The organism is Janthinobacterium sp. GMG2 (assembly GCF_033949445.1).
GTDB classification, from domain to species: Bacteria; Pseudomonadota; Gammaproteobacteria; order Burkholderiales; family Burkholderiaceae_D; genus Janthinobacterium; species Janthinobacterium aestuarii.
The window spans coordinates 514,586-572,256 of the sequence record NZ_JAXAWA010000004.1 but is presented as its reverse complement, the minus strand read 5'-3'; the positions used below and the strand labels follow the sequence as shown (position 1 = coordinate 572,256).

Annotated in this window: 48 protein-coding genes (1 of these 48 cut by a window edge); 15 read left to right on the top strand and 33 right to left on the bottom strand. The window is 62.7% G+C overall.

Annotation, left to right across the window (positions count from 1 at the left end):
• Positions 1 to 3,007, bottom strand: partial view of a bifunctional diguanylate cyclase/phosphodiesterase gene (locus SKZ59_RS18330; protein ID WP_319992558.1) — the 5' portion only. Its footprint begins 653 nt before the window's first position; only the first 3,007 of its 3,660 coding nucleotides appear in the window; the start codon lies at positions 3,005 to 3,007; its stop codon lies off the left edge, out of view.
• 211 nt (positions 3,008 to 3,218) lie between these two features.
• Here SKZ59_RS18330 and prpR point away from each other — a divergent pair, with 211 nt between their 5' ends.
• The 5 genes from prpR to SKZ59_RS18305 all read left to right on the top strand — a co-directional run bounded on the left by prpR (position 3,219) and on the right by SKZ59_RS18305 (position 8,533).
• Complete coding sequence (gene prpR, locus SKZ59_RS18325) at positions 3,219 to 4,841, top strand: propionate catabolism operon regulatory protein PrpR (protein WP_319992557.1); 1,623 nt, start codon at positions 3,219 to 3,221, stop codon at positions 4,839 to 4,841.
• 24 nt (positions 4,842 to 4,865) lie between these two features.
• Positions 4,866 to 5,792 (top strand): phytanoyl-CoA dioxygenase family protein, encoded by a 927-nt coding sequence (locus SKZ59_RS18320; RefSeq protein WP_319992556.1) that lies wholly within the window; start codon positions 4,866 to 4,868, stop codon positions 5,790 to 5,792.
• Positions 5,793 to 5,882: 90 nt separating this feature from the next.
• Positions 5,883 to 6,755 (top strand): alpha/beta hydrolase, encoded by an 873-nt coding sequence (locus SKZ59_RS18315; protein WP_319992555.1) that lies wholly within the window; start codon positions 5,883 to 5,885, stop codon positions 6,753 to 6,755.
• A gap of 3 nt (positions 6,756 to 6,758) precedes the next feature.
• Positions 6,759 to 7,817, top strand: a complete 1,059-nt coding sequence (locus tag SKZ59_RS18310) for a sensor histidine kinase (RefSeq protein WP_319992554.1) — start codon at positions 6,759 to 6,761, stop codon at positions 7,815 to 7,817.
• Positions 7,814 to 8,533 carry a LytR/AlgR family response regulator transcription factor gene (locus SKZ59_RS18305; protein WP_070303842.1) on the top strand — a complete coding sequence of 240 codons (720 nt, stop codon included), beginning with the start codon at positions 7,814 to 7,816 and terminating at the stop codon, positions 8,531 to 8,533. Before SKZ59_RS18310 ends, SKZ59_RS18305 begins: the two co-directional genes overlap by 4 nt.
• 5 nt (positions 8,534 to 8,538) lie before the next feature.
• On the opposite strand, the gene SKZ59_RS18300 is transcribed toward SKZ59_RS18305, so the two are convergent.
• From SKZ59_RS18300 to clpS, 3 genes are all read right to left on the bottom strand, one after another.
• The gene (locus tag SKZ59_RS18300; protein WP_319992553.1) at positions 8,539 to 11,880 is read right to left on the bottom strand and encodes a S41 family peptidase; all 3,342 of its coding nucleotides are present in this window, start codon (positions 11,878 to 11,880) and stop codon (positions 8,539 to 8,541) included.
• A 178-nt stretch (positions 11,881 to 12,058) separates the two neighbouring features.
• Entirely contained in the window at positions 12,059 to 14,359 is a 2,301-nt protein-coding gene (clpA, locus tag SKZ59_RS18295) for an ATP-dependent Clp protease ATP-binding subunit ClpA (protein ID WP_034751575.1), read from the bottom strand.
• Positions 14,356 to 14,658, bottom strand: coding sequence for an ATP-dependent Clp protease adapter ClpS (clpS, locus tag SKZ59_RS18290; protein WP_034751577.1), 303 nt, complete (start codon positions 14,656 to 14,658; stop codon positions 14,356 to 14,358). Before clpS ends, clpA begins: the two co-directional genes overlap by 4 nt.
• A gap of 321 nt (positions 14,659 to 14,979) precedes the next feature.
• On the opposite strand from clpS, the gene SKZ59_RS18285 reads away from it, so the two are divergent.
• Positions 14,980 to 15,183 carry a cold-shock protein gene (locus SKZ59_RS18285; RefSeq protein WP_010395943.1) on the top strand — a complete coding sequence of 68 codons (204 nt, stop codon included), beginning with the start codon at positions 14,980 to 14,982 and terminating at the stop codon, positions 15,181 to 15,183.
• A gap of 86 nt (positions 15,184 to 15,269) precedes the next feature.
• Here the strand turns inward: SKZ59_RS18285 and icd are convergent, their stop codons facing one another.
• Positions 15,270 to 16,523: an NADP-dependent isocitrate dehydrogenase gene (gene icd / locus SKZ59_RS18280; protein ID WP_046682579.1), complete on the bottom strand. Its 1,254-nt coding sequence runs from the start codon at positions 16,521 to 16,523 to the stop codon at positions 15,270 to 15,272.
• Between the two features lie 280 nt (positions 16,524 to 16,803).
• Here icd and SKZ59_RS18275 point away from each other — a divergent pair, with 280 nt between their 5' ends.
• The 3 genes from SKZ59_RS18275 to SKZ59_RS18265 all read left to right on the top strand — a co-directional run bounded on the left by SKZ59_RS18275 (position 16,804) and on the right by SKZ59_RS18265 (position 18,330).
• Positions 16,804 to 17,367, top strand: a complete 564-nt coding sequence (locus SKZ59_RS18275) for a pseudouridine synthase (protein ID WP_046682580.1) — start codon at positions 16,804 to 16,806, stop codon at positions 17,365 to 17,367.
• Positions 17,368 to 17,474: 107 nt separating this feature from the next.
• Entirely contained in the window at positions 17,475 to 17,756 is a 282-nt protein-coding gene (locus SKZ59_RS18270) for a hypothetical protein (RefSeq protein ID WP_319992552.1), read from the top strand.
• A gap of 130 nt (positions 17,757 to 17,886) precedes the next feature.
• Positions 17,887 to 18,330 carry a DUF192 domain-containing protein gene (locus SKZ59_RS18265; RefSeq protein ID WP_034751589.1) on the top strand — a complete coding sequence of 148 codons (444 nt, stop codon included), beginning with the start codon at positions 17,887 to 17,889 and terminating at the stop codon, positions 18,328 to 18,330.
• Between the two features lie 156 nt (positions 18,331 to 18,486).
• On the opposite strand, the gene rpsT is transcribed toward SKZ59_RS18265, so the two are convergent.
• A complete protein-coding gene (gene rpsT, locus SKZ59_RS18260) occupies positions 18,487 to 18,753 on the bottom strand; it encodes a 30S ribosomal protein S20 (RefSeq protein ID WP_010395935.1) in 267 nt (88 codons plus the stop codon).
• Positions 18,754 to 19,050: 297 nt separating this feature from the next.
• Here rpsT and murJ point away from each other — a divergent pair, with 297 nt between their 5' ends.
• Positions 19,051 to 20,598 carry a murein biosynthesis integral membrane protein MurJ gene (murJ, locus tag SKZ59_RS18255; RefSeq protein ID WP_319992551.1) on the top strand — a complete coding sequence of 516 codons (1,548 nt, stop codon included), beginning with the start codon at positions 19,051 to 19,053 and terminating at the stop codon, positions 20,596 to 20,598.
• Between the two features lie 95 nt (positions 20,599 to 20,693).
• On the opposite strand, the gene SKZ59_RS18250 is transcribed toward murJ, so the two are convergent.
• The 12 genes from SKZ59_RS18250 to gspG form a co-directional block, all read right to left on the bottom strand.
• Positions 20,694 to 21,191 (bottom strand): FxDxF family PEP-CTERM protein, encoded by a 498-nt coding sequence (locus tag SKZ59_RS18250; RefSeq protein ID WP_072454501.1) that lies wholly within the window; start codon positions 21,189 to 21,191, stop codon positions 20,694 to 20,696.
• 240 nt (positions 21,192 to 21,431) lie between these two features.
• The gene (locus SKZ59_RS18245) at positions 21,432 to 22,082 is read right to left on the bottom strand and encodes a type II secretion system protein (RefSeq protein WP_319992550.1); all 651 of its coding nucleotides are present in this window, start codon (positions 22,080 to 22,082) and stop codon (positions 21,432 to 21,434) included.
• Between the two features lie 5 nt (positions 22,083 to 22,087).
• The gene (locus tag SKZ59_RS18240; RefSeq protein ID WP_034751597.1) at positions 22,088 to 22,480 is read right to left on the bottom strand and encodes a type II secretion system protein; all 393 of its coding nucleotides are present in this window, start codon (positions 22,478 to 22,480) and stop codon (positions 22,088 to 22,090) included.
• A gap of 3 nt (positions 22,481 to 22,483) precedes the next feature.
• Positions 22,484 to 22,975: a type II secretion system protein gene (locus SKZ59_RS18235; protein WP_034751600.1), complete on the bottom strand. Its 492-nt coding sequence runs from the start codon at positions 22,973 to 22,975 to the stop codon at positions 22,484 to 22,486.
• Positions 22,972 to 24,999 (bottom strand): secretin N-terminal domain-containing protein, encoded by a 2,028-nt coding sequence (locus SKZ59_RS18230; protein WP_219329277.1) that lies wholly within the window; start codon positions 24,997 to 24,999, stop codon positions 22,972 to 22,974. Before SKZ59_RS18230 ends, SKZ59_RS18235 begins: the two co-directional genes overlap by 4 nt.
• A complete protein-coding gene (locus SKZ59_RS18225) occupies positions 24,999 to 25,520 on the bottom strand; it encodes a hypothetical protein (protein WP_319992549.1) in 522 nt (173 codons plus the stop codon). The genes SKZ59_RS18230 and SKZ59_RS18225 overlap by 1 nt, the downstream gene beginning before the upstream one ends.
• Positions 25,517 to 26,089, bottom strand: a complete 573-nt coding sequence (locus SKZ59_RS18220) for a hypothetical protein (protein WP_319992548.1) — start codon at positions 26,087 to 26,089, stop codon at positions 25,517 to 25,519. Before SKZ59_RS18220 ends, SKZ59_RS18225 begins: the two co-directional genes overlap by 4 nt.
• The gene (locus SKZ59_RS18215; protein ID WP_319992547.1) at positions 26,086 to 26,634 is read right to left on the bottom strand and encodes a hypothetical protein; all 549 of its coding nucleotides are present in this window, start codon (positions 26,632 to 26,634) and stop codon (positions 26,086 to 26,088) included. The genes SKZ59_RS18220 and SKZ59_RS18215 overlap by 4 nt, the downstream gene beginning before the upstream one ends.
• Positions 26,631 to 27,449, bottom strand: coding sequence for a hypothetical protein (locus tag SKZ59_RS18210; RefSeq protein ID WP_319992546.1), 819 nt, complete (start codon positions 27,447 to 27,449; stop codon positions 26,631 to 26,633). The genes SKZ59_RS18215 and SKZ59_RS18210 overlap by 4 nt, the downstream gene beginning before the upstream one ends.
• A complete protein-coding gene (locus tag SKZ59_RS18205; protein WP_319992545.1) occupies positions 27,442 to 29,136 on the bottom strand; it encodes a GspE/PulE family protein in 1,695 nt (564 codons plus the stop codon). The genes SKZ59_RS18210 and SKZ59_RS18205 overlap by 8 nt, the downstream gene beginning before the upstream one ends.
• Positions 29,133 to 30,338, bottom strand: a complete 1,206-nt coding sequence (locus tag SKZ59_RS18200) for a type II secretion system F family protein (protein ID WP_319992544.1) — start codon at positions 30,336 to 30,338, stop codon at positions 29,133 to 29,135. The genes SKZ59_RS18205 and SKZ59_RS18200 overlap by 4 nt, the downstream gene beginning before the upstream one ends.
• Positions 30,339 to 30,374: 36 nt before the next feature.
• Positions 30,375 to 30,818 carry a type II secretion system major pseudopilin GspG gene (gene gspG / locus SKZ59_RS18195; protein WP_034782166.1) on the bottom strand — a complete coding sequence of 148 codons (444 nt, stop codon included), beginning with the start codon at positions 30,816 to 30,818 and terminating at the stop codon, positions 30,375 to 30,377.
• Between the two features lie 465 nt (positions 30,819 to 31,283).
• Here gspG and SKZ59_RS18190 point away from each other — a divergent pair, with 465 nt between their 5' ends.
• The 3 genes from SKZ59_RS18190 to SKZ59_RS18180 all read left to right on the top strand — a co-directional run bounded on the left by SKZ59_RS18190 (position 31,284) and on the right by SKZ59_RS18180 (position 35,734).
• Positions 31,284 to 32,045: an NF038120 family PEP-CTERM protein gene (locus tag SKZ59_RS18190; protein WP_070303870.1), complete on the top strand. Its 762-nt coding sequence runs from the start codon at positions 31,284 to 31,286 to the stop codon at positions 32,043 to 32,045.
• Between the two features lie 44 nt (positions 32,046 to 32,089).
• On the top strand, positions 32,090 to 35,242 hold the full coding sequence (locus tag SKZ59_RS18185; protein WP_319992543.1) for a S8 family serine peptidase: 3,153 nt from the start codon (positions 32,090 to 32,092) through the stop codon (positions 35,240 to 35,242).
• A 75-nt stretch (positions 35,243 to 35,317) separates the two neighbouring features.
• A complete protein-coding gene (locus SKZ59_RS18180) occupies positions 35,318 to 35,734 on the top strand; it encodes a protease inhibitor I9 family protein (protein ID WP_319992542.1) in 417 nt (138 codons plus the stop codon).
• On the opposite strand, the gene SKZ59_RS18175 is transcribed toward SKZ59_RS18180, so the two are convergent.
• The 4 genes from SKZ59_RS18175 to SKZ59_RS18160 all read right to left on the bottom strand — a co-directional run bounded on the left by SKZ59_RS18175 (position 35,731) and on the right by SKZ59_RS18160 (position 40,943).
• Positions 35,731 to 36,402: a LuxR C-terminal-related transcriptional regulator gene (locus tag SKZ59_RS18175; protein ID WP_319992541.1), complete on the bottom strand. Its 672-nt coding sequence runs from the start codon at positions 36,400 to 36,402 to the stop codon at positions 35,731 to 35,733. The two genes, SKZ59_RS18180 and SKZ59_RS18175, sit on opposite strands and share 4 nt — an antisense overlap.
• Positions 36,399 to 37,112, bottom strand: coding sequence for a winged helix-turn-helix domain-containing protein (locus SKZ59_RS18170; protein WP_070303878.1), 714 nt, complete (start codon positions 37,110 to 37,112; stop codon positions 36,399 to 36,401). Before SKZ59_RS18170 ends, SKZ59_RS18175 begins: the two co-directional genes overlap by 4 nt.
• A gap of 188 nt (positions 37,113 to 37,300) precedes the next feature.
• Positions 37,301 to 37,939 (bottom strand): NF038129 family PEP-CTERM protein, encoded by a 639-nt coding sequence (locus SKZ59_RS18165; protein WP_034751632.1) that lies wholly within the window; start codon positions 37,937 to 37,939, stop codon positions 37,301 to 37,303.
• A 10-nt stretch (positions 37,940 to 37,949) separates the two neighbouring features.
• On the bottom strand, positions 37,950 to 40,943 hold the full coding sequence (locus tag SKZ59_RS18160) for an ExeM/NucH family extracellular endonuclease (protein ID WP_319992540.1): 2,994 nt from the start codon (positions 40,941 to 40,943) through the stop codon (positions 37,950 to 37,952).
• A 497-nt stretch (positions 40,944 to 41,440) separates the two neighbouring features.
• Here SKZ59_RS18160 and SKZ59_RS18155 point away from each other — a divergent pair, with 497 nt between their 5' ends.
• Positions 41,441 to 42,121 (top strand): PEP-CTERM sorting domain-containing protein, encoded by a 681-nt coding sequence (locus SKZ59_RS18155; protein ID WP_219329173.1) that lies wholly within the window; start codon positions 41,441 to 41,443, stop codon positions 42,119 to 42,121.
• A 44-nt stretch (positions 42,122 to 42,165) separates the two neighbouring features.
• Here SKZ59_RS18155 and SKZ59_RS18150 read toward each other — a convergent pair whose 3' ends face one another.
• The 10 genes from SKZ59_RS18150 to SKZ59_RS18105 form a co-directional block, all read right to left on the bottom strand.
• Positions 42,166 to 43,194: a TIGR03790 family protein gene (locus tag SKZ59_RS18150; RefSeq protein WP_413774571.1), complete on the bottom strand. Its 1,029-nt coding sequence runs from the start codon at positions 43,192 to 43,194 to the stop codon at positions 42,166 to 42,168.
• A 132-nt stretch (positions 43,195 to 43,326) separates the two neighbouring features.
• Positions 43,327 to 43,905, bottom strand: a complete 579-nt coding sequence (locus tag SKZ59_RS18145; RefSeq protein ID WP_034751637.1) for an FxDxF family PEP-CTERM protein — start codon at positions 43,903 to 43,905, stop codon at positions 43,327 to 43,329.
• A gap of 87 nt (positions 43,906 to 43,992) precedes the next feature.
• Entirely contained in the window at positions 43,993 to 44,550 is a 558-nt protein-coding gene (locus tag SKZ59_RS18140; protein ID WP_319992538.1) for an FxDxF family PEP-CTERM protein, read from the bottom strand.
• A gap of 180 nt (positions 44,551 to 44,730) precedes the next feature.
• Complete coding sequence (locus tag SKZ59_RS18135; protein WP_072454483.1) at positions 44,731 to 46,185, bottom strand: mannose-1-phosphate guanylyltransferase/mannose-6-phosphate isomerase; 1,455 nt, start codon at positions 46,183 to 46,185, stop codon at positions 44,731 to 44,733.
• 112 nt (positions 46,186 to 46,297) lie between these two features.
• Entirely contained in the window at positions 46,298 to 47,560 is a 1,263-nt protein-coding gene (locus SKZ59_RS18130; RefSeq protein WP_319992537.1) for a glycosyltransferase family 4 protein, read from the bottom strand.
• Entirely contained in the window at positions 47,541 to 48,851 is a 1,311-nt protein-coding gene (locus SKZ59_RS18125) for a nucleotide sugar dehydrogenase (RefSeq protein ID WP_034751648.1), read from the bottom strand. The genes SKZ59_RS18130 and SKZ59_RS18125 overlap by 20 nt, the downstream gene beginning before the upstream one ends.
• Positions 48,852 to 48,862: 11 nt before the next feature.
• Positions 48,863 to 50,869 (bottom strand): alginate lyase family protein, encoded by a 2,007-nt coding sequence (locus SKZ59_RS18120; protein ID WP_319992536.1) that lies wholly within the window; start codon positions 50,867 to 50,869, stop codon positions 48,863 to 48,865.
• Positions 50,866 to 51,945, bottom strand: coding sequence for a glycosyltransferase family 4 protein (locus SKZ59_RS18115; RefSeq protein WP_319992535.1), 1,080 nt, complete (start codon positions 51,943 to 51,945; stop codon positions 50,866 to 50,868). Before SKZ59_RS18115 ends, SKZ59_RS18120 begins: the two co-directional genes overlap by 4 nt.
• Positions 51,946 to 51,996: 51 nt before the next feature.
• The gene (locus SKZ59_RS18110; RefSeq protein ID WP_319992534.1) at positions 51,997 to 53,031 is read right to left on the bottom strand and encodes an acyltransferase; all 1,035 of its coding nucleotides are present in this window, start codon (positions 53,029 to 53,031) and stop codon (positions 51,997 to 51,999) included.
• 93 nt (positions 53,032 to 53,124) lie between these two features.
• Positions 53,125 to 53,553: a serine O-acetyltransferase gene (locus tag SKZ59_RS18105; RefSeq protein ID WP_219329179.1), complete on the bottom strand. Its 429-nt coding sequence runs from the start codon at positions 53,551 to 53,553 to the stop codon at positions 53,125 to 53,127.
• A gap of 270 nt (positions 53,554 to 53,823) precedes the next feature.
• Between SKZ59_RS18105 and SKZ59_RS18100 the strand changes: the two genes are divergently transcribed.
• On the top strand, positions 53,824 to 55,071 hold the full coding sequence (locus SKZ59_RS18100) for a glycosyltransferase (protein ID WP_219329180.1): 1,248 nt from the start codon (positions 53,824 to 53,826) through the stop codon (positions 55,069 to 55,071).
• On the opposite strand, the gene SKZ59_RS18095 is transcribed toward SKZ59_RS18100, so the two are convergent.
• On the bottom strand, positions 55,068 to 57,302 hold the full coding sequence (locus tag SKZ59_RS18095) for a heparinase II/III family protein (RefSeq protein ID WP_219329181.1): 2,235 nt from the start codon (positions 57,300 to 57,302) through the stop codon (positions 55,068 to 55,070). The genes SKZ59_RS18100 and SKZ59_RS18095 overlap by 4 nt on opposite strands.
• Positions 57,303 to 57,671 lie beyond the last annotated feature (369 nt).

The window sequence follows — 57,671 nt, the reverse complement described above, 5'->3', positions numbered from 1 at the left end:
GCAGCAGCACTTCCATGCCGTGCAGGCGGCGCGTGGCGATATCGATGATCGGCTGGTAAACCAGCTCGAATTGCCGCAGCGCCAGCGCCGTGCGCAAGCTGCTTTCCAGATCAAAATGCAGGGCCGCCGCCTGGTTCATCGTCTGCGTGAAGAACTGGTAGTTGTTGCGGCCATTGCCCTTGGCGTGATACATGGCCGCATCGGCATGGCGCATCAGGGCGTCGACATCGCCGCCATCGTCCGGATACACGCAGATGCCGATCGACGGCGTCACGTGCAGCACATGGCCGTCGAGCGGAAAGGCGGGCGTGAGCGCTTCGATGATCTTTTCAGCCACGCGCGCCGCTTCGTCGCCGCTGCGGATGCCCGGCACCAGCACGACGAATTCGTCGCCGCCCAGGCGCGCCACCGTGTCGCTGGCGCGCACGGCGCCGCACAGCCGGGCGGCCACTTCCTTGAGCAGCAAGTCGCCCGTCATGTGACCGAGCGAATCGTTGATCGTCTTGAAGCGATCGAGGTCGATGAACATCACGGCCAGCTTGCGCCCCGAGCGCTGCGAGGCCAGCATGGACCGTTCCAGCCGGTCCGACAGCAGCGCGCGGTTCGGCAAGCCCGTCAGGTTGTCATGGTAGGCCATGTGGTGCACGCGCGCCTCGGCCTGGCGCCGCTCGGCGATCTCGCCTTGCAGCAGCAGGTTGGCGCCGGCCAGTTCGGCCGTGCGTTCCTGCACGCGTAATTCCAGTTCGTCGCGCGCGCGGCGCACCGCCTCGGCCGCCTCGCGGCGCGCCGTCACGTCGTCGACCAGCCACACGGAACGGCCATGCGCATGCGCCAGGTCGAACGGCCGGCCGGACAGGCGCGCCCAGAAGCGGCTGCCATCCTTGCGCACCAGCTGGTATTCCGACATGTGGACCCTGCCCGCCTCGAAATCGCGCGCCGTCTCGCCGCGCGCCACCTTCCACGCGGCCACGTCCGGATACAGGGCCTGCACCGACAGGCCGTTGATCTCGCCCGGGCCATAGCCGAACAGCTCTTCCATCTTGCTGTTGGCGCGCAAATTGTAGCCGCCCTCTATCACCGAGATGCCCAGCACGGCGCTGTCGAGGATGGCCTGGTTTTCCAGCAGCGCGTTGCGCAGGGATTCTTCGGCGCGCTTGGCTTCCGTGCGGTCCTCGATGATCCAGATGGTGCCGGCGGCCGGGTCGTCCGGATTGACGACATAGGCGATCAGCTGCGCCCACAGAGTGCTGCCGTCGCGGCGCATCATCTCCACTTCCGTCTGGAACGGCTTGCCGATAGACAGGAAGGGAAACGCGGCCGCGCCCAGCAAATCGTACGATTGCTGCGACACGTACAGCGCGCGCCCGGGCAAGCCCAGCGCCTCGTCGCCGCTGTAGCCGAACATCGCGGCAAAGCCCAGGTTATAGCGCGTGATCTGGCGGTTCTTCGTGTACAGGATGCTGACCGAGGCATTCGTCATGATGGCCGCCACTTCCATCTGCGCCTGGCGGCTGGCCGTGATGTCTTCGAGGATCCAGATGGCGCCCTGCTCGCTGTGCGTCTGGTCGACGGCCTTGGCGCGGATGCGGCACCAGAACAGGCTGCCGTCGCGGCGGCGGAACAGCGATTCGTCCTGCTCGTAAGGCAAGCCCTGTCCCAGCAGCGGCGTGGCTTGCACGCCGAATGCCTCGTAGGCGGCGGGCGAGGGAAACAGCTCGGCGGCGGGCAGGCCGATCATCTCATCCTGCGTGTAGCCGAACATTTCGGCGAAGCGGGGATTGCAGCGCAGGATCAGGCGCGAACGCGAAAACAGGATGCCGACGGAGGCATTGTCGAGGATGGCCTGCTGCTCGAGCATCAGCTGGCGCGTCGCCTCCTCGGCCGCCTTCTGCGCGCTGCGGTCATCGAACAGCCAGATCGTGTCGCGCAGCGCGCGGTCGGACTGGTTTTCCGGATTCAGCACATAGCCGTAGGCCAGCGCCCAGAACGTGGAACCGTCGCGGCGGCGCATTTCCATCTCGCCCTGGAACGGCAGGCCGCGCCGCAGCAGGGGCGCGGCCTGCCGCACGACGCTCTCGTACGCCGCGCGCGACGGATACAGGTCGGCGACGGCCAGGCCTACGCCGCTGTCGCCATCGAAGCCGAAGCATTCGGCGAAGCGCCGGTTGTAGCGCAGCACGCCCTTGTCACGCTGGAAGCCGATGGCCAGCGGCGCGTTGTCCATCACGGCCTGCATTTCCAGCATGGCGCGGCGCAGCTGGTCTTCATCGCGCCGGTGGTCGCTGATATCTTCGATGATCCAGACCGTGCCGTCATGCGTATTGAGGGGATCGACGGCGCGCCCGTGCAAACGGCTCCAGAACAAGCTGCCGTCCTGGCGCCGCAATTCCAGCTCCGTGCGGTATGGCTTGCCCTTCGAGAGCAGCGGCGCCGCTTCCAGTCCCAGGGCGCGGCAATGCTCGGCGGAGCGGTACAGCACCGCGCCCGGCATGCCCGTCAGCTGGTGGCGCGCATAGCCGAGCATCTCGGCGGCGCGGATATTGCACTCCTCGATGAAGCCGCCCTTGGAAAAGATGATGCCGACGGCCGCGCTTTCCAGGATGGCCTGCTGCTCGAGCATGGACTTGCGCAAGGCTTGCTGGTCGCGCTGCTGCACGCGGATGTCGGCAAACACGAGGGTCGCACCCGGCAAGCCGTCGTCCACCAGCAGCGGCCTCGACCAGACCTGCACGGCGATGGCGCCCGACACCCCTTGCAGGCTGCTGTCCCACTGCCGCTCGCGCCCGGCCGCACCGAGCGCGCCGCGCAGCATGCTCGTGCTCGATGCACGGTAGGCGTCCGTAAAACAGTCGGCCAGCAGCCGGCCCGCTATATCCGTGCCCAGCAAGGATTGCAACGCGCCATTCGCCGCCACCACCATGCCGCAGGCATCGCAGGCGCAGGCCGGCAAGGCGATCAACTGCAAGGCATCGGCGATGAAATCGGGACTGGTCGGTACGCGGTTCATGGACACCATGGGACGGTTAAGGACGAGATAAACATGTGCCTGGGCAAAAATTCTCACAAGCATCATGGTGCTGTCAGATCATAAACCAGTTTCCCGGGGTTTTTTCATATTCCTCATTGGCAATATCTGAAACGCCACAGACCACTTGCAACACGATTGTTGCAACCGCGTTGCATGGCAAGAAAATGAAACAAATCGTTTAGAATAAAGCATGCGCCGCCCTCCCCAACCTCCGCTCGATCACCGCGACAAACCCGTCATCTGGACCGTCTCCGTCTCGCGGCTGTTCGACCTGTTCCGCGACATCACGCTCGAGTACGATGACCTGGCGACGATCGAACCGATCAACCTGGGCTTCGACGACGCCGTGCGCCATATCCGCGAACGCATGGCCACCGAGCGCTGCGACGCCGTCATCGCGGCCGGCTCGAACGGCGCCTACCTGAAAGGCCGGCTGTCGGTACCCGTCATCATCGCCAAGGCCAGCGGCTACGACGTGATGCAGGCGCTGGCGCGCGCGCGGCGCATCTCGCCGCACATCGGCGTCGTCACCTACCAGGACCCGATGCCGGAACTGGCCGAATTCGCCGCCACCTTCGGCTTCCAGATCGCGCAGCGCACCTACGCCACCGAGGAAGACGCGCGCGCGCAGATCAATGAACTGAAGGCGGCCGGCGTGAAAGCCGTCGTCGGCGCGGGCCTCGTCACCGACCTGGCCGAAGAGGCCGGGCTGGCCGCCGTCTTCGTGTATTCGGCCACGGCCATCCGGCGCGCCTTCGACGATGCGCTGGAGCTGGCGCGCCTGACGCAGATCGAATCGACGCGGGGACGCCGCGCGGTGGTGGCCGACACCCTGCGCGCACGGCACGGCCTGCACGATCTGCGCGGCGAATCGGAAGCGATGGAAGCGCTGCGCCAGTCGGTGGTGCTGTATGCGCGCTCGCCGGCGACGGTGCTGATCCAGGGCGAGACGGGCAGCGGCAAGGAACTGGTGGCACAGGCGATCCACCGCGAAAGCCCGCGCAGCCTGGGCGCTAACCGGCCTTTCATCGCCATCAATTGCGGCGCCATCGCCGAGTCCTTGCTGGAATCAGAACTGTTCGGCCACGAGGACGGCGCCTTCACGGGCGCGCGCCGGGGCGGCCATGCGGGCCTGTTCGAAGCGGCCAACCACGGCACCCTGTTCCTCGACGAAATCGGCGAAATGCCGCTGGCCCTGCAAACGCGCCTGCTGCGCGTGCTGGAAGAGCGCGAAGTGGTGCGCGTGGGCGGCACGCGGCCCATCGCCATCAATGTGCGCATCATCAGCGCCACGCACTGCGACCTGGAACAGCGCATCCGCGAAGGACGCTTCCGCGCCGACCTGTTCTACCGCCTGGCCGTGCTGCGCCTGCATTTGCCCGCCTTGCGCGAACGCGCCAGCGATATTCCCGGCCTGGCCGAATGGTCGCTGAAAAATGCGCTGGCCGCGCTGGGCGCGCGTCCGCACCCCAACCTGCACGCGGAAATCCAGGCTTGCGCGCCGCTGCTGCGCCGCTACGGCTGGCCCGGCAACGTGCGCGAACTGCGCAACCTGGCCGAGCGCCTGGCCCTGTTCCTGGCCGCCGAACCGCTGCAGGCGCTCACGCCCGCCTTCGTGCTGGGCGTGGCGCCGGAACTGGCCAACGCTGCCGGCACGCCGGCGCTGCCGCCGCAGCCTGCCGCCACCGCACCGCGCCTGGAAGTCGAAAGCGCCAGCGCCGTGCTGGCGCGCTTCGGCGGGCGCCGCGACGCCGCCGCCCACTACCTCGGCATCAGCCGCACCACGCTGTGGCGCCGCCTGCGCGCCGGCTGATTTTTCAACCATTCCCTACTCACCATGGACGACTGGCCTCACCTGCTCGAATTATGGCAACGCTGCACGGGACATGGTGGCGCGAGCGGCAACCAGGGGCTGGCGCGCGACCACCGCGACATCAAGGCGCTGTACGCGCGCGGCATTTCGATGGAAGACGCCATGCAGTTCCTGTTCCAGCAACGCCCTACCCTGGAAGCCTTTCAGGCGTGGCTGGCTGGTCGCACGCGCATCCGTCCGACGCACGCCGCCAGCCCTCACCAGGACGTGCTGTCCGCCGCAGAGCTGCGCCATTTCGACGAGCACGGCTATCTGGTACTGCGCGGCGCCGTACCGCGCACGCAGTGCGCAGCTGCCCGGGCGGCCATCTGGGACTACCTGGGCGCCAGCCCCGATGATCCGGCATCGTGGTACCAGCCGCACCCGGGCAAGCGGGGCCTGATGCTGCAGTTTTCCGACCATCGGGCCCTCGAGGAAAACCGCCACAGCGCGCACATCCGCCACGCCTTCCAGCAACTGTACGGCACCGGCACCGGCATCTACGCCAGCATCGACAAGGTCAGTTTCAATCCGCCGGAAACACCGCAGCACCGCTTCCTTGGAAGCGCCCTGCACTGGGACGTCAGCCTGCAACAGCCGGTTCCCTTCAAGCTGCAAGGCATGCTGTACCTGAGCGACTGTCCCGCGCAGCACGGCGCATTCCATTGCGTGCCCGGCTTCCAGCACCGCATGGCCGACTGGCTGCGGCAAGTGCCGCCGGGCCGCCAGCCGCGCGAATGGGCGATCGACAACTTGCGGCCCGTGCCCGTCGACGGCATGGCCGGCGATTTCATCATCTGGCACCAGGCCCTGCCCCATTGCGCCACGCCCAACCGCGGCCCGGCGCCGCGCATGGTGCAGTACCTGACCTACCTTCCCGACCATTGCCAGGACCAGGATGTGTGGATATGAACCGCTCATCCCGCCCTGCCGCCGCTCATCCCGCGGCGCTGGCGGCCGCACGCCGACGCCGCTAGCATGGTCGTCAAGGAGGAGTACCCAATGAAACGAACACTGCAAACTTGTATCCTGCTCGCCGGCGTGCTGCTGGCGGGTGCCAGCCAGGCCGCCGCGCCTGCGGCCTTCACGGTCGACGTCACGGGCCAGGGCCGCCCGCTGATCCTGATTCCCCGCCTGGCGTCATCGGGCGAAGTCTGGCAAGGCACGGTGGCGCGCCTGTGCGGCCCGCAAGCCGCGCGCCAATGCCACGTGCTGACACTGGCCGGCTTTGCCGGCGCGGCGCCCATCGAAGGCGACCTGCTGGCGCAGGCGGAACAACAGCTGGCCGATTACATCGTGGCGAAAAAACTGAGCCAGCCGGCCATCATCGGACATAGCCTGGGCGGCTTCCTGGCCCTGAAAATGGCCATCGACCATCCGGCGCAAACGGGCAAGCTGGTGATCGTCGACTCGCTGCCGGCGCTGGGCGCGACGCAGCTGCCCTCCATCACACCACCGCAGCTGCAAGCCATGGCGACGCAGATGCAATCGGCCATGCGCGCCCAGGATGCGGCGACCACCATCGCCAGCCAGCGCCGCACCGTCACCAGCATGGCAACGGCGCCGACCGACGTGGAACGCATCATCGGCTGGGGCCAGCGCTCGGACCGCGAAACGGTGATCAACGCCATGGGCACCCTGATTGCCAGCGACCTGCGCCAGGACGTGGCGAAAATAAAATCGCCGACCCTGGTGCTGGGCACCTGGATCGCCTACAAGGACTACGCGCCGCGCGCCGCCATCGAAGCGACCTTCCAGCGGCAGTATGCACAGCTGCCCGGCGTGCAGATCGCGCTGGCCGACACGGCGCGCCACTTCATCATGTACGACCAGCCGGACTGGATGGTTGCGCGCATCGAACAGTTCCTGGACTAGGCGGTGAACGCACCCTTGTACCGGCCGCCGCTGCTGGCCAGGATCAACTGGTACTGGACCTTCCAGCTGGCCGGCTGGGGTGCGCTCGCCCTGTTCAACAGCGTGTATGGCGGCGCCTCGCAGCTGCGCATCGTCGTGGCGATTGCCTGCTGGGGTTCGCTGGGCGGGCTGCTGCTGTCGCACCTGTGGCATGGCGTCCTGCTCCGGCGCGGCTGGGTGGCGAGCGGCATGCGCTGGACACGCGTGCTGCCATCATTATTGCTGTTGGCCGCCATCCAGACGGCCAGCGTGACGGCCGCCTTCCACGTCATGTATCCGCCCGATGTCCTGCGCGGCCTGGCCTGGCTGCCCGGTGCGCTGCTGTTCTGGTTCGGGGTATTTTTGACCTGGACGGTGTTTTACTTTACCGCGCTGTCGCTGCGGCGCGCCGCCCACCTGGAAGCGGAAACCCTGCGCCTGCAGCTGCATGGGCGGGAAGCGGAACTGCGCGCCCTGCAGGCGCAAGTCAATCCGCATTTCTTCTTCAACAGCCTCAATAGCGTGCGCGCGCTGATCTTCGAAGACCGCGACGCGGCCGCGCACATGATCGACCAGCTGGCGGGCCTGATGCGCCACGCGCTGCAGTCGGGCCAGCACGCCACCGTGCCGCTGGCGGCCGAACTGGACGCCGTGCGCGCTTACCTGGCCATCGAGCAGATACGCTTCGAGGAACGCCTGCGCGTCAGCTTCGCGATCGAGATCAGCGCGCCCACTCTGGAACATGTGCGCGTGCCGCCCATGGCCGTTCAAACGCTGGTGGAAAACGCCGTCAAATATGGCGTCGAAGCGAGCGCCGATGGCGGCGACATCCGCATTGCCGCGCAGCGCAGCGCTGGCACGGGTACGTTGCAGATCGAGGTGGCCAACACGGGCCAACTGCGCGGCGCGTCCGGCTCCACCGGCATCGGCTTGCGCAATGCGCGCCAGCGCTTGCAGCTGGCCTGCGGCGAGCGCGCCAGCCTGGCCTTGCGCCAAGAGGCGGGCTGGATCTACGCCACCATCGACCTGCCGGAGCCGCCATGAATGGAGCGCCGCTCAAGGTCATGCTGGTCGATGACGAGCGCCTGGCGCGCGCCGAGCTGCGCCGGCTGCTGGCGCCGCATGTGCAGCACGGCGCCGTGGAGATCGTCGGCGAGGCGGCCAGCGCGGCCGATGCCGTCGCGCAGATCGGCAAGCTGCGCCCCGACCTGCTGCTGCTCGACGTGCAGATGCCGGGCGGCTCCGGTTTCGACCTGCTGGCCGCGCTCGATGAGGCGCCCGACGTCATCTTTTGCACGGCCTTCGACCAGTACGCGCTGCAGGCGTTCGAGGTGAGCGCCCTCGACTACCTGCAAAAACCCGTGCAGGCGGCGCGCCTGGCCACGGCGCTGGCGCGCGCCGGCGCGCGGGTGCAAGCCGTGCCGCCGCCTGCGCCGCGCAAGGTATTCATCAAGGATGGGGAACGCTGCTGGTTCGTCGCGTTTGGCGATATCCGCCTGCTGGAATCGGAAGGCAACTACACGCGCGTGCATTTCGGCGCGCAGCGGCCGCTGATGCTGCGCACCCTGAACCAGCTGGAAGAAAAGCTCGATCCCGCCCTGTTCCTGCGCGCCAACCGGCGCCAGATCGTCAACCTGGCGCAGGTGGCGCAGCTGGCGCCGAACGCCGCCGATGGCCTAGCCCTGCACCTGCAGGACGGCAGCGTGGTCGAGGTGTCGCGCCGCCGCGCGCAGCAGTTCAAGGCCGCCTGCGGCCTGTAGCCGCCTTACTTCAGCGCGGGGATAGGCTGCGCCTGGAAGGCGGGGCGCGGCTGCTCCTTGAGCTTTTTCGCCAGCATGTCGAGCGCCACTTCCAGCTGGCGGTCGGCGCCATTGAAGGTGGCGTGCGGCGGGTTTTCCACCTCCACGTCCGGCACCACGCCCACGCCTTCGATCAGCCACTGGCCATCGATGCCGAACTGGCCGTTTTCCGCCACGCGCGCCATGCCGTTGTCGGCCAGGCGCGTATTGTCGCTGAGCCAGACGCCGGCGCCGGCCGTGCGCTTGCCCACCAGCGGCGCCAGTTTCAATGCCTTGATGCCGGCCGCGAAGGTCTCGCCATCGGAATACGTGAGTTCATCGACCAGCACCACCAAATGGCCGCGGAAGGTGTTCTGCATGTTCGACGATGGCTGCACGCCAGGCGGCGCCCAGTAAGCCCAGGCCTTGCGCAGCAGTTTTTCAATGATCCAGCTGTCGATATTGCCGCCGTTATTGCGCCGCACGTCGATGATCAAGCCTTCGCGGTTGATATTCGCGTAAAAATCGCGCGCGAACGAGGCGATGTCATTGGCGCCCATGGCGCGCAGGTGCAGGTAGCCGATGCGTCCCTGCGAGGCGGCAGCCACCTGCTCGGCGCGGCTCAATTCCCAGTCGCCATAGCGCAGCGCCGTCTGTTTCGCCATGTTGACGGGCGTGACGATGACGGCGCGCGGCGCGCCTTTGCTCCGTTTGACTTGCAGCAGCACCTGCTTGTCGGCCTGATTCAACAGCAAATCGCTGATGTCGCGCGCGGCCAGCACGTCCTTGCCGTTGACGGCCGTGATCACGTCGCCCACCTTCACATCCACTTCGGGGCGCGACAGCGGTGCGCGCGCCGACGGCAATTCCGCTTCGCTGCGGTAGACATGCTCGACCCGGTAGCCCTCGCTGGTGCGCGCCAGCACGGCGCCCAGGCCCGCCGGCGTGCCTTCCTGCTCCGTGCGGCGCAATTCGCCGGGACGGATCTGCGAATGCAGGGCGCCCACTTCGGCCACCATCATGCCCAGCACGTCATTGAGCTCGGCGCGGTCCGTGACCCGCTCGACCAGCGGCGCATATTTGTCGCGCGCCGCCTTCCAGTTCACGCCCCGCATCTTCGCGTCGTACAGGAAGTCGCGGTGCAGGCGCCAGGCATCGTTGAACATCTGCTTCCATTCCAGGCGCGGATTCGACACAAACGTCCAGTCGTCGACCTTGACCTTGGATTTCGACAGGTCGGTCGGCAGCTTGGCGCCCGCCTCGATCACCAGCATCTCGCCCGGGCCGGTGGCTGCCGCCGTCCTGTAGTACAAATGCTTTTTATCTTGCGCCAGGTCGAATTCGCGCACATTGGCCACAAGCAGTTCCGGCTTGGAGCCGGTATTGCCAATCGCTAAGGTCTTCAGGCTGGACTTGTTCTCGCCGCTGTCGCGCTCGAGGAAATACAGGCGTTTGTCGTCGGCGGCCAGCGCGCTGTAGTTGCCCGCCGCCAGCGGCACTTCATACAAACGCTCGGCCAGGCCCTGGCTGACGATGGCCGGCAAGGCGACCGGCGCTTTCTTCACGGCCGACTTGCCGCCGGCCTTTTCCAATGCCTTTTCCGCCGCCTGTTCGGCCGCCTTTTCATCGTCCGTCTCGGCCGGCTTGACGCCAGGACGGCTCAGCTCATCGTCGGGCTGGAACGGGAAACGGTTGCCCGGCTGCAGCGCCAGCGCATACACGCCGACGCGCTTGTCGAACACGGGACCCATGTTGCGGTCGCCCCATGGCGAGCCGTTGGCCAGCTGGAAATTGCGCGCCGACAGGAAGTACAACCACTTGCCGTCGGGCGAAAACACGGGCGAACCGGACGTGTAGCGGTCGCTGGTGACGAACTGCAGCTGTTTCGATGCGAGGTTATACAGGCCGATCTGCTCGCGCTGCTCGTTGCTGGCCACGCGCACGATGGCCAGGTTGCGGCTGTCGGGCGACCATTGCACTTCGTCGTGCTTGTCCACGCCCGCCTTGCCCGCATCGTCGATCAGCTGATTGCCCCTGGTCGTCAGGTCCAGCAGCCAGAAACGGCCCTTCTTGTCCGTGTGGGCCAGCCAGCGCCCGTCCGGCGACGGGTACAGTTTCCAGCGGTGGTTATCGCCCTGCGTCGTCAGCTGCTCGCCCTTGCCCGAGCCATCGGCGGCGTATTTCCAGATTTCATTCTCTCCGCTCGTGTCGACGATGGCGAACACGGATTTTTCGTCACTGGAAAAGATGGCGTCGCGCGCCCTTGCCCCATCGGGAATGGCGATGTCGACACGGCGCAGGCTGCCCGTGCCGGCGATGCTGACCTTGCCGCGCGCCGTCAGGATGATGCGCTCATCCTTGCCCGAGAGCTGCACATTGGAGAGGGTGTCGAGCGGCGAACGGATCTGGCGCGCGCGCTGCTGGTCGAAGTCGGACACGAGGCTGATCGGCAAAGGCGACGAGTCCGTCCCTGCCGCCAGGTCCAGCACGTGCAAATCAGCGCCCAATTGATACACGATCTTGCCATCGCCCAGCTGCGCATTGCGCACATCCCACTGCGTGTGGGTCGTCAAGGCGCGGCGGTCGGAGCCGTCGGGCAGCATGCTCCACAGATTGTCGCTGCCGCCCTCGTCACTGATGTAATAGACGCGGCCCTGCCACCACATGGGGCGCTTGTTGTTGCCCGCCGACACGGCAGGCTCCGTATGCATGCGCACGGCCTCGCCCTTGCCATCGAGGTCAAAGCGCCACAGGGTGGCATGCGCGCCGCCCCGGTAGTTGCGCACATTGTCGTTGGTCATGGCCAGGCCGAAACGCGTGAAGAACAGCGTCTTGCCAGAGTCGTCGAGCACGGCGTCGTTGGCGTCGGCCACGGGAAACACGCGCCGCGTCTGTTTTACGGGGTCGATGGCGGCGACGATGCGGCGCGATGCGGGGCCATCCGTGTTTTGCGTGCTGACCAGTACTTCGCCCTGCGCCGTCCAGCCCAGCACCAGCACGCCGCCATTGTCATACGAAATGCGGCGCGGCAAGCCGCCTGCCAACGGCATCACATACGCTTCCTGCGCCCCTTCGTAGGCGGCGGAAAACGCCAGCCACTGGCCGTCGCGCGAAATCGCCGCGTTCGTTTCATAGCCGGGATGCGTGGTCAGGCGCTGCGCCGCGCCGCCGCGCAGATTGCTTTTCCACAAATCGCCTTCGGCCGTGAAGACGACGGTGTCGCCGCGCACGGCGGGAAAACGGAAATAGCTGCCGGCAGGCGCGGCAGCAGCGTCAGCCAGCAGGCCGGCGGACAACAGGAGCAAGGCAAGAGTGCGGGAAATTTTCATGTGGGCATCCAGATAGCGGTCAGGGCGATGAGACGGCATGGACATCATGTCGATACCGGTCAGCAATTCTGGCATAACTGCGGCCAAAGAAAACCTTCTTTATTGCCCACAAAGACGTAAAAAAACCCGCGCCACTTGCGTGGGCGGGTTTCTGGATCGCACTTGGCGAAGGAGCCGATTACTCCACTTCCACCGTTTCCGGTGCCGCCGTCGGCGCCGCGTCTGGTGGTTCCGGGAATTCCAGCAAGACCTGGTCCTTGTCGTCGAGGTCGACCGTGACACGTCCACCGGTAACCAGGCGGCCGAACAACAGCTCGTCGGCCAGGGCTTTGCGGATCATGTCCTGGATCAAGCGCGCCATCGGCCGCGCGCCCATCAGCGGATCGAAGCCCTTCTTGCCGAGGAAAGCACGCAGCTTCTCGGTAAATACGGCTTCGACCTTTTTCTCGTGCAACTGCTCTTCCAGTTGCATGAGGAACTTGTCGACCACGCGCAGGATGATTTCCTGGTCCAGCGCACGGAAACTGATGGTCGCGTCGATACGGTTGCGGAACTCCGGCGTAAACATGCGCTTGATGTCGGCCATCTCGTCGCCAGCCTGCTTCGAATTCGTGAAACCGATCGACGTCTTTTGCAAGCTTTCCGCGCCCGCATTGGTCGTCATGATGATGATCACATTGCGGAAATCGGCTTTGCGGCCATTGTTGTCCGTCAAGGTGCCGTGATCCATCACTTGCAGCAGGATATTGAAAATGTCCGGATGGGCTTTTTCAATTTCATCGAGCAGCAAGACCGCATGCGGCTTCTTGGTGATCGCTTCCGTCAGCAAGCCGCCCTGGTCGAAACCGACGTAGCCCGGTGGCGCGCCGATCAAACGGCTGACGGCGTGGCGTTCCATGTATTCCGACATGTCGAAACGGATCAGCTCGATACCGAGGATAAACGCCAGTTGCTTGGCCACCTCGGTCTTGCCGACGCCGGTCGGACCGGAGAACAGGAAGGAGCCGATCGGCTTGTCCGTCTTGCCCAGGCCGGCACGGGCCATTTTGATGGCCGAAGCCAGCGCGTCGATGGCGGGATCTTGCCCGAACACGACATTGCGCAAGTCGCGGTCGATCGTCTGCAGCTTGCTGCGGTCGTCCTGGTTCACCGTTTGCGGCGGAATGCGCGCGATCTTGGCAATGATGTCCTCGATCTCGGCCTTGCCGATGGTTTTCTTTTGCTTCGACTTCGGCAAGATGCGCTGCGCCGCGCCCGCTTCATCGATGACGTCGATCGCTTTGTCGGGCAGATGGCGGTCGTTGATGAAGCGCGCCGCCAGTTCAGCCGCCGTCGACAGGGCCGAGGCCGAGTATTTCACGCCATGGTGCTCTTCGAAGCGCGATTTGAGGCCGCGCAAGATTTGCACGGTTTGCTCGACGGTCGGCTCGTTGACGTCCACTTTCTGGAAGCGGCGGCTCAAGGCATGGTCTTTCTCGAACACGCCGCGGAATTCCGTGTACGTGGTCGCGCCGATGCATTTCAGCTGGCCATTCGCCAGTGCCGGTTTCAGCAGGTTGGACGCGTCCAGGGTGCCGCCCGACGCCGAGCCCGCACCGATGATGGTGTGGATCTCGTCGATGAACAGGATGCCGTTTGGATTGTCCTTCAACTGCTTCAGCACGGCTTTCAGGCGCTGTTCGAAGTCGCCGCGGTATTTGGTACCGGCCAGCAAGGCGCCCATGTCCAGCGAATACACGACGGCATTCTGCAGGATTTCCGGCACGTCGCTTTGCGTGATGCGGTAGGCCAAGCCTTCGGCGATGGCCGTCTTGCCCACGCCCGCCTCGCCGACGAGCAGCGGATTGTTCTTGCGGCGGCGGCACAGGATCTGGATCACGCGGTCGACTTCTTCCTCGCGGCCGATCAGCGGGTCGATCTTGCCTTCGGCAGCGGCCTTGTTCAGGTTTTGCGTGAACTGGTCGAGCGGGCTTTCCTTCGGCTGGCCATCGACAGGCGCTTCTTCCACGCCTTCGGAGGCTTTCGCGCTTTCCGTCGACTGGTCCTTGCGCACGCCGTGCGAGATGAAATTGACCACGTCCAGACGCGTCACGCCCTGCTGGTGCAGGTAGTAAACAGCATGCGAATCCTTTTCGCCGAAGATGGCCACGAGCACATTGGCGCCCGTGACTTCCTTCTTGCCGTTCGAGGCGGACTGGACGTGCATGATGGCGCGCTGAATCACGCGCTGGAAACCAAGCGTCGGCTGGGTGTCGACTTCGCCCGTGCCAGGCACGGTCGGCGTGTTATCGCCGATGAAATTGGTGAGGGTCTTGCGCAGGTCTTCTATATTGACCGCGCAGGCACGCAACACCTCGGCAGCGGAGGGATTGTCCAGCAGTGCCAGCAGTAAATGCTCAACCGTGATGAATTCGTGCCGTGCCTGCCGAGCTTCGACAAACGCCATGTGCAAACTTACTTCTAATTCCTGCGCAATCATACTTCCTCCATCACGCACTGCAGGGGATGCCCCGCCTTGCGCGCATGCGTTAAAACGAACTCCACTTTGGTACACGCTATATCTTTAGAGAACACGCCGCACACTCCTTTGCCGTAGCGATGAACACTGAGCATGATTTGCGTCGCCGTTTCACGGTCCTTGTTGAAATACTCCTGAATGATGGCCACCACGAATTCCATCGGGGTGTAGTCGTCATTGAGCAAGGCCACCTGGTAGAGCGGTGGCGGCTTCAGCACTTGCCGCTCCAGCAGGGTTTCTGTGTCGTGCTTGGTTGCCATACGCTTATTCTAATGCTTTCACAGTGGTTGTCATGCGCAATATCTACGCCTTTCCAATTGTTTTCAATCTTACGCGTTTTCTTAATAGTGCGCAGATGGCGACCTTGCCGTCAAAATCAAGAGTTGCTTTTTTGGTTGTCGTGAAGAATTTGGCAATATCGATGGAAAAGCGCTTGACTTCATTATTTATTCCGCCAACAATGCTGTATCGACTGTTGCAGTAATGTACAGCTTGATAAGAAGTGAGACGTCGAGGAGGGGGCAAGAAGCTTCTTGCTTTTATGGCTCGTGTGATTTGTTTTAATTTTGAAAGTTCTTTTTATGGCAACAGGTACAGTTAAGTGGTTCAATGATTCCAAAGGTTTTGGCTTCATCACTCCAGATGATGGCGGCGAAGATTTGTTTGCTCATTTCTCCGCAATCAACATGAACGGTTTCAAGACCCTCAAAGAAGGTCAAAAAGTTCAATTCGAAGTCACGCAAGGCCCTAAAGGCAAGCAAGCTTCCAACATCCAAGCAGCCTAAGCATCGCCGGCCCTCAGATGTGAAAAACCCCGTTTTCGAACGGGGTTTTTTTTCGTCCGCAGGGCGCACGGCGCCCTGCCCCTCTATTACATGTGCTCGATCATCACCTCGCCGAAACCGGAGCACGACACTTGTGTGGCGCCTTCCATCAGGCGGGCGAAATCATAGGTGACGCGCTTCGAGGCGATCGATTTTTGCATCGAGGAAATGACCAGATCGGCCGCTTCCAGCCAGCCCATGTGGCGCAGCATCATTTCCGCCGACAAGATCAAGGAACCGGGGTTGACGTAGTCCTTGCCCGCGTACTTGGGCGCCGTGCCGTGCGTCGCCTCGAACATGGCGACGGAGTCGGACAGGTTGGCGCCTGGCGCGATGCCGATGCCGCCCACTTGCGCCGCCAGCGCATCGGAAATGTAATCACCGTTCAGATTCAGGGTGGCGATGACGCTGTATTCGGCCGGACGCAGCAGAATCTGTTGCAGGAACGCGTCAGCGATGGAATCCTTGACGATGATGTCGCGGCCCGTCTTCGGATTCTTGAACTTGCACCATGGACCGCCATCGATCAACTCGGCGCCAAATTCCTTTTGCGCCAGCGCATACGCCCAGTCGCGGAAGCCGCCTTCCGTGTACTTCATGATGTTACCTTTGTGCACGATCGTCACGGATGGCTTGTCATTGTCGATCGCATACTGGATGGCCTTGCGCACGAGACGCTCCGTACCTTCGATGGACACGGGTTTGATGCCCAGGCCCGACGTGGCCGGGAAGCGGATCTTCGTCACGCCCATTTCATTGACGAGGAAATCCATCAATTTCTTGGCTTCGGGCGAGCCTTGCTGGTATTCGATGCCGGCATAGATATCTTCCGAGTTTTCGCGGAAAATCACCATGTCCGTCTTTTCCGGCTCTTTCACGGGCGACGGCACGCCCGTGAAGTAGCGCACGGGGCGCAGGCAGACGTACAGATCGAGCTGCTGGCGCAATGCCACGTTCAGCGAACGGATGCCGCCGCCGACAGGCGTCGTCAACGGGCCCTTGATGGAAACGACATAATCCTTGAGCACTTCCAGTGTTTCTTCCGGCAGCCACACATCGGGGCCGTACACATTCGTCGATTTTTCGCCTGCGTAGATTTCCATCCAGCTGATCTTGCGCGCGCCGCCGTAGGCCTTGGCCACGGCAGCGTCGATCACCTTGATCATGACCGGGCTGATATCGATGCCCGTGCCATCGCCTTCAATGAAGGGAACGATGGGATTATCTGGTACATTCAGCGAAAAATCGGCGTTGACGGTGATTTTTTGGCCGTCAGCAGGTACAGTGATATGTTGATACATCGTGATCTCCGAAGTGGGACACACCGCTGGCGGGCAACACAGGCCGGCGACGCGCTCTGCGATTGCAGAGTTTACAAAAACAAGTCCGAACAGGGCGGCAACAACGCACTTTAGCAGGGAAAGAACACTCGGGCCATCGGCATCGCCAAAGAAGCGCATCGCCATAGTCTTCTATAAGACATAAGACTAACGTTTCACATTATGCACCAGTATCTTACAGGGCGCCACGCTTTTGCGGCGCCGACCAGCAGCCACCCTCGTTTGCATCCATTTATCCAGCATGCCACTCATTCTCTTCAATAAACCATTCCAGGTCCTGTGCCAATTTTCGCCGCAGGATGGCCGCACCACCCTGGCCGACCATCTCACCATCCCAGGCATCTATCCGGCCGGCCGGCTCGACGCCGACAGCGAAGGCTTGCTGCTGCTGACGGACGACGGCCGCCTGCAGCACGAGATCAGCCACCCGGACCGCAAGGAAGCGAAAACCTACCTGGTGCAAGTCGACGGCGTGCCCGATGCGGCCAGCCTGGCGCGCCTGCAAGCGCCGCTGGACCTGGGCGACTTCATCACCAAGCCGTGCAAGGCCGTGCGCATCGCCGAGCCGGACTGGCTGTGGCCCCGCAATCCACCGATCCGCGCGCGTGCCGACAAGCCGACCTCGTGGCTGGCGATCACCTTGAAAGAAGGAAAAAACCGCCAAGTGCGGCGCATGACGGCGGCTGTCGGCCTGCCCACCCTGCGCCTGGTGCGCAGCGCCATCGGCCCGTTCTCGCTGGCCAGCCATCCATTGATGCCCGGCGAATGGTGCGAAGTGCCAGCCGAAAACATTGGCAAGGCGTAAGCAGCACAAGAAAGAACGGCGATGGTAGCGAATTTTTCCAATAAGCACTATTTATTTTTAGATAATGCATTAAAATCATCTAACCTTCACATGACGGAAAAGGAAAGATGATGAAAAAAGTAATTTTAACCCTGGCCGCTTCCCTGCTCGCCGGTGCCGCACTGGCCCAGTCGGGCGCCCAGGTGCACGCATCCGCCGCGACCGATGCCGTCAAGCCGCCACCCGCATCGGCAGCCAGCCACGCCTCGGCCGCCACCGACGCCAGCAAGCCCGTGCCGCCGGCGTCCGCCTCCGTCAACGCATCGGCCGCAACCGATGCGCCGCGCCTGATTCCCCAGGCGCGCAAGACGAAGCAGCCGGCCGCTGAAGCAGGCAAGCCCGTGAAATAAGCGCAGTCCCGGGCTGACGACGGCGAGCATGTTGCTGTAACCCCACGCTTTCGATGCGGCCGGGCAGCATGCTTGACCAGCCAGCCGCCAGCGTGGCTTAATCGCCGCTTCGCAGCCACCGTCCCGCCCCATGAAAAATTCCCTTTGCCGTCTCAGCCTGTCCATCGCCCTGCTGTCTTGCGCCAGCATGGCCCAGGCGCAAACCAGGAGCTTGCAACTGTCGGCCGGCATGCATTTGATCCAGGCGGAAGTGGCCGCCACGGAAGAGCAGCGCGAACAGGGCTTGATGTACCGTGAAAAGATGCCGGCCAATGCAGGCATGCTGTTTGTTTTTGGCAACCCATCCACGCAATGCATGTGGATGAAAAACACGCCGCTGCCCCTGTCGGTGGCCTTTATCGATGCCAGCGGCAAGATCGTCAACATCGAAGACATGCAGCCGCACACGCTCGACAGCCATTGCTCCACGAAGACCGTGCCTGTGCGCTATGCGCTGGAAATGCATCTGGGCTGGTTCAAGCAAAAGAACATCAAACCGGGCATGAGCATCGGCAACTTGCCGGCGGCGCGCTAGGCCATGGCGGCGGGCCGCTAGCGGATGCGGCCTTAAAAATCAGAATAAAAACGCGAAAAAACCCGCCAGAACGAATCTGCGGGTTTTTGCTTTTCAACCAGTGCCAGCGTACCGGCACAGACAAGGCCACCGTGGTGGCTTGCCTGCTGGCGAATATTAAGCGGACAGTGCTTTCAAAGCAGCTGCCAGACGGCTCTTATGGCGAGCTGCCTTGTTTTTGTGGATGATCTTCTTGTCAGCGATACGGTCGATGGTCGACACGGATGCTTGGAAGATTGCAGCAGCAGCTGCCTTGTCGCCGCCCTGGATCGCTTTGCGAGCAGCTTTGATAGCCGTGCGCAAGGTCGAACGTTGGGACGAATTGTGTGCGTTTTGCTTAACTGCTTGACGAGCGCGTTTGCGCGCTTGTGCGGTATTTGCCATGGAATTTCCTAAAACAGGGTCAAAGTGCGTTTGCAAACATTAGTGTTTGCCAACCGGTGCGTTCTGTGCGTCTGCCGAACCATGTGTGCCAAACCAGTGCCTGTCAAACATTAGTGTCTGCGTAACAGAATTCTGTACAGCCTTCGATTATAGCGATATTTTCAAGCGGGGGCAAATCAAAAAACCGTGTGTCACGCCAAAAACACGTGAAAATGAGGCTGGCAAGGGCGAATCGGCGGCAATTGTTACCATATTTTAACCGTTTAACGGTACCGCGCCCGGCTATAATCTGCCCCCATGAACTTGCTTAAAACCCTCGCCGCCATCTCCAGCATGACCATGCTGTCCCGTGTAACCGGATTATTGCGCGAAAGCCTGTTCGCGCGCGCCTTTGGCGCCGGCGCCTACACGGACGCATTCATTGTTGCCTTCCGCATCCCCAACCTGTTGCGCCGCTTGTTTGCCGAGGGGGCGTTCTCGCAAGCCTTCGTGCCGATCTTGTCTGAATACAAGAACCAGCACGGCCAGGAAGCGAGCAAGCAGCTGGCCGACCACGTGGCCACCACGCTCGTCTGGGCCACTCTGCTCGTGTCCGCCATCGGCATCATCGGCGCGCCCTGGTTCGTGTATCTGATCGCCACGGGCCTGACCAAGGATGCGGGCGCTTTTGACGCGGCCGTGTGGATGACGCGCTTGATGTTCCCTTATATTACTTGCATGTCCTTCGTGGCCCTGGCTGGCGGCATCTTGAATACCTGGCGCGAATTCAAGATTCCCGCATTCACGCCGGTGCTGCTGAACCTGTCATTCATCGCCGCCTCGCTGTTCCTCGCGCCCTATTTGAAGCAGCCGATCTACGCCATGGCGATTGCCGTGTTCGCCGGCGGCCTGCTGCAGGTGGCCATCCAGATTCCCGCGCTGATCAAGATCGGCATGCTGCCGCGCCTGTCGATCAATCCCGCCATCGGCCTGTCCGACGGCGGCGTGCGCCGCGTGCTGAAGAAGATGGGACCGGCTGTGTTCGCCGTCTCGGCGGCGCAGATCAGCCTGATGATCAATACGAGCATCGCGTCGCGCCTGGCCGAGGGCAGCATTTCCTGGCTGTCGTATGCGGACCGCCTGATGGAGTTCCCCACCGCCATGCTGGGCGTGGCCCTGGGTACCATCTTGCTGCCCAGCCTGTCGAAGGCGAACGTGGATGGCGACAAGACGGAATACTCGGCCTTGCTGGACTGGGGCATGCGCCTGACTTTCCTGCTGGCCCTGCCCGCCGCCGTCGGCATGGCGACCCTGGCCACGCCGCTGATCGCCACCCTCTTCCACTACGGCAAGTTCACGGCCGAATCCGTGACCATGTCGACGCAGCCACTCGTGGCCTACAGCCTGGGCCTGATCGGCATCATCCTCGTCAAGACCCTGGCGCCCGCGTTCTATGCGCGCCAGGACATCCGCACGCCCGTGAAGATCGCCATCGGCGTGCTGATCGCCACACAGCTGATGAATCTGCTGTTCGTGCCCTACATCGCCGTGGCCGGCCTGGCCCTGTCGATCGGCCTGGGCGCCTGCCTGAACGCCAGCTTCCTGTACTGGGGCTTGCGCAGGCGCGGCATCTACCAGCCGAAACCGGGCTGGGCCAAGTTCTTCCTGCGCCTGCTGCCGGCACTCATCGTGATGGGCGGCGTGGCGTATGCGGGCGCCGTGCGCATCGACTGGATCGCCATGCAAGCCCATCCGCTGCTGCGTGCCGGCGCGCTGGCCCTGGTGGTGGCCCTGTGCGGCGTGGCGTACTTTGCCACCTTATTTGCCGTAGGCTTCCGCTTCCGCGATTTCAAGCGCCACGCGTGATTGCGCAGGACGCTGTTGCCGGCGTCTCGCATCAAGCAGCTGATTCAGACGAAAAAAAACCCGCCGAAGCGGGTTTTTTTCATTGCAGCGTAAGCTTAAGCAGCTTTCTTGGCGCGGCGGCGGGCCACAGCACCAACCAGCGCCAGGCCGCCCAGCAGCATGCCATAGGTTTCTGGTTCTGGTACTGGCAGGGCCGAAACCGTGCCTACGTACTGAACATTTTTCACCAGGGTCAGGCCCGTGACTTGCACCGTGTAGGTGCCTGCAGCCAATTGACCTGCCCAGCTCAGATTCTGGATGCCGCTAGCCGTGCTCTTGGTCAGGTCGCCATAGCCGACCAGAGTAGCAGCGAAATCCTTGATCGCGCCGTTAGCAACGGAGAACGTTTGCAATGCACCGAACGAGGTCGACGATGGGGCCAGCAACTGGAAAGTCCACGAATCATTGATATCCGAATTGATGGCGAACTTGGTCGTGAAAGCCGACAGGGTATCGGAACCGGTTGGATCCAGGATGCCCAGGTCATAGGTTGCTGCCGATGCGCTGAACGATGCTGCTGCCATGATACCTGCAGCGATAAATTTCAATTTCATAGTTTATCCCTTAAAAAGTAATTTATGGCTGCAATGCGCAGGCCACCAATAGTTTTAGTACCGGAAGTACTGAACAGAATGGTAGCATAATCACATCAAATTACTTATAAATATTTTATCGAAGTTTCATATGAGATAAGTATTTTCGAAATGAACTATTTGCCACTATCTATTAATTTCCACACAAGAATAGTTACCGGTGCATACATTTATTTTTGTTACGTTTTGAGGTGAAAACGCCTACTCGGCAGTGTTTTCATCTGAATTTTGCGGTTCAGGCTGCTCAATTGGCGCTGATGGCGATTGTTCTTGCGGTGGAGTAACAGGGCGAGAAAACAACGGTGGCACCGGCAAGGCAGGCGCGATGCCCGCCTCATCACTCGCCGGCACAGCTGCCGGTCCCGCAGTCGGCACGGAAGACACCCGGGCATCGACCATGAAGCGCCATTCCGAGAAATGCGCCTTGCCTTCGAAGCCAGCGAACCGGGCCTCGAAATTGCCGACCTTTAATGGCGCCGCCTGCGACAGGCTGTGCACGCCAATGATGCCGTTGCTGCCGGGCTGGTAAAGCAAGCCCCACTCGGCGCGGCCCGTGATGGGGTCGACAAACAGCTTGCGCAGATGCCGGCGCAACTGGGGCGTACGGGGATCGCGCAGCAAGGCGGCAAGGCTGGGCGGCTGTTGCGGCTGGCCCGGCGGCGTGGCGGCCGCATAACTGTAGAGGGCATCCGAAAACTGCGCGCCGATGTCGAGCAATTCCTGCTCGGCCGCCTGGCGCTGCAGCAAGGAACCCATCTTCAGCCCGGCCGCCCCTACCAAGCCCAGGATGGCCACCAGAATGATCAGGCCCAGATACGTAAAACCGCGCTGGCGGCGCGCAGAACGGTGCATGGCCGCTACCAGTCGGCAAACGGCGTGCCGCTGCGGTCCTTGCCGGGCGCGCCGCTTTTCACGTCATACACCTGGCCCGGCGTATCGTCGGGCGGCGGTACGATGAGCCAGCTGCTGTCGCTCTCCGTGATGGGATCGATGGGCATGGCGCGCAGGTATTTCTTTTCCACCAGTTGCTCCAGCGAATCGGGATAGCGCCCCGTATCGCCGTGGAACTGGTCGATGGTCGTGCGCAGATTGCGCAAATTGTCCGCCAGCACGGTTTCCTTTGCCTTGTCGAGGCTGGGAAAGTAGCGGGGCACGGCCAGGGTCAGCAGCAACGCCACGATGCCGAGCACCACCAGCAATTCGATCAGGGTAAAGCCGCGCGTGCGGACTTGGGTGTTTTCAGCGGCCATGGTTCACCATAGACGGTAAGGCACGTTGTTCAAGCCGGTCTTGCCGGACGTGGAGTACACATCGTAGACATCGTCGCCCTCGCGCGGTTCGGCCGCCTCGCTGGCGTAGCTGCGCTTGCCCCACGTTTGCGCATCACTGAGGCCAGCATCCCCATTGAACGGGTCGCGCGGCACGCGGCGCAAAAAGAACATCTTGCTGCGCTTCGGGTTGCGCTGGTCCGCCACGCCCTCGACCAGCAGTTCCAGGCTTTTCGGATAACCGCTGGCGTCTGTCGCGCGCACAATGCGACCTTCGTCGCCAGCCCGTTTATACGCATCGATCCCCTGGCGGATCTCGCGCAGCGCGCGCCGCAATTCCTGCTCCTGGCGCCGCTGCACCGTCACCTGCGTGACGGGAATGACCAGGGTGGCCAGCACGCCCAGGATGGCCAGGGTCACCAGCAGCTCGATCAGGGTAAAACCTCCCTGCCCCCTCTGCGCATGCGCCAGTCTCATTTGGCAGGCGGTGGCGGCGGGCTCACCGGTACCGGCTGGCTCGACGACAGCGGCAAGGGCGCCGCCTGCAGCGGTACGGGCTGGCCCGACGATATCGGCAAAGGCGACGGAGACGGCTCGGGCGACGGCGCCACTTCCGGCGCGGGCACCGTCTGCGGCAGCGGCGCTGGCAAAGCGCCCGGCGTCATCATCGGCTGCGCCGGTGCCGGCTGCATGCCGACGGCCGACGGGCCGGAACGCACGATCACCGTGCCCGGCATCTGCGTGGGCGCCTTGGCCGCCATGTCGGGACGGCGGCGGAAGCTGCCTTCCGTGCCGGCCGAGAATTCCGACTCCTTCGCTTCCGGACGCTGCACCGTGCGCACCAGGTGCGGCGTGATCGACAGCACGATTTCCGTCTTCTGGCTGTCGTCCTTACTGCTGCCGAACAGCCGCCCCAGCACGGGGATGTCGCCCAGACCCGGCACCTTGTTGCCCGAGCTGCGCTCTTCATTGTTGATCAGGCCCGCCAGCACCTGGTTTTCGCCATCCTTCAGCTGCAGCATGGTCGACGCCTGGCGCGTGCCGATCTGGTACAGGGTCGAGCCGCTGCGGGTGGTGGTAGCCGCGCCCAGGTTGCTCACCTCGAGCGAGATGCGGATGCCCACCTCGTTGTTCAAATAGATGGTCGGCTCGGCGTTCACCGTCAGGCCCACGTCCAGGTAGCTGATCGACTCGGAAGCGAAGCCGCCCGTGCCCGGCGAAATCGTGGTGGTCACTACGGGCACCCTGTCGCCGATGACGAACTTCGCCTTTTCCCGGTTGCGCACGCGGATGCGCGGGTTGGCCAGGATGTTCGCGTCGCCGTCCGTCTTGTTGGCGTTGGCCGTCACGGACAGGTCGCTCACGCCGATGGTGCGCTGGTTCAGCTTGTTCAGGTCGCTGATGGTCAGGCCGATTCCGCCCGAGGTGGAAAGCGGCGTCAGGGTCAGGCTCGATGGCCAGGCCACGCCCAGTTCCATCAGGCGGCTGCGCTTGACTTCGAGGATTTCCAGTTCCAGCACCACTTCCGCCTCGGGCACGTCCTGCAGCGCGATCAGGCGCTCGGCCAGGCGGATCGCCTCGGGCGTGTCGCGCACGATGACGAGGTTGAGCTTTTCATCGGCCACCACGTCGCGCGTCTTCAGAATCGTCTTGAGCGTATTGGCCACCTGCTTGGCGTCCGCGTTCGCCAGGAAGAAGGTCTTCACCAGCACTTCCTGGTACTCCTTCAATTTCGCCGCCACGTTCGGATAGATCAGGATCGTGTTCGCATCCATCACCTGCTGCTCCAGCTGGTTCGTCACCAGCAGGAAGTAAACGGCCGATTCCACCGTGCTGTTTTTCAGGAAGATCGAGGTTTTCGCGTCCGCCTTGACGTCCTTGTCGAAGACGAAATTGAGGCCGGAACGGCGCGCGATCAGCTCAAACACCTGTTTTAACGGCGCGTCGCGAAACTCGATCGTGATCGGCTGCTTGTACGACTTGGCCAGGCCCGACTCGACCACGGGCGGCGCCGTTTTGTCGTCAACCTCGCGCAGCAGCGTGCGCGCGCCCGCATGGTTCGGCTGCTCGGTCAGGATGGCGTTCAGGCGCTGGCGCGCGGGGTCGTAGCGCTTGGCGTCGATATCTTTCTGCGCTTCGGCCAGCAGCTTGCCCTGGCGCTGCTCGCGCTCGAGCGCGCGCAAGCCGCTGTTGGCCCGCTCGTTCTGCGCATCGATTTCCAGCACGCTCATGAAAGAAGCGCGCGCCAGATCGCCCTGCCCCGCCTGCGCCTGGCGCTCGGCCTGCTGCAAGCGGCTGCCGGTCGCCCGTTCGCGCGCCTGCAGATAGGCGCTGCGGTATTGCGCATTGCCGGGGTCTTGCTGCAACGCTTCCTGCAGCTTTTGCAGGCCGGCCGGCACCTGGTCTTGCGCGATCAGCTCGCGCCCGTCGCGGTAGGCTTGCTGCCCTGCGCAGCCGGACAGCAACAAGAGCAACAGCGCCGATGAAAAGGAACGAGACATCACTCGGAAACTCCAATGTTGAGCTGCTGAACCTGGTTCAACGGCAGATAAGTAAGCGTCATGACGGGCGGCGCGATCGTCACGACCTTGTAGGCGCCATCGATGACGGTATTGGCGCGCACGATATACGTCTTGTCGGCGCGCGACAGAAACACTTCCCAGGCGCCGTCGGCGGCCGCCTTGCCCAGGTAGACGAAAGGCAGCGGCGGCGCCATTGGGGGCGGAGGTGGCGGCGCGGCCGTCACCGCCATTTTCGGCGGCGGCGGATTCCAGTTCTGGCTCTGGAAGACAGCGCCGGCACCGCCAAAGGTGTCGCCATCCTCGCCCGCCACTTCGCTGCGCGGCAGCAGGGCCAGGATGACCGGCTGCGCAGCTGGCGCCTTGGCCGCAGCATGGCGCGCGGGCGCGACGGCCCGCTCCACCGCTTCAGCCACGTCGGCCACGGGCTGGCGCTCGCCGAACAGCAGCAAGGCGCCCGCGCCCAGCACGCCGGCCAGCATCAGATAATGGCGCGGGGTCATGGCGTTTCTCCCGCATCGCCAGGCGTATCGGTCAGATAAAACGTCAGGCGCAAGCGCGCTTCGAGATCCGTATCGGCGATCTGCTCGCGGCGAAAACTCAGTTCGTCGAGCGAGGCGAAAGGGACGGCACGCAGCGCTTGCAGCGCGAACTGCGACACGGCCGCATAACTGCCCTTCAGCGGCAAGGTCACCTGGTAGGTGGCGACCCGGCTGGCCTTGTCGTAGCCGCTCTTGTATTCGCCCTGCGCCAGCAGCAAACCGTTTTTTGCGGCCAGGTCGAACAGCTGCTTGACCTGCTGCTCGGCATGGCGCTGCTGTCCCAGCGCGGCATAAAAGCGCGCCAGGTTTTCGCTGGCTGTCGCCGGCGGCGCGGCGGCCACCACGGCCAGCGCTGGCTGCGGCAAGGGCCGCGCTTCCAGCTGCGCCGCCACGGCGCGCTGCTGCCAGGCCCAGACCCAGGCGGCCACGCCCAGCGCGAGCAATGCCACTGCCAGACAGGCGGGCGCACCCAAACGGCGCAGCAGCAGTTGCGCACGCAGGCGCAAGCTATTGAGGTCGATGGCCATCATGGCGTGCCCCAGCGCGCTTCGAGCTGGAAGCGCAACGGTCTGTTCGGATCGAGTGCGTTGATTTCATGGCGCAGCAGCTGCACGCGCGTGCCGAACAGCTCCTGCCGCTTCAATTGCGCGATGTAGGCCACCATGGCATCGCTGCTGGTCGTTTCCGCCGTGATCTTCAGCACGCGCTTGCGCGCGTCCGGCTCCAGCGCCAGCAGCGCGACTGCCGGTGGCGTGGCGCTGGCCAGCGCATCCTGCAGGTCGCGCCACGGCAGGTTCAATTGCAGGATGGCCGCATTCACGGCCGCCGCCTGCGCGGGCGCGATCGGCGTGGACACCGCCGGCGCCGGCCCCTGCGTGGCGGCCAGCACGCGCTGCTGCGCGCGCTGCAATTGCCCTTCGCGCAGCTGCTGGCGCTGCAGCGCGGCGCTGCCACTGTACGCCGCCGTGACAGCCAGCGCCACGCCCAGCGCGCCGACGCACCACGCCCACGCGGGCACGCGTTGCAGGCTGCGGCGCCAGTTTGGCGGCGCGAAATCGATATCGAGGCGCGTCATGCCACGCCTCCGCTATGCGCCAGTTGGGCGGCCGGTGACAAGCCGCCTTCGCCATCGGGCGCGGAAAAAACCTGACAGCTGAATTCTTTCGCTGGCGTCAGCCATGCGGGCGGCGGCGCGCCGCACAGCTGCAGCAGTGCCGGTGCGCATACGCCTTGCAGCAGCGCCTCGCGCGCCAAGGTCTGCACCAGCCAGTCCCTGCCAGCACCAGGCGGCACGGGCAGCGCGCGCACGGCGCGCAAACGCCCTTCGTGCCGCACGCCCAGGGTCAGGACGTTCTCCTGCAATTGGCCAAACCAGGCGCCCGGCTTCAAGGCGCCATGCCAGCGGTTCCAGTGGCGCGCGAATTGCGGCGTAATGAAAATCAGGGCCAGCTTGCGTGCTGCGGCCACGCGCGTCAGTTGCGCCAGCAACGCACGGGGCACGGCGCAGAAAAACGGCGCGCGCGCATCCCAGGCGCTGCTGCTGTGCCACAGGCCCGGTGCATCGCCATACAGCGACTGGAAGCGCAGCGCGGCAGCCGCCTCGATATCGGCCAGGCGCGCGGCGCCCTGCGGCATGTCCACTTGCCACAGGCGCGCCAGTCCATCGTCGAGCACCACGGACAAGGGCCAGCCCGCGTATTGCCCCGCTGGCAGAATCTGTTCCAACGCCTGGCCCAGGGCGGCAAAGCCGCCGTACGCCGCGTCGTCCGGCGCATATGCGACTTCACCGAGCGAGGTCCATGCGGGCGCGCGCCAGCGGCTGCTGCGCCACAGGCTCACCGTGCCCGCCGCCACGCCCAGGCGCAATCCTTGTCCGAGACCTCTACGCATGCAGGGTGACCCTCTTGATTTCCGTGATGGTGGTGGCGCCCCGCTTGACCAGTTCCAGCGCCGCCAGGCGCAGGCTGCGCGTGCCGTTCGCATACGCGGCCGCCTTGATCTGGCGGATCGGTTTTTTATCGACGATCAATTCGCGGATTTCATCGGTCAGCACGAGGATTTCGGCGATAGAACGCCGCCCCTTGTAGCCCGTGCCGCGGCAATCGCCGCAACCCTTGCCCTGCTTGAATTGATAGTCGGCCACGTCGGCGTGCGCCAGGCCCACGCTGGCCAGCTCGGCATCGTCGGGCGTGTACTCGGTGGCGCAATGGGGGCAGTTGGTGCGGATCAGACGCTGCGCCCAGATGCCGTTCAGGGCCGAGACAAACGCATACGGATCGATGCCCATGTGGGTAAAACGGCCGAACACGTCGAACACATTATTCGCGTGCACGGTGGTGAGCACCAGGTGGCCCGTGAGGGCCGACTGCACGGCGATTTCCGCCGTCTCGCGGTCGCGGATCTCGCCCACCATGATCTTGTCGGGGTCGTGGCGCAGGATCGAACGCAAGCCCTTGGCAAAGGTCAGCCCCTTCTTTTCATTGACGGGGATTTGCAAAATGCCGGGCAGCTGGTATTCGACGGGGTCTTCGATGGTGATGATCTTTTCGCGCCCGTTGTGGATTTCCGTCAGCGCCGCATACAGGGTCGTCGTCTTGCCCGAGCCGGTCGGTCCCGTCACGAGCAGCATGCCGTAGGCTTCCTGCGCCAGCGCGCGCAAGGCGACCAGCGATGGCGAGTCAAAGCCCAGCGCTTCCAGAGTCAGCGCGCCGTAGGCTTCGATCATGGCGCGCTTGTCGAGGATACGGATGACGGCATCCTCGCCATGGATGCTGGGCATGATGGAGACGCGCAAATCGATTTCGCGCCCGCCCGACTCGACGCGAAAGCTGCCGTCCTGCGGCACGCGGCGCTCGGCGATATCGAGTTCGGCCAGCACTTTCAGGCGCGAGATGATGTGCTCGGCCACTTCGATGCCGTTGACGGACGTGGCGTGATCGAGCACGCCGTCAACGCGGTACTTGACGGCCAGGCCGCCGGCCGTGCTTTCCAGATGGATGTCCGACGCGCCCGCCTTCAGCGCGTCATACAGGGTCGAGTTGACCAGCTTGACGGCAGGGCTGGCCGCTTCAGACACGCTGGCAAACGACAGCACGGCGGCCGTCTTGCCATCACGCCGCGCGTCACTGGCGGCGCCGGGCAGCAGGCTGTCGACGGCGCGCGCCGACTCTTCCTGCTTCGACAGGTAGGCGCCGATGTCGGCCTGCAGCGCCAGATGGATGCTCAAGACGCCCTGCCCGGCGCGCGCACTCAGCCAGGTTTGCAGGTCGAGGTCGAACGGGTCGGCGATCACGCCCACCAGTTGGCCGCCGGCGGCGCGCAGCAGCACGCTGTGACGCGCCAGCGCCTGCGACAGGGGCAGCACATCGAAGGCGGGAGACAAGGCCAGCATGTCGGCCGTTTCCAGCACGTCCAGGCCGAACGGGCGCGCCAGTTCGCGCACCACGGCGCGCGCCTCGATGCCGCTCAGCTCCTGCAATTCCTCGACCAGGCTACGCTTCGATTGCCGGCTCAGGATGCGCGCGCGCTGCAGCAGCGCGGGGTCGATGGCGGCGGGAACGGAAGAAATCTGGTTCATGAAATATCGCCGGCAAGGTCAAAGATGGGCATGTACAGCAGGATCACGATGGCGCCCACGACGAGGCCGATGGCGGCCATCAGCAAGGGTTCGAAGGTGCGCGTAAAACGGTCGATCCAGCGGCTGATTTCACCGTCATAAAAGGCGGCCGACTGCGTCAGCATGGGGCCCATGTCGCCCGTGCGCTCGCCCACGCGCAGCATGCGCAGGGAAATCGGTGTCGTCAATTGATGCTGCTCAAACGCCGACGACAGCGGCTGGCCCGCCTCGATGGCGCCGCGCGCGCCCTGCAACGATGCCTGCATGCCCGGCGAGACCATCGCCTGCACGGTGGCAATCGCCTGCACGATGGTGATACCGCCCTCGGCCAGCATGCCCAGGGTCAGGTACAGGCGCGACAGTTCATAGATGCGCACGCGCTCGCCGATGCCGGGCAGTTTCGCCAGCAGGCGCGCCACGCCGCCGTTGCGCAGCACGCGCCGCACGGCAGTGAACACGATGCTGCCGACGAGTGCCAACCCCAGCAACAGCAGCACGCCGTGTTCGGTGACGAACTGGCCCCAGCTGAGCATCACTTGCGACATCCACGGCAGGTTGCGCCCGGCGCCCTGGTAGACCTCGGCGAAACGGGGCACCACATAGCTGATCAGGAAGGCGCTGACGCCGCCGCCCACGGCCAGCAGGATGGCGGGATAGATGGCGGCGCTGACGATCTTGCCGCGCACCGCATCGATGCGCTGCTGGTAGTCGATGTAGCGCGACAGCGCGCGCGGCAAGTCGCTCGTGCCCTCGGCCGCCTTGACGATGCCGATGTACAAGGGAGGAAACAGTTCAGATTGTTCGCCCAGCACGGCGGAAAAGCGCTTGCCTTCGCGCAAGCCTTCGAGCAGGCGCGTGAGCACGCTGCGCGTGGCCGGCGAGGCTTCCTTTTCCAGCAAGGCTTCCAGCGCTTCGACGATGCCCAGACCCGCTTGCAGCAGCGCCAGCAATTCCTGGCTGAACAGCAGCAGGGGCAGCGCCCGCGCCCGCTGGCGCCCGGCCGCGCTGAACGGCGTGGCCCGCACGGGACGGATGGCGCTGACGAACAGGCCGCGCGCCTCGGCCTGGCGGCGCGCGTCGGCCTCGTCGCGCCCGTCGATCACGCACGTCTGCAAGGTAGTTACGGCCTGGTCCGTGGAAAGCGCGCGTACTTCGAACTGCATGATGGCTTGTCCGTAGGAAAAAGAATGGCGCTGGCGCTATTGCGAGCTGATGTCGGCGTTCTCGCCGCTGCCGCCCGGCTGGCCATCCTTGCCCATCGAGACGATGTCGTACTCGCCCTTGCTGCCGGGTGCGCGGTATTGATAGGCATGACCCCACGGGTCGAGCGGCACAGCCTTTTTCAGGTAAGGACCATTCCAGCGCGTGCCGGCGGCGGGCGGTGCCGCAAGCAGCGCGGCCAAACCCTCTTCCGTGGTGGGATAGCGCCCCACGTCGAGGCGGTAGGTGTCGAGCGATTTTTCAAACGCCTCGATCTGCGCCTTGGCCACCGTCACTTCGGATTTGCCCAGCTGGGCGAAATACTTGGGGCCGACATAGGCCGCCAGCAAGCCGATGATCACGATGACGACCAGCAATTCGAGCAAGGTAAAGCCGCGCGCATGGCGCGTTGCCGCAAGGTTCTGCCTGTGTGCTGCATGCATCCGGTAACTCCTTATTGCCTACCTTCAATACATTGCGTCGTTGCGCGCGGCGGATGGCCACGCACTGGCGACACGCGCTTGCCTGATGCTTATCAGCCTACCATGCCGGTTATGGTTAATACAATCTTTTCTTTGCTCTGTGAACAACAAATTCCTGCGGAAACCATCCAGTGTGCGCGAAACCGCCACGGCGCCGCGCGCGCTTGCCTGGGTGCTTGATGATTCAACTATTTTCAATGCAGAAACTATCTACTCCTGGTTACCAAATCATAGTAAGCGATGAATTTTATTCATTCATTATTTGTAACTTTCAAATTAAATTTGCAAGAATATCAAACAATGAAATTGCCTCTTTTGCTATAGTAAAAGTCAATTTTCTACGTATTGGTCTTATCCGTCCACGCAGAAAAGAGCATCCCAGACGCAAAAAATATTGCATCCTACATAATCACCAAGGGAAAATTCATGACTCGTATTGTGCATTCGAAGGCAACTGCCGCAGCAAGTCCTTTCTCGGCCAAGCAGTGGACCGGCGCCGCCATCCTGGCCCTGTCCGCCGCCTGGGCTCCCGCCGCCATCGCGGACGTGATCAACTTTGACAACGTCGACAGCCAGTTCGTCGGCCACGGCGACTCCCTGGAATTCGGCAAATTCCTGCTGACGGGCGCCTCGAATGCCGCCGGTGCCAGTTATGGCGACCTGGTCGGCGCCGTATTCGACGGCACGGATCCGGCCGCCTGCGGCATGGCGTGCCCGACCAACAATACGAGCAATTACTATGCATCCCTCAACGACGGCATCGTCTACCTCGATCCGCTGACGACGGGCGGCAGCGTCAGCCTGCAGGGCTTCGACGCCAGCTTCATCGGCTACGCCCAGGGCGTCACCTATCCGGCCGTAGCGGGTCTGTTGCGCGTGCAAGGCTTCTACGCCAACGGTTCTTCCATCTATGAAACCTATCAGCTGGGCGGCCCCATCGGCGGCAACTTCCAGTTCCAGCGCTACAACACCAGCGCCAACTTCGGCAGCCAGCAATTCGCCTCGCTGGCCTTCTTCGGATTCACTTGCAACATGGCCGGCAGTTGCAACGCCTTCACGAGCAACAAGGGCCAGTTTGCACTCGACAATATCGTCGCCTCGGTACCGGAGCCATCGACCTACGCGATGCTGCTGCTGGGCCTGGCCGGTGTCGGATTCGCTGCGCGCCGCCGCAGCAAGCAAGCCTGATTGCCGCCTCTTTTTGACTCCGATACCGATACAGGAAACCCTACATGACATTCCGTCCCGCCTTGCGTCCCATTTCGCTCGCCGTGCTGAGCCTGTTTGCCAGCATCAGCTTCCAGGCCCACGCCGACGACCTGCGCCGCCCTTACATCGTGCAACTGACCGACAAACCGATCGCTTCCTACACCGGCTCGGTGGAAGGCCTGGGCGCCACCCAGCCTGCCGCCGGCGGCCGCCTCGACCTGGCCAGCACGCAAGTGCAGCTGTACGGCGACTACCTTGAACAGAAACAGGCCCGGGTACAAGCGCTCATCGCCGCCGCGCCCGTGCAATACCAGTACAAGATCGTCCTCAACGGCTTTTCCGCCCTGCTGACGGACGCCGAAGTGCGCCAGCTGCAGGCGAGCGGCGAAGTGGCCAGCATCGCCCCCGACGAACCGCGCGCCCTGCAAACCAACTACACGCCCACTTTCCTGGGCCTGGACCAGCCGGGCGGCCTGTGGAGCCAGCTGGGCGGCAAGCAGCATGCGGGCGAAGACATCATCATCGGCATCGTCGATGGCGGCGTGTGGCCGGAAAACCTGTCGTATGCGGACAAGGTCGACGCCAACGGCGCCCCGACCTTCGACCCGAACGCCACCCTGGCCTACGGCGCCGCGCCGGCCGCCTGGAAAGGCAGCTGCCAGACGGGCGAAGGCTTTACGCAAGACCATTGCAATAACAAGCTGCTGGGCGCACAATACTTCAACGCCGTGCGCCTGACCGAGACGGACAAGATCCAGCACTGGAGCGAATTCACCTCGCCGCGCGATTCCATCGGCGACCCGAATGGCGAAGGCGGCCACGGCACGCACACCTCGTCCACCGCGGGCGGCAATGCGGGCGTGCCCGTGACCGTGAACGGCTCGCCGCTGGGCGCCATTTCCGGCGTGGCGCCGCGCGCCCGCCTGTCCGTCTACAAGGTATGCTGGTCGTACAACCTGGCCACCCAGCCGACCGGTGCGAAGAACGGCTGCTACGGCGGCGATAGCGTGGCGGCGATTGAAAAAGCCGTGCAGGATGGCGTCCACGTGATCAACTACTCGATCAGCGGCGGCGGCACCGTCAACGACCCCGTCGAGCAAGCTTTCCTGCACGCGTCGAATGCGGGCGTGTTCGTTGCCGCTTCGGCCGGCAATGCGGGACCGGCCAATACCGTGGCGCACGTCAGCCCATGGATCACCACCGTGGCCGCCTCGACGCACAACCGCGCCAACCAGGCCAAGGTAACCTTGAGCAACGGCGCCAGCTACACGGGCGCCTCGCTCAACTACAACCCGCTGCCGGCCACCACCCTGATCCGCGCGCAAGACGCAGGCTTGCCCGGCGCCGATGCGCAAAAACTGGCCCTGTGCTACCGCGCCGGCGACAACGGCGGCGTGGCCCTGCTGGACCCGGCCAAGGTCGCCGGCAAGGTCGTCAGCTGCCTGCGCGGCACCACGGCGCGCACCGACAAGGGCATCGCCGTGCTCGAAGCGGGCGGCGCCGGCATGGTGCTGGTCGACACGGGCGTGGGCCTCGTGTCCGACCCGCACGTGCTGCCGGCCGTGCACGTGAGCGCCGCCGATGGCGCGCTGATCAACGCCCAGGCGCAAACGGGCACGGCCACGGCCGCCATTTCGCGCTTCGTCACCAACGGCAACGGCCCTGCCGCCCCCGTGGTGGCCGACTTCTCGTCGCGTGGCCCGAACCTGTACGACGCCAACCTGCTCAAGCCGGACGTCACCGCGCCTGGCGTGGACATCCTGGCCGGCGGCACGCCTGCCCTGTCGCGCGCCCAGCGCGACGCCGTGCAGGATGGCAGCCTGGTACCGCCGCAAGCCTACATCTTCCTGCAAGGCACTTCGATGGCCAGCCCGCACGTGGCCGGCCTGGCCGCCCTGCTGCGCCAGCAGCATCCGGACTGGAGCCCGGCCGCCATCAAGTCGGCCCTGATGACGACCGGCAGCGCCACCCTGCCCGACATCCAGGCGGGCGACGCGCGCGGCATCCTGCCATGGGGCCAAGGCGCCGGCCACGTGACGCCGAACAAGGCGACCGATCCCGGCCTCGTGTATGACGCCAGCCTGGCCGATTACAAGAAATACATGTGCGGCGTCGGCATGACGGCCGAATGCGCGGGCGGCACCCTGGCCGGCTACAACCTGAACATGCCGTCCATCACCATCGGCAACGTGCTGGGCACGCAAACGGTGACGCGCCGCGTCACCAACGTGGGCAGCAGCAGCGCCACCTACACGGCCAGCGCCTCGCTCAGCGGTTACAGCGTGGCGGTGGCGCCTGCCACCCTGGCGCTGGCACCCGGTGAAACCAAGTCCTTCACCGTGACCCTGACGCGCACGACGGCGCCGGACAATGCCTGGCAGTATGGCGCCCTCGTGTGGAGCGACGGCGTGCACACGGTGCGCAGCCCCGTCACGGCCCGCTCGGGCCGCGCGGTGCAGTCGCCGGCATTGCTGCAGGCCGACAAGGTCAGCGGTCTGCGTTCGCTGACCCTGTCGACGGGCTTTGCCGGCAAGGTCGGCGCGGCGACGGGCGGCCTGAAGGAAGTGGCGCGCAGCGAGCAAACCATCAGCCAGGCCGCGCCGGGCAGCGTGGAAACGCTGGCGCAGATGGCCGACGCGTGCAAGGCGGGCGGCAGCGGCGTGCGCGCGGTCAATGTCAGCATTCCCGCCAGCACCGTCGTGGCGCGCTTCGAAATCTTCGACCGCGACACCACGGAAGGCGCGGGCAACGACCTCGACATGCTGCTGCTCAACAGCGCCGGCGCGACCGTCGCCACCTCGGCCACGGCCGGTTCGAACGAGGCCATCACCGTGACCACCCCGGCGGCAGGCAGCTACAAGGTCTGCGTGATCGGCTATGAACTGGCAAATGGCGTCTCGACCGGCTTCGGCCTGTCGTCGGCCATCGTCACGACAGCCGACAAGGGCGGCAACCTGAAAGCCACCCTGCCTACCAAGGTATATGTGGGCGGCAGCGCCACGGCTGGCGTCAGCTGGTCGGGACTGGAAACGGGCAAACGCTACCTGGGCGGCGTAGTCTTCCTTGATGGCAACAGCGCGGCAGCGTCCACCACCGTACTGTCGGTGGAGACCAACAACCCCTTGCCGCTGGCCGTCCCCAGCCAGCGCAACGTGAGGGCGGACGCCAAGCTGTAAGCATCTCACTCTGGCGGTAACACAACGCGCCCTGCGGGGCGCGTTTTTTATGCGCGACGCGCGTACAATCGGCGCATGTCCACCTTTCGCCTCAGTATTGCCATCCTGGCCGGCATGGCCAGCATCCATGCCCTGCCTGTCGCGGCGCAGGCCGCTGCGGCGCGGCAGTCCTATCTGGTGCAATTGCGCGCCCCGCCGCTGGCCTCGCAAGCGGACGGCGTGCATGGGCTAGATACCCACAGCGATGCGGCGCGGCGCTACATGGCCCAGCTGGAAGCGCAGCAACGCGCCGTGCTGGCGCTGGTGCCAGATGCCCCCGTGCAATACCGCTACACGACGGCCTTCAACGGCTTTGCCGCCATGCTGACACCCGCCGAAGTGACGCGCCTGCAAGCGAGCCCGGACGTGGCGCGGGTATCGCCCGGCAGCATCGAACACACGCAAGACGGCGGTAATGAAAAGAGTCAGGCCCGGCCGCAGGACCAGCGCTAATGGCTGAGCAGGCGCAGCGCGATGCCGCGCGACACGGCTTGCATGCGGTTGCTTACTCCCAATAATTTATAGATGCGCTGCAAATGGCTTTTCACGGTGGTGCCGCTGATGCCGAGGATTTGTCCCACCTCGTCATTGCTTTTCCCCTCGCGCACCCAATGCAGCACTTCCAGCTCGCGCGCACTGGCCGCGCGCGCGGCAGCCGGGCCCGTCACAGATGCACGCTGGCTGCCTGGCAGCGCCAGCCAGTGCACGTGCAGATAGGGCAGCAGCAACTCCAGCGCATACGCTTGGCGCGCCGCGTCCGCCGGCTTCACGGCGAACAAGGCAAAAAAGCTGCCGCCGGCGTCGCCCGCGCTGCCATGCACCAGTACGCCGTCGATGACGCCCGCCCTCTGGCCACCCGCGCGCCAGGCCAGCGCAAGGTGCGCCAGCTGGGCCTGGCGCTCGCGCAGCTGCGCGTGATCGGGCGCGGCGCTGTGCCAGGCTTCGCTGCGCAGCACGGCCCCCCCGACATCCAGCTGCGCGCACATCAATATGTCGTGCGGCAACAGCGTTTGCAGCGGCCCCTGGCTCCACAGAAAGAAATCGCCGGGCAAGGCGATGCCATGCGCGCCGAGGATGGCGTTCAGCAGGTATTCCTGCTCCCTCCCCGTCAGCAGCATCATGCGCACACGGCGGTATCAAACGCCAGATAGCGGTAGCCGCTGCCGCGTACGGTTTCAATGCGGTGGCCGCAGCCGCCCGGCTGCAAGGCGTGGCGCAAGCGGCCCACGTGGGCGTCGACCGTGCGTTCGTCGAGGTAGGCGGCATGGCCCCACACCTGGTCCAGCAGTTGCGCGCGGCTATGCACCCTGCCCGGATGGTCCATCAAAAAATGCAGCAGCTTGAATTCCACGCGGCCAAGGTGGATGGGCACCTTACCCGCCGTTACGCGCAGGGTGTGCGGGTCGAGCCGCAAGGCGGCAGCCCCGGCCGTGCCTGCGCCTGTGCGCAAGGCCGAAGGCGCGCGCCGGCGCAGCAGCGCGTGCACGCGGGCCAGCATTTCACGGGGACCGAAGGGCTTGCACAGGTAATCGTCGGCGCCGCTTTCCAGCGCCAGCACCTTGTCCTGTTCGCTGTCGCGCGTGCTGATCATGATGATGGGCAAGTCGCACAGCACGCCATCCTGGCGCACCTGGCGCAGCAGCGCGATGCCGGACGCATCGGGCAGTTCCCATTCCAGCAACAGCACGTCGGGCGGATCGCCCGCCAGCAGCGCCAGCGCGCCGCGCGCATCCAGGGCGCAGCTGACCCGGTAGCCGGCACCGGCGAGGTTATGCGCCAGCAGCGCCTGCATGGCAGGCGCAGGGTCCAGCACCAGGATATGGCCAGGCATCGATGCATCTCCCGAAAAAAGTTGGCAGCAGTCATAAAAATACTAGACTGCCCGACAAGTTTTTTACTATGCATCAAGCGTAAAACGGTGACTAATACAATTTAGTTTCCTGATTTATAGCTATTGCGAATAAATAGACGAAAAAAAACACAGCGGCCCGCAGGCGCGCTGTGTTTAGTCTGGGAAGATTAGGCGCGTGCGACAGGCTGGCGGCGGCGCAGGGCAAAACCGATCAGCGCCAGGCCGCCCGTCAGCATCATCCATTCCGACGCTTCCGGCACGGCCGAGATCGACGCGATGCTCGCATACGTGCTGCCGGCGATGCTGGCGGGCAAGCCGCCAGTCATCGGCGTCAGCTCGAACTGCACCAGGTTGCCATTGACGTTGCCCAGGTAGGACGTGGCCGTAGAGTCGAGCAAGCCCACGCCAAAGGTCGTGCCCGCATTGCCGGCCGTGTTCAGGAAGTCGCCGCCAAAGACGATATTGAAACCGAACTTGCCGCCCAAGGTCACGTTGTGAAACCAGTCGTTGTAGGCGCCGCTATTGCCGAAGGTCAAGGTGCCGGGCAAGCTGCCGCTGACGTTGCCTTCCATCGATTCCAGTGCGCCAAACGCGCCCGAGAAATTGCTGAGCACGGCGCTGGCGCCCGGCGCCGGGCTGTTGCCGGCAATGAAGGCGAAGTCGAGGAAACCGGCGCCAGAGAACTGGCTCGTGTCGATTTCCACGTGGTAGCCAAGCGGACCCGCCAACGCCAGGCTGGAGCTGGCGGCCAGCACGGCGGCCAGCACGGCGCGGCGCAGGGTGAGATTGAATGTCGTTGTCAACATGATGGTGTCCTTAGAAATTGCCGGCGAAAATGCTGGCCGAGTAGGTGATCGTCACTTTCGACGGATTGCTGAAACTGACGGCAAACGAGGCCGTCGCGCCTGGCGCCAGGCTGGCGGCGTTCACCGTGACGTAGGCGGCGCCCGCATGGCTGCCCGTGGCATTGGCCAGGCTGACGCCGGCAGGCAAGCCGCCGAACACCACCTGGAACGGGCCGCTCAATGCGCTCGTGCCCGTGTTGGTGAACGAGAACGTGCCCGCGTATTTTTGCGTCACGCGGTTGTACGTGAGGCCCGAGCTCGCTTGCGCCACACTGGCCGTGATGTCGCGGTAAGCGGGCTGCAAGTCCAGGCTGACGACGACGGGATCATGGTCCGAGGCGCGGTACGGCAAGGCGTTGTACAGGTCTTGCGGCTTGGCCGAATCGATGTTGTAGTCGATCACTTCCGGCTCATCCGCATTCACGTGCCATTCAGCGACGCCGGCCACTTGCGGGCTCAGCGAAGCGCTGGCCAGCGCATGGTCGAGGTAGCCGCTCTGGCCGCCGAAGACGTACGAATACGGCATGCCGGACGGCCGCACGAAACGCTCGAGTTCATTGACGAAGCCGGCGCCCGTGATGGCCTGGATCGGGTCTTCCGCGCCATAGGAATTGAGGTCGCCGATGACCAGCACGTCCGCGTCGCCGGCAGCGGCCGCCACCTGCGGCACGAAGCTGCCGACCAGGCGCTGGGCTTGCTGCACGCGGGTGGCGTTCCAGCAGCTCTGGCTATCGTTCTGGTCCGCGTCCAGCCCGCTCGAAGGGCAGCTGCCCTTCGACTTCAGGTGGTTGACGATCAACGAGAATTTCTCGCCATTGCCTGCGCGGAAGGTTTGCGCCATCGGTGGACGGTTGTTGATGGCGTTGGCGTCCGACAAGGCACCGCCCACGAGGCCCAGCTTGGCAGGCTTGTAGATCATGGCCACGCGGATGGCGTCCGTGCCCGTGGCGGCCGGCTTCGGCACCACGGCATACGTGACGCCGCCGATGGCCGCGTTCAGTTGCTCGACCAGGTAGGTGACGGCCGTCTCGCCATTGTTCTGGATTTCCATCAAGCCGACCACGTCCGCGTCGATGGCTTTCAGCTCGGCGACGATCTTGTCGCGCTGGCGTACGAACTCGGCCAGGTTGTCGGCGCCGCGGCAATTGCTCTTGGTGGTCGAAGTGCCCACGGTACAGCCCTGCCCCGTCTGGCCAAACACGTTATTACCATTGGTAAAGGTCGTAAAGAAATTCAGCACGTTGGCGCTCGCCACCTTGACGTTGCCGGACGGCAGTTCCGGGCTGCCTGTGCGCGAGTTGTCGCGCGAGAATTGCGGCGTCTGCGTCGGCTGCAATTTGTAGGCGGCACCGCCACCGCCGATGGCGCCAAAGTCCACCACGCCCGTCAGGTCGGCCACCGTGTCGCCGCTGCGCACGGTGTTGTCCTGGCCGATGTACGGTATCGTTGGCGGCGCCACGAAAATGCCGTCATCGAGCACGATCAGATTGTTCGCATTGGCGGCGATCAAGGCTTGCGCCTCGGCGGAGCCGGCCGGGTAGCGGTTGGTCGGCACTTCGCGCCGTCCCGCCGACAGGCTCAATTCGCCGCGCGCGCCCAGGTAGGCGTTTTGCGATACGGTCAACGGTTGCGTGAAGCGCACCAGCATGCCTTCCACGGCAGCCAGATTGTCGTTCGGCAAGCTCACATTCGCCGGCACGACGCTGTGGCCCGCGCTTTGCGTGAGGATGGCCGTCACGTCCTTGAATTCCGTATAGGAATTTTTCGCGCCCGATGGCGTGTATTCGACCACCGTGCCCGTCACGCGCACCAGTTCGCCCGGCTGCACGGTGGTAGCCGTCGCGCCCGTGTACACGAAGATGCCGTCCGACGTCGACGGGTCGCCATCGCCGGCCGCATCCTGGATGAAGAAGCCGGTGCCCACTTTCAAGGTCACCACGCCTTCGGTCGTCTGCACGGAATTGGCATACGGGCTGCTGGCACCACTGCCCTGGATTTGCGGGATCGTATGGCTGATGGCGGCCAGGCCTTGCACGGCCACGTCAACCTTGCATGACGCCGTCTGCTGCTGGTCGTTGCTGAAATTCACGATGACCGGGTAATTTCCCACCGGCACGCCAGCGGCCACCAGCAGGTTCACGCTGGCGCTCTCGCCCGCCACGCCGGCCGCGCTGAAATTGGCCAGGCTGATGCCGGCCACGGCGGGCGAGCTCAAGATAGCGGCATTCACCACGCCATCGACGTCGGACGCGCGCAGCACGGCGCTGCCGCCATTGCCCACGGCCAAGGCCAGATTGGCCGGGCAGCTGGTAATAATCTGGTGCACGACAGGACCGCCGCAGACATTCAGCGGCGAAGCCGTATTGCGCGGCGCCACGCTGCCGGTGGCAAAGTCCGCGCTATTGTCGTCCGTGTCGCCGCAGCCGCCATTCGCGCGCGCAATCGACAAGGTATTCGATGGCGCGGGCGCCACGGCGCCTTCAAAACCATTGGCCGTGCCGAAACCGACGAGGTCGACGATGCCGGCGCCCGTGGGGCTGGCGCCCGTTTGCGCCGTCTTGCTATTACTCAGCAACACCTTGCCTGCCGTACCGGACATGGCCAGGCTGCCCGTTGCATCTGGCGCAGGCAAGTCCTGCGTTCCGCCCGCCCCCTTGGCTTGCTGGACCAGCAAATACTGGCCAGGTTGCAAATCGATAGCCGGCAAGGCCGTCACGGCCCAGCTCGTGCCAGCAGCGGACGCGTATTGCACGCTCCAGTTGCCCAGGTTCACGGGGCTGGCGCCGCGGTTGAAAACTTCGATGAAATCATTGCGGTACAGCGCCCCCGAATTGCCGCCACCGCCATACACCTGGCTGATGACGATATCGGAAGCGGCCAGGGCTGGCACGGACAGGCTGGCCAGCACGGCGGCCATGACGGTCAGGCGCAGCGGCGTGCGCAAGGGGGAAAACGAGGTGTGCATGAGGATCCCGGTCGGTAAATAAATGACGCCGGCCCCACATGATCGGCCGGCGCGCCACAATTAACAAAAGTATTTCAGACTTGTTATTTGGATATTAAAGGCCCGGGATGACGACTTGATGACATTTGATTAAGCCGAATGGAGTAAAAGAGTTCCCTGCACCGCTACGCCAACAACGTGCTGCAGTGGCTTCTTGGCAACAAAAATTTCCTTCTTACCCAAAGTAAGGCATGATGTCCGAAAATATGATATATTTCATGCAAATAAGTTTTAATATCTGCAAGACATTAATGCTTCAAAGTAATGCAAATCAATGCAGGAGCTGGCTCCATCCACGCCCGCACCTTGAGTTGCCAATCCGACGATGCCCAAAAAGGCGGTATCGCCGGGTTTTGGCAGAAATCCTAGTCCGATGGCTTGCGAGCATCCACCAAGCCCGGATATATTCGAAGAGATCAGCCATGTTATCAAGAGTCACCCGACTCCCAGCGAGCGCCATGTTTATTGCCGCAGTACTGTGCAGCGGCGCTGCCCAGGCACAAAATACGCAACAGGCAGCGAATGCGAATGACAATAAGTGCCAGACAAGTACGTCTGGCGCGAATGGCAAGGCCAGCGATGCTGACCTTGACGGTACCTACAGTGCCTGTAGTCTCGCTAATGGCTTCATCGGCTTTGGCGCACGCACCAATGATGGCACGAACCAGTCGCCTGAGTTTGGATTGGGAGAGTCCGATCAGGTATTGCGCCATCCCCAAGCGGGCGAAAGAGACCATCGCCTGGCAAATCTGCTGGTACAACAGGGCGACAATGGCGCCCAAGGCAGCTTGCGTACAGGCCGCGCTAGTGGTGATTATCGTTTCGGTACGCGAGATTTTGTGTCGGTACAAGAAAGCCCTACCATCGACAATACTGGTGGGTACCGCGGCGCAACGCGTGGCATACGTGGCGCAAGCGACGAATACGCTGCGCTCGTCACGTCGTCAGGCTTCGAGACTGGCGCACCTGCCGGCGGTGGCGGCGTAGGCGGTGGCGGCGCTGGTGGAGGTATCGACAGCGGCAGTAATGGCAACAGCCTGATTCCCCCTGTTACCCCAGCTGTTCCAGAACCGGGAACTTGGGCCATGCTGATGGCTGGGTTGGCAGTACTGTCCTTTGCGGTACGCCGCAAGACATAATAAAAAAGGCTCGCAAGAGCCTTTTTTATTTGCTTGATAGCCTATCAGCGCCGGAACTTGGCATACGGTGCCGCCAGCGGATCGCCGATGAACAATCCCTGCGCCGGCCACGCCACACTTCCCCAATACGCTTCGAGCGCCGTCATGCCTGTCAGGTAGCGACGTAGCAGCACTGTCGGATTGGGAAATTTTTGCCAGTGATTACAGGGCTCGCTGACGGTGCCGTAACTGGCCGTGGCCCCTGCCTCCAGCCAGCGCTGGCTGCTCATTTGCGCCGTCCCCTGCAGATCGCCACCGAACGAAGTCAGGTGATCCGCCAGGGCGCCTGGCAGAAAGCGCAAGGTATCGAGCTTGGCGACCTTGGCCATGCCGGTCTGGTAGACCATGATGTCCTGTGCACCGTCGAGCACATCAGCCTTCAGATTCTTGACCGTCAGCTTGCGCTGGCGAACGATCCCGGCAGGCGGGAAAAAAGCGGCACGACTGTTGCGCGCATTTTCGCTGGTGGTCAGATAATATGCGCTGGCGGCGGGCACGGAAAAGCCGCTGACCGTCCCGCGATCCACCACAGCCTTGGCCTCTTCCACAAAATCGATGGGCAGCAACATGGACAGGCGCATGCCCATCTGCGTAAATGGTTGCGGCACATTGCTGTTGAAATACGTGCTGGGCTTGCCGGCGTCACACGTCCTGGCGCATTGCCCCGCATCGTAGCCCAGGGTATAGGCGGAAGTGATCGAATTGCATTCGACCGCGTAAGGCGCGCTCCACACCATCAGCACGGCCTGGATATGGGGCTTCAATTGCGCGTCAATGCGCTCCTTCAATTGCGCGAACTGATCCATGCTGAGCTTGCGCGGGCGATTCGGGATACTCACGTGCACAACGTTCGCAGGCGGGATGCCATGCGCCTGGCGGTAATATTCACCCACCAAGATACTGTTTGGTTCGGCGTCATTGATCACGACTGCCAATTGCAGCGCATTCAATCCTGGCGGCATGGATGGTGCATCGGCATGGGCGATGCCGGCAGCCAGCGCCAGCGAAAGGAAGAGAGATTTATGCAAGGTCAATATCGCCGTTGAAGAAGATCGAAGCCGCCATGTGGCGGCCGCCAGCTATGCCCGATGATTATAGCGCCCAGCAATCGACAGGCGAAAAAAATGGAGGCCGCAGCCTCCATTTCATCAATGCAACAGACCGGCTCAGGCTTGCAGCTTGCGGCGGCGCGCCGCGAAGCCGACCAGGCCCAGGCCGGCCAGCAGCATGCCGTAGGTTTCCGGTTCCGGCACCGGCGTCACCGCCAGGTTGCCGCTATAGCTGCCACCAGCGGACGAGGCCACATAGCCATCGATCTGCAGGAAGTAATTGCCGGTCGCCAGCGGCGTACCGCCCGATGCCAGGCTCCAGGCTTGGTCTTGCGCCGTATAGTTGATCAGATCGAGCGTACCCTGAAACAGTACGCCGCCGGCATTGCGCAGGCTGAAGCCGGTCAAGGTCAGGCCGGAATTGGCGCTGGGCTTGAGCGAGGTCGCCAGTGCGCTCAGGTCATTGAAACCCGTTACGCTAAAGGTATATTTGTCGCTGAAAAAGTTATTTTGCGCGCCAGCCAACTGGCCTGCCGCCAGCGAGAAAGAACCCAGCAATTCAGCGCTCGAGTAATCGAGCAAGTCTTGCGTCAAATCTACCGGTGCATGGCTGATATCGACCGGAGCGGCGTGGGCCGCCAGGCTGCTGCCGGCAAACATCGCTGCCACGAACAGGGATTGAAGAAATTTTTTCATACTTTTCACCAAGAGTGCTGCGGCCAGCTCAGGCTGGCCGCGGGATAAAATGCGAATGGAGGGGCAAACGGACGCCGTTCGCCGTGCTCAGCCGGCGTTCTGGCGACGGCGCGCCATGAAGCCCAGCAAACCCAGGCCAGCGAGCAGCATGGCATACGTGCCAGGCTCAGGCACGGCCGACACCAGGCTGCCGTTGGCACTGAAAGCGGCGCCCGTGTTCGACACGACATTGCCGCTGACTTTCAGGTAGTAGGAACCGGCTGCCAGATTCGCGTACGACAAGGTCCACTTGTCGTCGATGCCGCTCAGCAGTTGATCGCCTCCCAGCAATTGCGCATTGTTGACGCTGCTGTACAAGCCAAAACCCGTCAGGTTCAGGCCATTCAAGGCGCTGCTGCTGCGCGACGTCAAGACCAGGCTCAGATCGCTGGCGTGCGCCACGTCAAACGTAAACAAATCATTGAAGAAATTGTTTTTCTGATTATTCTTGAACTTGTCGCTGAACGTCAATGAACCACCCGTGGACAGCTTCACGGCACCTGGCAGCGAACTGATGTCCACCGGCGCGGCAAAAGCTGCCTGCGAGAATACAGCTGAACCGGCAAACGCCAGCGTTGCGAGCAGCGAGCAAATATTTTTCTTCATGCGATTCCACCAACGTAACTGCGGGTGGCGTTGCACCCGCATGTATTTATCTAATCAAACCAGGCAGAATCATAGCATAAAGCAATTTTTTATGTTAACTATTGTTTAATTAAAAGTTACTTTATAGCATCATTCTTAAAGCCAATAGTTTCACAGTGCAGATATCGTAAAAACCGCGCATCAGGCGCGCTGGTAGACATCCTCCAGACGCACGATGTCGTCTTCGCCCAGATAGCTGCCCGATTGCACTTCGATCAGGTGCAGCGGCAATTTACCCGGGTTTTCCAGCCGGTGCGTCATGCCGATGGGAATGTACGTCGATTCGTTTTCCGTCAGCAAGGTCACCTTCTCGCCGCAGGTGACGCTGGCCGTGCCGCTGACGACCACCCAGTGCTCGGCGCGGTGATGGTGCATCTGCAAGGACAGCTTGCCGCCCGGATTGACCGTGATGCGCTTGACCTGGAAGCGCTCGCCGATATCGATGCCTTCATAGCTGCCCCATGGGCGGTACACCTTGCGGTGCTGCACGTGTTCGCTGCGCCCCGCCTGCTTCAAGTGATCGACCACCTGTTTCACGCGCTGCACCTGGTCCTTGTGCGCGACCAGGATGGCGTCGTCCGTTTCCACCACGATCAAGTCCTGCACGCCCAGCACGGCCACCATGCGGCGCTCGGCGCGCACCAGGCAATTGCTCACGCCGTCGAGATACACGTCGCCGCGCACCACGTTGCCGTTGGCATCCCCGTGCTGCACTTCCCACAGGGCCGACCAGGAACCGACATCGCTCCAGCCGATGGCGGCCGGCAGTACCACCGCATGCGCCGTATGCTCCATGACGGCATAGTCGATCGAATCGGACGGACAGGCGGCGAAGGCCTTCTCTTCCAAGCGGCAGAAATCGAGGTCTCGGTAGCCGTCGCGCACGGCCGCCTCGCAGGCGGCCAGCATGGCGGGCTGGAATTGCCCCAGTTCGCCCAGATAACGTTCGGCGCGGAACATGAACATGCCGCTGTTCCAGAAATAATTGCCGGCAGCCAGGAACGACTGCGCCGTGGCCAGGTCCGGCTTTTCCACGAAACGCTCGACCTTGCAACCGATGGCGCCAGGGCTCACGGGCGTGCCGCTGCGGATATAGCCATAGCCCGTTTCCGGCGCCGTCGGCACGATACCGAAGGTGGCCAGCGCGCCATCGGCCGCCAGCAGCGCCGCCTCGGCGATGGACTGGTGAAACGCGGCCACGTCAGTGATGACATGGTCGGCCGGCAAGACCAGCATCAGCGCATGCGGGTCGATGGCCAGCAGGTATTGCGCGGCCACGGCCACGGCAGGCGCCGTGTTGCGCCCTACCGGTTCGAGCAAGATACCCAGCGGCGGCAAGCCGATCTCGCGCAGCTGCTCGGCCACCATGAAGCGGTGCTCATTGCCGCACACCACCAGCGGCGGCATGACTTCAAACTCGGCCAGCGCGCTGTCGCCGGCACGGCGGTTCGACAGGCTGCTCACGCGCAGCGCCGTTTCCTGCAACATGGTCTTGTCCGTTACCAGCGGCAACAGTTGCTTGGGCAACACGGCGCGCGACAGCGGCCACAAACGGGTGCCCGAACCGCCGGACAGGATGACTGGGTAAATTTTCATGGTTTCATTTCAAAAGCAGTTTATTGAGGAGCATGCACGCTCGACACTATAATCGTTCAGGCGATCAGCATGCCACCCAGCACGCCGCGCGCGGCGCTTTTGTCCGGCGCCATCAGCCGCCATCCTTGCTCAAGGCCACGGGAACGGCGGGCGCGGCGGCGGGAAACAGGCGCGCATACGCGGCCAGCAGCTTGGGCGCTTCATATTCCCACTCCAGTTCGTTGATCACGCGATGGCGGCCAAACGCGCCCATCTGCTCGCGGCGGGCCGGGTCGTCGAGCAATTCGACGATCTTGCGCGCCATGTCGATAGGGTCGTTCTTCAAGGCATACAGCGACGCCTGCTGCGCCGACACCTTGCCTTCGACCAGGTCGAATTGCACGATCGGTTTTCCCAATGCCATGTATTCCATGATCTTGTTCATGGTCGACTTGTCGTTCATGTCGTTGGCCACGTCCGGGTTCACGCACACATCGGACGTGTTGAGCATTTCCAGCAATTGCTGGTCCGGCACGCGTCCCGTGAACGTCACGTAGTCGGCGATGCCCATGTCCTGCGCCATCTGCTTCATCTGTTCCAGCGAGGTGCCGCCGCCCACCAGGCCGAAGTGCACATCCTCGCGCTTCAAGGTCTGCACGATGTATTGTGCCGCCTGCAGCAGCAGATCGATGCCTTCCTGCGCGCCCATCACGCCCACATAGCCGACCAGGTAGGTGCGCCCCTTCTTGAGCTCCGGCACGGGCGGCAGCACGCGCAAGCGGTCCAGCTTGGGTCCGCTGCGCACCACATAGACATCCTCGGGCTTCATGCCGCCCCGCTCGATGGCGATCTTCTTGTACGACTCGTTGGTGGCGATCGACACGTCGGCGCTCTGGAACGACCAGCGCTCGAACAGCACCATCAGTTTATAAAAGAAATCGCGCCGGCCGAACTTGGCTTCGTACAGCTCCGGATTGATGTCGTGGTGGTCGAACAGGAAACGCTTGCCCATCGTCAACTTGAAGAAGCCGCCGATGAGGAACAGCAGGTCGGGCGGATTGCAGGCGTGGATGACGTCGAAGCCGCGCGCGAAGTGCACTTTCCACGCCAGGCGGAAAGTGTGGAACAGCGCCAGCGAATATTCGACCAGGTAACCCTTCGCCCCTTCCGCTTCCAGCGGCAGGTTGTAGCGGTAGATATGGATGCCGTCGATGGCTTCGTAGCGCGACTCGTAGCCCTTGCCCGTCGGGCAGATGATCGACACTTCGTAGCCATTCGCATGCAGGGTGGTCGCTTCCTGCCACACGCGCCGGTCGAACGGCGACGGCAGGTTTTCCACCAGGATCAGCACACGGCGCGGCTGCCCTGCCAATTGATTACCAGCAGATGCCGTCATATTGTTCTCCACTTTGATCCTTGCTGATGCGCACCAGGTCGACGATGTGCTGGTGCGGCTTGAGGCTGCCAGGCACGGTCTTGAACTCGGCCGCGCCATTGCCGATGACGATGGTGTCGGCAAAATCGAGCACGTCCTGCATATTCGTCACCATCAGCTTGGAAATGTGCGGGATGTGGTTGAGGATGTAATCCTGGTTGGCGCCCGTCAGGGCGGCCAGGTTGACGTTCTTGTCGTACAGCTTCAGCTCGTAGCCCTTGCCCAGCAAGTACTCGATGACGTCGACCAGCGGCGACTCGCGCAAGTCGTCCGTGCCGGCCTTGAACGAGAAGCCCAGGATGCCCACCTTGCGCGCGCCCTTGTCGACGATCATCTTGATGCCCTTTTCCACTTGCCGCTGGTTCGACGGCAGGATGGAATTGAGCAGAGGCAAATCGAGGTCCAGGCTGCGCGCCTTGTAGGTCAGCGCGCGCACGTCTTTCGGCAGGCAGGAGCCGCCGAAGGCGAAGCCCGGCTTCATGTAGTACGGCGACAGGTTCAGCTTGGTGTCCTGGCAGAAGATTTCCATCACCTTGTGGCCATCGATGCCGACCGCCTTGCAGATGTTGCCGATTTCATTGGCGAACGCCACCTTGACGGCATGCCAGGTATTGTCCGTGTACTTGACCATCTCGGCCGTTTCCACGTCCGTGCGCACCAGCGGCGCATCCATCTTTTCATACAGCTGCACCAGCAGCGCGCCAGCCTTTTCATCGGACTCGCCAATCACCGTCTTCGGCGGATTGTAGTAATCGTAGACGGCCGTGCCTTCGCGCAAGAATTCCGGGTTGTTGCACACGCCGAAATCGACGCCGGCCACCTTGCCCGAGGCCGCTTCCAGGGTCGGAATGACGAGCGAACGCATGGAGCCTGGCAGCATGGTCGAGCGCGCCACGACGACGTGGAAACTGTCTTTTTCGCGGATGGCGGCGCCGATCTCCTGGCACACCTTGCGCACGTGGCTGAGGTCCAGGTTGCCATTGAGCTGCGAAGGCGTACCCACGCAGATGAGCGACATGTCCGAGCTGAAGACGGCGTCGCGCACGTCGAACGTGGCGCGCAAGTGGCCGCTTTTCACGGTGGCGGCGATCATCTCGCCGATGTCTTTTTCGATGATGGGCGTGGTGCCCTGGTTAATCAGCTCCACCTTGGTCCTGTTCGGATCGACGCCGATCACTTCATGCCCATCCGTTGCCAGGCAACCGGCAGAGACCGCACCCACGTAGCCGAGGCCAAAAATACTGATTTTCAAAATATGCTCCCTTAATAATTAGCCGGCGAATCAGCCGGCGACGCCTGCGGCATCAGCTCGATGTGCGTCACGATTTCAGTTGTTCCCTGCACCCTCATGCGCCAGGCGGCACTGGCAATCGGTGATTTCTCGTCGAAGCGGCGCGATATCCACCCGCCAGGCGGTGTATCGCTACCGCGCAATACGTCCAGCGTTCCATGCGAACAGCGCATGTGCAATCCGGACCGCAATCCCTGTGCCCGCAATTGCCCCTCGTCAACGGTCACCACGCAGTGGTCGCCGAACTGCCAATGCACGGAAATATCATGTACATTTGTACATTGTAATATGTCTTTTACAACAATGCATTTATTATTAAAGTTGAACTCGATACGACGCCGGTGCAGCACGGGATCGGCCAGGCGGCCGTAGCCATCGTGCTCGCCCTCGAAAACTTGCACTTCGGAATCCGTTTCATGGGCAATCATGCGCGCATTGGCTTTTTTCAGCCACATGAAATTGCCGCCGATTTCAGACTGGTCCAGGCCGTCGACGGCTACCGTGTTATGCGCGGGCGTGCTGCGGAAGTAGTCGCGCCATTTTTTTTGCGTGTGATAGGCGTAGGTGCCTGGATCGGTGAGCAACTCTTCCCCGCTCACGGAGAGGGTAAATGCCAGCGCATCGGCATGCCCATGCGCGGCAATGGACAGATAGCCGAGCGGTGCGCAATCGGCCACCAGGCGCACCTCATCGGGCGTACCGAAGCCGCTGCCAAGCAGGAAATAGCCGCCTTCGGGAAACGCCATGACGGGCGCTTCGGCCCCGCTGGCGTCGAGCGCCTGCCACTGTCGCAAACCCGCCACACCGAACAGCCAGCGGTTCTTGTCGTCAAAATGGCCGGCCTTGCGCTTGAAGTCGGCGCGGCCAAACAACACGGCACAGCTGGCCAGCAGCGAGCGGTAGGGATTCCAGCCCGCCTCATACGACAACCGCACCATTTGCGCATCGTCGGCATCGCCCGTCATAGGCACATTACCGCCGGCATCCATCATGGAACAGATGAAGTCTGCCAAACGCTCCAGGCGCTGCAGATAGGCGGCGGAGAACGTATCTCCGTGCGCGCTGGCGGCGCGCTGGCACAGGATCAGCATATCCATTACCTCGTGCTGGTAATACACGGCCTGTTCCTTGTTCACGCCATCGGCAAAGTTCTGCTTGAGTGCCTCGTCTTCCAGGCCGGCCTTGGCCACCCGGTGCCAGCGCTTGCTTTCCGGCCAGCAAGGCCAAGTCACGCTGGCGATATACAGCCCCATGTACTCGCCCAGCAAATGGTTGTTCGCAGAGGAATGGCGTGAGAAATAGCCGACAATGAAATGGCAATGCTGGTAAATGGCATCGAGCCAGCGGCGCTGGAAAGCCTGGCCCTCTGCATCTTGAAACAAAAGCGAGTCTGCGCCACCAAGCAGCTGCCATGCAACGCTCCAGTTCAGCAGGCGCACCGCCAGTTCCAGCGAACTGGTCCAATGTACGCCCAGCGGATAGGGGCACTGCGCCAGCCACGACTCAAGCAGTGCGCGCGCCGCCTGGGCATAGCGCACATCGCCGCTGGCGCGCGCTGCCAGGGCAAGGGTGGCCAGTTCCAGGTGACGGCTGGGCTCCCACAAGTATTTGATATCGCCCACTACTGCTTCGCTACGATAATCAATTGCCTTGCCGATTATCATGGGGGCCAAGGTCGCCGTCTTCGGATCGCGGTTCCATTCCGGCGGAAACCCCAGTGCCGCGTCATGCAAGGCAAAAACCCGCCAGCGCCCGGCAAGGATGCGCTCGGCGGCGGCCATCAGCGCAGTAGTGTCCGGCAGGTTGCCTTCCTCGATGAAATGTCGCTCGGCGACAGGAAAACGTGGGGCGGGCGCCTTTGACACCAGGCCCAGGCCATATTTAGCCGCTTTCTTTTGCGCGATTTGCTGGACACGCCATATGATTTCAGCGGCTCCCATCAATCTGACACGGTTCAGTTTCCAGGCAAGCGTCGTCATGGCGCGGTACTCCCGGGCTGCGCACCAAGAGCGCGATACAGGGCTTCGATGTGCGGCACGATCGCGGCGGCGGAAAACTGGCGCTCGATCTTGGCGCGTCCAGCCAGGCCCATACTGTGCGCGAGTGGCGCGTTGGCAAGCAGCAGGCGTAAACGCTGAGTCAGCAGAGCCACGTCGCCAGGCGGCACGAGGAAGCCTTCAACTCCTTCGCTGATGGCTTCGGGAATGCCGCCGACAGGCGTCGAAATGACGGGCAGTCCGGCGGCCATCGCCTCCAACACGCTCATGGGTAAACCTTCGTTATAAGATGGCAGCACATAAATTCGCGCCTTGCGCAACGCCTGTTCCTTGTCGGCCCCGGTGATCCAGCCCAGCAGATGTACATGGCTGCCGATGCCCATTTGCGCCGCAGCGGCCACGACCTTGTCATGCTCTCCGTCACCACCCAGCGCCAATTGCATGGAGGGAAACTCATCGCACACGCCGCGTGCCGCCTCGAGCAGGTCGTAGGTACCCTTCGGTTTGCCCAGCCGCCCCAGCATCAATACCGTGCTGCCCTGTGCCGCCTCGTCCCGCGTGTGCAACGGCGGCAACATCACGGGATTATAGATGGCGACGACGTGCCCATTGCGGCTGATGCTGTGCACCCACTCCTTCCACATTTCGGACAACACCACGACACGCGACGCGCGGTCGAATACATGGCGGATAAGCGCTTTCCCCACGCCGCCGCAACGCTCGTAAAACAGATGAAAGGCGCCGCTGTGCACATGTACGATGGTCGGCCGGCGGCAAAGGGTAGCGAGCAGGAAGAACGGCATCTTGCGCCAGAAACTGGCGCGCGATGAGACATGCATATGCAGCAGCCCGACTCGGCCACTGCACAGCAGCACCAGAAAGCGCCCTAGGGCAGAGACAGCCATACGCAGCTTGGCAAAAGCGCTGCCATCGCAATGCGTGGCGATATACTCGACAGGATAGCGTTCGAACAAGCCTGCCGAACGGTACACATTGACCACTGCGGAGATACCCCCCATGGTGTCGAAGGACGTGCCTATCATGATAATTTTTTTCATTCGCCTAACAGAAGAAACGTAGAAAATCGGAGGGCTTTCCAGCTATCGCGCTCATTCGTGCAACTTGCGCCGCAAACGCGCAAACGGCAGCTCCACCACGAGGTGCACGACGTAGGAAAACATGATCGTAAGCGTCAGACCGCACAGGCCGGCGGCAAGCGGGCGTTCGCCAAAAATCATATGGCCGCAATACATCCAGAACAGGTGCGACAGATAGAACACATAGGAGATCACGCCCAGGAGGCGCACGGGGCGCCAGTTCAGCACGCGAAACACCGGCCAGCCCGGATATCTGACGGCCAGCCAGAAGACGGGGAACAGGGCCAGGCCCTGCACGGTATAGCGCGCCGTCTCGCGAAACGCCGCGTCGCGGTAGAGGAAAGCAAAGACCAGCACGCCCACGGCCCCCGCCAGCAGCAATGCGTTGGCCCAGGCCGACTTGAAAAACACCTGGGCGTCCAACGCCGGATTACGCCATACACCCATGATGCAGCCAAACAACAGGCTATCCATGCGGGTATCACTGGCAAGGTAGGTGCGCGCCGGCTCCGCCTCGAGCAGGAAAACCAGCGCGCAACGCCAGGCCAGCACCAGTACGCAAAGCGCGAGAAAGATCCCCGCCACGCTATGCCGGCTCCAGCGCCGCATGCAAAAGACAAACAGCAGGGGGAAGAGCAGGTAAAAATGTTCCTCCACTGCCAGCGACCAAAAAATGCCAGTGAAAGGCACGACGCCAGGAGAGTCCGCGTAGAGTAGATAATAATTGGTAACCTGCAGGATTTGCGCCAGCAGGCCGCCTGCCGTCACGCTATGTGCAATCACGCCGGTCAGGCACAGAATCAGGATGGCGAACAGCACCAGGTACATGGGTGGCAGGATGCGGTAGATGCGACGCAGGTAAAAGTGGCGGAAATTGATGTCTCCTCGCTGCTCGAGCTCACGCCGCAACAAAGTAGTAATGAGATACCCGCTGAGGAAAAAAAACACGGTGACGCCAAAGCCACCTGGCACCACATGTCCCAAGCCAGCATGGCTGGCAAATACCGCCAGCGCGGCAAAAGCCCGCAAACCGTCGAGCGACGGCAAATGAAATTCCTTGGTCGCAGCCATCAGATACCCGTGCTGGAATGGAAGGTGCGCCCGTGGATGGGTGCAGCGGCAACGTATTGCCAAGCTGAATTACGCATGGGGCGCACCTTTCGGAGGCTTGGAGCGCGCCGGCACACCCACCGCGATGGCACCAGGGGCGACGTGATCCAGCACCACGGCATTTGCGCCGATGCGCGCGCCGCGCCCGATCACAACGGGGCCGAGTATGCAGGCACCGGCACCAATCTCGACATCGTCTTCGATGACGGGGACTGCAAAGTGCCCGGCTCGCCCACCTATCGTGACATTTTGCGCTATCTTGACGCGGTCGCCAATACGCGCGCGCGCATGCACCACAATACCCAGGCCGCTATAGGCGAAACGCACGTCCCTTCCCACCACGGCACCGGGCGGCAATACCACGGCAAACAACAGGCGGTTGAGTACATACAGACAACGCGGGATCAGGGGAAGGCCAAGGTGATGCAGCCAAGCGGCGATGCGGAATACTTTAATCATGCTTTCGCCTGTCAATTCAAGGCCGCCGTGCGCGGGAACGCCCACCTGGCACGACGGTGTCATGCGCATTTTCTTTCGCATAACTGAGTATCAATAAAACAATATTGATGCATATTATACACAACATCCAGGAAAACATTTCTAGTACACTTGAATTCTTTGTATCGTTGCACACTGCGCAAGCTTACGTGTGTTCGCCATCGCGTGCAAAACCATTTGGCAATAGCAACATTCAGCGTATCGACGTGCGCTACTTAATGAAAGTAAAAATTGACTCCTTCGCAGACGCTGCATATTTTACAACTGGTCCCGGAACCGCTGCCCTCATACCGTGCCGACGTTTCCACGCTGTTCGGCAAGTATCTGCCACGTCATCAGGTGTATTGCGATATCGTCGGCAAGCCAGGCGACGGCAGCGGTACGCCGGACGGTTTCGTCTCGCACAGCACGCCGGCGAGACATGCGCGCCGCTGGCGCCAGGAGTTGGCGTTCCTGGCCCTGTGCCTGAGCAAAGTATGGCGCGCCGCGTCCGCGCGATGCGATGTCATCCAGGTCAGGGATATGGTGTCCATTGGTTTACTCAGCATGCTTATTGCCCGCGTTAAGGGTATTCCCTTCACGTACTGGGTATCGTTTCTCATGTGCGATGGACGTATCGAGCGCTCGCGTGCCGAATTGGCGCGACGGCCGGGAAGCCTGCATTACCGGCTAGCCTTGTGGAAGGGTTTAGTTGAAAAAGTGCTGTTTTACAAGATTGTTCTGGCACATGCCGACCATGTCTTTGTGCAAAGCGAGGCCATGAAACAGCTAATGATCGCGCGCGGCATCGAGGCTGGCAAACTGACGGCCGTGCCAATGGGCGTGGACACGGAAACGCTGCGCGCGCACGCCATTACCCCGCGCCGCCTTGCGCAATGGGAAGCGCTTCCGGTAATCGCCTATCTTGGCACGCTGGACCGTTCGCGCCGCATCGAAGAGCTGCTCGATGCGCTAGTGATCGTACGGCAGCGCCATCCGGCGGCACGCCTGCTGCTGATCGGCAGTTCGCCGACGCCATCCGACATTGAACTGTTGCGTATCCATGCACGCAACTTGAACCTGGAAGACGCCATACACATGACGGGCTGGCTCGACAGCACTTGCGCCCTGCCCTTGCTGCTGGGCGCCGATGTCGCAGTATCGTATATCCCACGCGGCGCTCTGTTCGATGTCAGCTCGCCCACCAAGCTGCTGGAATACCTGGCCCTGGGTATGCCTGCCGTCGGCAATGACAGCCCCGACCAGGCCCAGGTACTGAACGACAGCGGCGCCGGCTGGCTGAGCGCCAGTACGCCGGAAGCGCTGGCCGCGGCACTGGCCGACGTTCTCGATGACAGCAGCGCGGCGCGGCAGAAGGCAAACGCAGGAATAGCCTACATCGAGCGGCAACGCAGCTATCGCGTGCTGTCCGCAGCACTGGCAACATGCTACCGCGGCCTGGCCAGCCGCTTGCGCGCAGCCTCCCCCAATCGCACCTAGTTCGGCACAATCATAGTCTGAGGCCCCACTTTCAAGGTCCTTCCTGTAGCTCCGCTGGTCAGCGATACGGCCGGATTCTTGCACCCCACGTCGATCAACACCAGGAACTCGCCGCTGGTCGACTTGGCGGTGGAGACAAACACTGCCTGATCCTCCACGCGGCCAGGCATGAGTGGCACACCGGTGCGCTTCTCAAAGCGTACGCCGTTGGTGATCAGAGGGCGAATGCATGCCGTGCGTCCCTTGTTGGTGATCGATACACTACCGTCGGCTGCCGTCACGATCGGCGCCATGGCGTGCATATTCCACTCCCACGTGCGTGCCGTGGCTGACTTCGCCTTGTCATAGACCACAACGGAATCTGTATCACGTACGTACCACAGCTTGCGGATGGCCGAGGTCAGCTTTCCACCGTACGCCGCCGTGGCATCACCCTCGACGTAATCGAGGCCACGGGTGGTGGCAAAGGCGGTGATTTTGCCGTTATTGGTGATCATGGCGACATTGCCACCGTCAATGGTCTGTCCGATACCACCGTCAAAAGTCAGGCCGTTGTGCGCCTTGGTCTGGCGGTACCAGGAACTCCACAGGGGGGAGCCATAGTAATCGTACCAGCCGCCCTCTGCCAGCAGCGGCACACCCGCACTGGTTATAACAAAACTGTTCTGGTCTCCGTGGCTATGGTTGTAGGAGCCATAAGGACTCGACTTGAAGTACACGGAAGTGCGCGCGGGATCAGCCATGCTGCTATGCATGGCGCTCCAGCCGATACTGGGCAGCATGACCGCGCTGACTGTCGGCGCCTGCGGTGCCACTGTCGTCGCGGGCAAAGGGTAATATGCCTTGAGCAAAGTCAGCGCATCGTCGGCGGCTGGCATGTTCTTCACATACCAGGCTGCCTCCGGTGTGGCAAAGTTTGATGCGTATGCCCGCATGATCTTAGCCGTTGGTGCCACTTCATGGCCGTCGCCGAAGACGTGCGTCTGCGCGCCAGGCGGGACGAAATACATGAAGAAGTTCAGGAAACCCTGCGACCAAGGTTTGGCATACAGGTTGACATTCATCGCCTGCGCTGTCGGTTGCCACACCTGCATGTACAAATCGACCGCAAACTCGCCATACGCCGTGCCATTGGCAAAACCGCCCTCCGGGCCGCTCCACACGCTCAGCGAACTGACGTATGAACGGAACGAGAAATCGAACCAGGCATTGGCGGCTGGTATGTCGCCCAGAGCGAGAATCGAAATCAGCGCCAATCCTGCAGTATTACTGATCGCATGCGAGTCGTACGGATACTGGTCGTTGCGTCCATTGTCCTGAGACAAGTCGGCATAAATCTGATTGCCATACGCCGTCACCGACCGCAGCCATTTCACACGACGCGTGTCGTCGAGATTGCTGCCCAAGGTATCAAAGGCGCGAATAAGCGAAGAGGCGATGGCGAAAGGCGCTTGATCCTGCTTGCTGTAATTCGTCGGCCCGATTGGATTGAAGCCGGCCAGTTCGTCACCACGCTTGAGCGCCTCGACCAGGAAACGTTCCTCGCCCGTCAAACGGTACAGCAAGACTGTCGATTCAAGTTGCCGGGTGCGCATATTGAGCTGCTTCCGGATATCGGCCACTTGCGCCGCCGCAGCGGCGGTAATCACCGTCGTCGTATCGAGTGGCCAGTTGGCGTCGCTGATGAGCGGGAGCGCGGTAATATTCCAGACAACTTCCTTAGTCAGTTGGGTAACGGCGGCCCCGCGCTGAGCGCTCAGGGTGGTATCCCAGTTTTTTACCAGCGGCAGGCCCGTCTGCAAGCCGCGCGGACGCGTCTTCATCAGCGCGCGCGCGCGCAAGTCAGCGTTCTCCGGCACTTCATATACAACCGAAGCCGCATTGATGACAAACTTGCGCTCGGAAGACCACTCGGTAGTAGTCGATGGACGCACACGCCACGTGTACTCGCCCAACGGCAGCGCCTTCGAGGGCAGGTACCAACTGCGGGAACTGGTAAACGTACGCACGACAGTACCATTCAGTTTCAGCTCCAGCACATACGCGGCCGGGTTCTTCGGATTACGCGACCAGGAAAATGTAGGGGGATTCTGTGGCTGGATGAGATTATTCTCCGGCACCGTTTTTATCTCAAGGGGCGTGACCGCCTGCGCCCAATCCGCATGCACTTGACCGCAGGCTGGTATTAATCCTAACAATGCGCAGTGCAGTATGATTTTAGCGGGTTTCATTTCATAACCTCCGGAACAACAAAAATAGGATGGACCCGGTCCAAGCCTGTCGGCCGGACCACGTCTCAATAGCTCAATTGCCTCGCCAGAGTAAGAAACGTTGATCCACGATTATGTTAATTTGAGATATAGCAATAGTGCTGACGGATTAGATGTTTTTATGCGTAACAACCATCCTAGGGCAACTATGTACAAACAATAATGACAAGCCGGAGATACGTTTATTTCCTCTGAGACAGCTTACAAGCTACCTCAAATATTCCCGTTCCACAAGTTCGAAAAGGCTGCCGCTGCCGCCGCTTTAGCGGCATGCACAGGGCTGTGGCAAAAACGAAACAAAGCAGGAAGAGTGAGTATTAATGCGGGCTA

Bases quoted from the DNA above. Each gene is read 5' to 3' on its own strand.
- SKZ59_RS18270 (WP_319992552.1), top strand. From the start codon at position 17,475: ATGATGAAAAAAGTAATTTTAACCCTGGCCGCTTCCCTGCTCGCCGGT.
- SKZ59_RS18250 (WP_072454501.1), bottom strand. From the start codon at position 21,191: ATGAAATTGAAATTTATCGCTGCAGGTATCATGGCAGCAGCATCGTTC.
- SKZ59_RS18135 (WP_072454483.1), bottom strand. From the start codon at position 46,185: ATGAAAATTTACCCAGTCATCCTGTCCGGCGGTTCGGGCACCCGTTTG.
- SKZ59_RS18095 (WP_219329181.1), bottom strand. From the start codon at position 57,302: ATGAAACCCGCTAAAATCATACTGCACTGCGCATTGTTAGGATTAATA.
- SKZ59_RS18130 (WP_319992537.1), bottom strand. From the start codon at position 47,560: ATGACGGCATCTGCTGGTAATCAATTGGCAGGGCAGCCGCGCCGTGTG.
- SKZ59_RS18210 (WP_319992546.1), bottom strand. From the start codon at position 27,449: ATGCGTAGAGGTCTCGGACAAGGATTGCGCCTGGGCGTGGCGGCGGGC.
- SKZ59_RS18140 (WP_319992538.1), bottom strand. From the start codon at position 44,550: ATGAAGAAAAATATTTGCTCGCTGCTCGCAACGCTGGCGTTTGCCGGT.
- SKZ59_RS18180 (WP_319992542.1), top strand. From the start codon at position 35,318: ATGTCCACCTTTCGCCTCAGTATTGCCATCCTGGCCGGCATGGCCAGC.
- SKZ59_RS18190 (WP_070303870.1), top strand. From the start codon at position 31,284: ATGACTCGTATTGTGCATTCGAAGGCAACTGCCGCAGCAAGTCCTTTC.
- SKZ59_RS18315 (WP_319992555.1), top strand. From the start codon at position 5,883: ATGAAACGAACACTGCAAACTTGTATCCTGCTCGCCGGCGTGCTGCTG.
- SKZ59_RS18145 (WP_034751637.1), bottom strand. From the start codon at position 43,905: ATGAAAAAATTTCTTCAATCCCTGTTCGTGGCAGCGATGTTTGCCGGC.
- SKZ59_RS18245 (WP_319992550.1), bottom strand. From the start codon at position 22,082: ATGCACCGTTCTGCGCGCCGCCAGCGCGGTTTTACGTATCTGGGCCTG.
- SKZ59_RS18285 (WP_010395943.1), top strand. From the start codon at position 14,980: ATGGCAACAGGTACAGTTAAGTGGTTCAATGATTCCAAAGGTTTTGGC.
- SKZ59_RS18105 (WP_219329179.1), bottom strand. From the start codon at position 53,553: ATGATTAAAGTATTCCGCATCGCCGCTTGGCTGCATCACCTTGGCCTT.
- SKZ59_RS18300 (WP_319992553.1), bottom strand. From the start codon at position 11,880: ATGAAAATTTCCCGCACTCTTGCCTTGCTCCTGTTGTCCGCCGGCCTG.
- SKZ59_RS18160 (WP_319992540.1), bottom strand. From the start codon at position 40,943: ATGCACACCTCGTTTTCCCCCTTGCGCACGCCGCTGCGCCTGACCGTC.
- SKZ59_RS18220 (WP_319992548.1), bottom strand. From the start codon at position 26,089: ATGATGGCCATCGACCTCAATAGCTTGCGCCTGCGTGCGCAACTGCTG.
- SKZ59_RS18320 (WP_319992556.1), top strand. From the start codon at position 4,866: ATGGACGACTGGCCTCACCTGCTCGAATTATGGCAACGCTGCACGGGA.
- SKZ59_RS18115 (WP_319992535.1), bottom strand. From the start codon at position 51,945: ATGAAAAAAATTATCATGATAGGCACGTCCTTCGACACCATGGGGGGT.
- icd (WP_046682579.1), bottom strand. From the start codon at position 16,523: ATGTATCAACATATCACTGTACCTGCTGACGGCCAAAAAATCACCGTC.
- clpS (WP_034751577.1), bottom strand. From the start codon at position 14,658: ATGGCAACCAAGCACGACACAGAAACCCTGCTGGAGCGGCAAGTGCTG.
- clpA (WP_034751575.1), bottom strand. From the start codon at position 14,359: ATGATTGCGCAGGAATTAGAAGTAAGTTTGCACATGGCGTTTGTCGAA.
- rpsT (WP_010395935.1), bottom strand. From the start codon at position 18,753: ATGGCAAATACCGCACAAGCGCGCAAACGCGCTCGTCAAGCAGTTAAG.
- SKZ59_RS18235 (WP_034751600.1), bottom strand. From the start codon at position 22,975: ATGAGACTGGCGCATGCGCAGAGGGGGCAGGGAGGTTTTACCCTGATC.
- prpR (WP_319992557.1), top strand. From the start codon at position 3,219: ATGCGCCGCCCTCCCCAACCTCCGCTCGATCACCGCGACAAACCCGTC.
- SKZ59_RS18305 (WP_070303842.1), top strand. From the start codon at position 7,814: ATGAATGGAGCGCCGCTCAAGGTCATGCTGGTCGATGACGAGCGCCTG.
- SKZ59_RS18265 (WP_034751589.1), top strand. From the start codon at position 17,887: ATGAAAAATTCCCTTTGCCGTCTCAGCCTGTCCATCGCCCTGCTGTCT.
- gspG (WP_034782166.1), bottom strand. From the start codon at position 30,818: ATGCATGCAGCACACAGGCAGAACCTTGCGGCAACGCGCCATGCGCGC.
- SKZ59_RS18240 (WP_034751597.1), bottom strand. From the start codon at position 22,480: ATGGCCGCTGAAAACACCCAAGTCCGCACGCGCGGCTTTACCCTGATC.
- SKZ59_RS18275 (WP_046682580.1), top strand. From the start codon at position 16,804: ATGCCACTCATTCTCTTCAATAAACCATTCCAGGTCCTGTGCCAATTT.
- SKZ59_RS18170 (WP_070303878.1), bottom strand. From the start codon at position 37,112: ATGCCTGGCCATATCCTGGTGCTGGACCCTGCGCCTGCCATGCAGGCG.
- SKZ59_RS18225 (WP_319992549.1), bottom strand. From the start codon at position 25,520: ATGACCCCGCGCCATTATCTGATGCTGGCCGGCGTGCTGGGCGCGGGC.
- SKZ59_RS18205 (WP_319992545.1), bottom strand. From the start codon at position 29,136: ATGAACCAGATTTCTTCCGTTCCCGCCGCCATCGACCCCGCGCTGCTG.
- SKZ59_RS18200 (WP_319992544.1), bottom strand. From the start codon at position 30,338: ATGCAGTTCGAAGTACGCGCGCTTTCCACGGACCAGGCCGTAACTACC.
- SKZ59_RS18215 (WP_319992547.1), bottom strand. From the start codon at position 26,634: ATGACGCGCCTCGATATCGATTTCGCGCCGCCAAACTGGCGCCGCAGC.
- murJ (WP_319992551.1), top strand. From the start codon at position 19,051: ATGAACTTGCTTAAAACCCTCGCCGCCATCTCCAGCATGACCATGCTG.
- SKZ59_RS18175 (WP_319992541.1), bottom strand. From the start codon at position 36,402: ATGATGCTGCTGACGGGGAGGGAGCAGGAATACCTGCTGAACGCCATC.
- SKZ59_RS18185 (WP_319992543.1), top strand. From the start codon at position 32,090: ATGACATTCCGTCCCGCCTTGCGTCCCATTTCGCTCGCCGTGCTGAGC.
- SKZ59_RS18230 (WP_219329277.1), bottom strand. From the start codon at position 24,999: ATGTCTCGTTCCTTTTCATCGGCGCTGTTGCTCTTGTTGCTGTCCGGC.
- SKZ59_RS18165 (WP_034751632.1), bottom strand. From the start codon at position 37,939: ATGTTGACAACGACATTCAATCTCACCCTGCGCCGCGCCGTGCTGGCC.
- SKZ59_RS18155 (WP_219329173.1), top strand. From the start codon at position 41,441: ATGTTTATTGCCGCAGTACTGTGCAGCGGCGCTGCCCAGGCACAAAAT.
- SKZ59_RS18120 (WP_319992536.1), bottom strand. From the start codon at position 50,869: ATGACGACGCTTGCCTGGAAACTGAACCGTGTCAGATTGATGGGAGCC.